This window comes from Streptomyces sp. 2323.1, assembly GCF_900221035.1.
Lineage (GTDB): Bacteria > Actinomycetota > Actinomycetes > Streptomycetales > Streptomycetaceae > Streptomyces > Streptomyces sioyaensis.
The window spans coordinates 5,317,409-5,375,079 of sequence record NZ_LT907981.1 but is presented as its reverse complement, the minus strand read 5'-3'; the positions used below and the strand labels follow the sequence as shown (position 1 = coordinate 5,375,079).

General features: G+C 73.5%; 44 protein-coding genes and 1 tRNA gene (2 of these 45 running past the window's edge). 18 read left to right on the top strand and 27 right to left on the bottom strand.

Going from position 1 to position 57,671, the window contains the following annotated elements; all coding sequences use genetic code 11:
- A protein-coding gene (gene pepN / locus CPH93_RS23085; RefSeq protein ID WP_096213964.1) for an aminopeptidase N crosses the window boundary here: on the top strand, nucleotides 1-538 show its end. The gene continues 2,051 nt to the left of window position 1, outside the view; only the last 538 of its 2,589 coding nucleotides appear in the window; its start codon lies beyond the left edge, outside the window; it ends in the stop codon at nucleotides 536-538.
- Nucleotides 539-614: 76 nt separating this feature from the next.
- Here pepN and alc read toward each other — a convergent pair whose 3' ends face one another.
- From alc to CPH93_RS23050, 7 genes are all read right to left on the bottom strand, one after another.
- A complete protein-coding gene (gene alc, locus CPH93_RS23080) occupies nucleotides 615-1,766 on the bottom strand; it encodes an allantoicase (protein ID WP_096213963.1) in 1,152 nt (383 codons plus the stop codon).
- 91 nt (nucleotides 1,767-1,857) lie between these two features.
- The gene (locus CPH93_RS23075) at nucleotides 1,858-2,850 is read right to left on the bottom strand and encodes a LysR family transcriptional regulator (protein ID WP_096215556.1); all 993 of its coding nucleotides are present in this window, start codon (nucleotides 2,848-2,850) and stop codon (nucleotides 1,858-1,860) included.
- 71 nt (nucleotides 2,851-2,921) lie between these two features.
- Nucleotides 2,922-3,902 carry an acyl-ACP desaturase gene (locus CPH93_RS23070; protein ID WP_006605601.1) on the bottom strand — a complete coding sequence of 327 codons (981 nt, stop codon included), beginning with the start codon at nucleotides 3,900-3,902 and terminating at the stop codon, nucleotides 2,922-2,924.
- A 241-nt stretch (nucleotides 3,903-4,143) separates the two neighbouring features.
- Nucleotides 4,144-4,392, bottom strand: coding sequence for a hypothetical protein (locus CPH93_RS23065; protein ID WP_093483236.1), 249 nt, complete (start codon nucleotides 4,390-4,392; stop codon nucleotides 4,144-4,146).
- An 80-nt stretch (nucleotides 4,393-4,472) separates the two neighbouring features.
- The gene (locus tag CPH93_RS23060; RefSeq protein WP_096213962.1) at nucleotides 4,473-6,146 is read right to left on the bottom strand and encodes an alpha-L-fucosidase; all 1,674 of its coding nucleotides are present in this window, start codon (nucleotides 6,144-6,146) and stop codon (nucleotides 4,473-4,475) included.
- A gap of 124 nt (nucleotides 6,147-6,270) precedes the next feature.
- The gene (gene malQ / locus CPH93_RS23055) at nucleotides 6,271-8,412 is read right to left on the bottom strand and encodes a 4-alpha-glucanotransferase (protein WP_096213961.1); all 2,142 of its coding nucleotides are present in this window, start codon (nucleotides 8,410-8,412) and stop codon (nucleotides 6,271-6,273) included.
- A 6-nt stretch (nucleotides 8,413-8,418) separates the two neighbouring features.
- Nucleotides 8,419-8,688 carry a hypothetical protein gene (locus CPH93_RS23050; RefSeq protein ID WP_093483239.1) on the bottom strand — a complete coding sequence of 90 codons (270 nt, stop codon included), beginning with the start codon at nucleotides 8,686-8,688 and terminating at the stop codon, nucleotides 8,419-8,421.
- A gap of 474 nt (nucleotides 8,689-9,162) precedes the next feature.
- On the opposite strand from CPH93_RS23050, the gene CPH93_RS23045 reads away from it, so the two are divergent.
- Complete coding sequence (locus tag CPH93_RS23045) at nucleotides 9,163-12,123, top strand: beta-N-acetylglucosaminidase domain-containing protein (RefSeq protein WP_096213960.1); 2,961 nt, start codon at nucleotides 9,163-9,165, stop codon at nucleotides 12,121-12,123.
- A 144-nt stretch (nucleotides 12,124-12,267) separates the two neighbouring features.
- On the opposite strand, the gene CPH93_RS23040 is transcribed toward CPH93_RS23045, so the two are convergent.
- The gene (locus tag CPH93_RS23040) at nucleotides 12,268-12,804 is read right to left on the bottom strand and encodes an HNH endonuclease (protein WP_006605595.1); all 537 of its coding nucleotides are present in this window, start codon (nucleotides 12,802-12,804) and stop codon (nucleotides 12,268-12,270) included.
- Nucleotides 12,805-13,092: 288 nt separating this feature from the next.
- Between CPH93_RS23040 and CPH93_RS23035 the strand changes: the two genes are divergently transcribed.
- The 4 genes from CPH93_RS23035 (at nucleotide 13,093) to CPH93_RS23020 (ending at nucleotide 18,172) form a co-directional block, all read left to right on the top strand.
- Nucleotides 13,093-14,175, top strand: coding sequence for a mechanosensitive ion channel family protein (locus CPH93_RS23035; RefSeq protein WP_093483241.1), 1,083 nt, complete (start codon nucleotides 13,093-13,095; stop codon nucleotides 14,173-14,175).
- Nucleotides 14,176-14,453: 278 nt separating this feature from the next.
- A complete protein-coding gene (locus CPH93_RS23030; protein ID WP_096215555.1) occupies nucleotides 14,454-15,647 on the top strand; it encodes an ROK family protein in 1,194 nt (397 codons plus the stop codon).
- A 165-nt stretch (nucleotides 15,648-15,812) separates the two neighbouring features.
- Nucleotides 15,813-17,153 carry a 6-phospho-beta-glucosidase gene (locus CPH93_RS23025; RefSeq protein ID WP_096213959.1) on the top strand — a complete coding sequence of 447 codons (1,341 nt, stop codon included), beginning with the start codon at nucleotides 15,813-15,815 and terminating at the stop codon, nucleotides 17,151-17,153.
- Complete coding sequence (locus CPH93_RS23020) at nucleotides 17,144-18,172, top strand: N-acetylglucosamine kinase (RefSeq protein ID WP_096213958.1); 1,029 nt, start codon at nucleotides 17,144-17,146, stop codon at nucleotides 18,170-18,172. The genes CPH93_RS23025 and CPH93_RS23020 overlap by 10 nt, the downstream gene beginning before the upstream one ends.
- Nucleotides 18,173-18,297: 125 nt before the next feature.
- Here CPH93_RS23020 and CPH93_RS23015 read toward each other — a convergent pair whose 3' ends face one another.
- Nucleotides 18,298-18,645: a hypothetical protein gene (locus tag CPH93_RS23015; RefSeq protein WP_096213957.1), complete on the bottom strand. Its 348-nt coding sequence runs from the start codon at nucleotides 18,643-18,645 to the stop codon at nucleotides 18,298-18,300.
- Nucleotides 18,646-19,042: 397 nt separating this feature from the next.
- Here CPH93_RS23015 and CPH93_RS23010 point away from each other — a divergent pair, with 397 nt between their 5' ends.
- The 11 genes from CPH93_RS23010 (at nucleotide 19,043) to CPH93_RS22955 (ending at nucleotide 38,084) form a co-directional block, all read left to right on the top strand.
- Entirely contained in the window at nucleotides 19,043-20,416 is a 1,374-nt protein-coding gene (locus CPH93_RS23010) for a hypothetical protein (protein WP_096213956.1), read from the top strand.
- 26 nt (nucleotides 20,417-20,442) lie between these two features.
- Entirely contained in the window at nucleotides 20,443-21,450 is a 1,008-nt protein-coding gene (locus tag CPH93_RS23005; RefSeq protein ID WP_096213955.1) for a glutamate ABC transporter substrate-binding protein, read from the top strand.
- A gap of 147 nt (nucleotides 21,451-21,597) precedes the next feature.
- Nucleotides 21,598-22,923 carry a hypothetical protein gene (locus CPH93_RS23000; RefSeq protein WP_096213954.1) on the top strand — a complete coding sequence of 442 codons (1,326 nt, stop codon included), beginning with the start codon at nucleotides 21,598-21,600 and terminating at the stop codon, nucleotides 22,921-22,923.
- Entirely contained in the window at nucleotides 22,920-25,481 is a 2,562-nt protein-coding gene (locus CPH93_RS22995) for a serine/threonine-protein kinase (RefSeq protein ID WP_096213953.1), read from the top strand. Before CPH93_RS23000 ends, CPH93_RS22995 begins: the two co-directional genes overlap by 4 nt.
- A gap of 1 nt (nucleotide 25,482) precedes the next feature.
- Entirely contained in the window at nucleotides 25,483-26,913 is a 1,431-nt protein-coding gene (locus tag CPH93_RS22990; protein ID WP_096213952.1) for a protein phosphatase 2C domain-containing protein, read from the top strand.
- Nucleotides 26,914-27,048: 135 nt separating this feature from the next.
- Nucleotides 27,049-28,395 (top strand): vWA domain-containing protein, encoded by a 1,347-nt coding sequence (locus CPH93_RS22985; protein ID WP_096213951.1) that lies wholly within the window; start codon nucleotides 27,049-27,051, stop codon nucleotides 28,393-28,395.
- A 60-nt stretch (nucleotides 28,396-28,455) separates the two neighbouring features.
- The gene (locus tag CPH93_RS22975; RefSeq protein ID WP_173909870.1) at nucleotides 28,456-30,045 is read left to right on the top strand and encodes an FHA domain-containing protein; all 1,590 of its coding nucleotides are present in this window, start codon (nucleotides 28,456-28,458) and stop codon (nucleotides 30,043-30,045) included.
- A 129-nt stretch (nucleotides 30,046-30,174) separates the two neighbouring features.
- Nucleotides 30,175-30,579, top strand: coding sequence for a globin (locus CPH93_RS22970; RefSeq protein WP_093483252.1), 405 nt, complete (start codon nucleotides 30,175-30,177; stop codon nucleotides 30,577-30,579).
- 137 nt (nucleotides 30,580-30,716) lie between these two features.
- Nucleotides 30,717-34,163 carry an FtsX-like permease family protein gene (locus CPH93_RS22965; RefSeq protein WP_096213950.1) on the top strand — a complete coding sequence of 1,149 codons (3,447 nt, stop codon included), beginning with the start codon at nucleotides 30,717-30,719 and terminating at the stop codon, nucleotides 34,161-34,163.
- Between the two features lie 43 nt (nucleotides 34,164-34,206).
- Entirely contained in the window at nucleotides 34,207-36,930 is a 2,724-nt protein-coding gene (locus tag CPH93_RS22960) for an FtsX-like permease family protein (RefSeq protein WP_096213949.1), read from the top strand.
- Entirely contained in the window at nucleotides 36,927-38,084 is a 1,158-nt protein-coding gene (locus CPH93_RS22955) for an ABC transporter ATP-binding protein (protein WP_231976931.1), read from the top strand. The genes CPH93_RS22960 and CPH93_RS22955 overlap by 4 nt, the downstream gene beginning before the upstream one ends.
- Before the next feature lie 63 nt (nucleotides 38,085-38,147).
- On the opposite strand, the gene CPH93_RS22950 is transcribed toward CPH93_RS22955, so the two are convergent.
- From CPH93_RS22950 to CPH93_RS22920, 7 genes are all read right to left on the bottom strand, one after another.
- Nucleotides 38,148-38,873 carry a hypothetical protein gene (locus tag CPH93_RS22950; protein ID WP_096213948.1) on the bottom strand — a complete coding sequence of 242 codons (726 nt, stop codon included), beginning with the start codon at nucleotides 38,871-38,873 and terminating at the stop codon, nucleotides 38,148-38,150.
- Nucleotides 38,870-39,304 (bottom strand): acyl-CoA thioesterase, encoded by a 435-nt coding sequence (locus CPH93_RS22945; protein WP_006605577.1) that lies wholly within the window; start codon nucleotides 39,302-39,304, stop codon nucleotides 38,870-38,872. The genes CPH93_RS22950 and CPH93_RS22945 overlap by 4 nt, the downstream gene beginning before the upstream one ends.
- A gap of 5 nt (nucleotides 39,305-39,309) precedes the next feature.
- Nucleotides 39,310-40,974: an energy-dependent translational throttle protein EttA gene (gene ettA / locus CPH93_RS22940; protein WP_093483257.1), complete on the bottom strand. Its 1,665-nt coding sequence runs from the start codon at nucleotides 40,972-40,974 to the stop codon at nucleotides 39,310-39,312.
- Nucleotides 40,975-41,570: 596 nt separating this feature from the next.
- A complete protein-coding gene (locus CPH93_RS22935; RefSeq protein ID WP_096213947.1) occupies nucleotides 41,571-42,968 on the bottom strand; it encodes an LAETG motif-containing sortase-dependent surface protein in 1,398 nt (465 codons plus the stop codon).
- Nucleotides 42,969-43,193: 225 nt separating this feature from the next.
- Nucleotides 43,194-44,126, bottom strand: a complete 933-nt coding sequence (locus CPH93_RS37430) for a single-stranded DNA-binding protein (protein WP_331716999.1) — start codon at nucleotides 44,124-44,126, stop codon at nucleotides 43,194-43,196.
- 308 nt (nucleotides 44,127-44,434) lie between these two features.
- Nucleotides 44,435-46,339, bottom strand: a complete 1,905-nt coding sequence (locus CPH93_RS22925; RefSeq protein WP_231976930.1) for a YfjP family GTPase — start codon at nucleotides 46,337-46,339, stop codon at nucleotides 44,435-44,437.
- A 497-nt stretch (nucleotides 46,340-46,836) separates the two neighbouring features.
- On the bottom strand, nucleotides 46,837-48,888 hold the full coding sequence (locus CPH93_RS22920) for a GTPase domain-containing protein (protein WP_096213946.1): 2,052 nt from the start codon (nucleotides 48,886-48,888) through the stop codon (nucleotides 46,837-46,839).
- 302 nt (nucleotides 48,889-49,190) lie between these two features.
- Between CPH93_RS22920 and CPH93_RS22915 the strand changes: the two genes are divergently transcribed.
- A tRNA-Arg gene (locus tag CPH93_RS22915) sits at nucleotides 49,191-49,263 on the top strand.
- Between the two features lie 168 nt (nucleotides 49,264-49,431).
- Here the strand turns inward: CPH93_RS22915 and CPH93_RS22910 are convergent.
- The 11 genes from CPH93_RS22910 to CPH93_RS22870 form a co-directional block, all read right to left on the bottom strand.
- Complete coding sequence (locus CPH93_RS22910; protein WP_096213945.1) at nucleotides 49,432-50,826, bottom strand: tyrosine-type recombinase/integrase; 1,395 nt, start codon at nucleotides 50,824-50,826, stop codon at nucleotides 49,432-49,434.
- Nucleotides 50,826-51,023 carry a helix-turn-helix transcriptional regulator gene (locus CPH93_RS22905; protein ID WP_096213944.1) on the bottom strand — a complete coding sequence of 66 codons (198 nt, stop codon included), beginning with the start codon at nucleotides 51,021-51,023 and terminating at the stop codon, nucleotides 50,826-50,828. The genes CPH93_RS22910 and CPH93_RS22905 overlap by 1 nt, the downstream gene beginning before the upstream one ends.
- A gap of 521 nt (nucleotides 51,024-51,544) precedes the next feature.
- Nucleotides 51,545-53,020 carry an ATP-binding protein gene (locus tag CPH93_RS22900; protein WP_096213943.1) on the bottom strand — a complete coding sequence of 492 codons (1,476 nt, stop codon included), beginning with the start codon at nucleotides 53,018-53,020 and terminating at the stop codon, nucleotides 51,545-51,547.
- A 2-nt stretch (nucleotides 53,021-53,022) separates the two neighbouring features.
- Nucleotides 53,023-53,895, bottom strand: a complete 873-nt coding sequence (locus tag CPH93_RS22895) for a bifunctional DNA primase/polymerase (RefSeq protein WP_096215552.1) — start codon at nucleotides 53,893-53,895, stop codon at nucleotides 53,023-53,025.
- An 84-nt stretch (nucleotides 53,896-53,979) separates the two neighbouring features.
- The gene (locus CPH93_RS37315; RefSeq protein WP_269460117.1) at nucleotides 53,980-54,114 is read right to left on the bottom strand and encodes a hypothetical protein; all 135 of its coding nucleotides are present in this window, start codon (nucleotides 54,112-54,114) and stop codon (nucleotides 53,980-53,982) included.
- Between the two features lie 9 nt (nucleotides 54,115-54,123).
- Nucleotides 54,124-54,312: a hypothetical protein gene (locus CPH93_RS22890; RefSeq protein ID WP_096213942.1), complete on the bottom strand. Its 189-nt coding sequence runs from the start codon at nucleotides 54,310-54,312 to the stop codon at nucleotides 54,124-54,126.
- Complete coding sequence (locus tag CPH93_RS22885) at nucleotides 54,303-54,569, bottom strand: hypothetical protein (RefSeq protein WP_096213941.1); 267 nt, start codon at nucleotides 54,567-54,569, stop codon at nucleotides 54,303-54,305. Before CPH93_RS22885 ends, CPH93_RS22890 begins: the two co-directional genes overlap by 10 nt.
- Before the next feature lie 149 nt (nucleotides 54,570-54,718).
- Complete coding sequence (locus tag CPH93_RS22880) at nucleotides 54,719-56,800, bottom strand: cell division protein FtsK (RefSeq protein ID WP_096213940.1); 2,082 nt, start codon at nucleotides 56,798-56,800, stop codon at nucleotides 54,719-54,721.
- Nucleotides 56,801-56,888: 88 nt separating this feature from the next.
- A complete protein-coding gene (locus CPH93_RS36255) occupies nucleotides 56,889-57,059 on the bottom strand; it encodes a DUF6257 family protein (RefSeq protein ID WP_173909869.1) in 171 nt (56 codons plus the stop codon).
- Between the two features lie 41 nt (nucleotides 57,060-57,100).
- Nucleotides 57,101-57,304, bottom strand: a complete 204-nt coding sequence (locus CPH93_RS22875) for a hypothetical protein (RefSeq protein WP_096213939.1) — start codon at nucleotides 57,302-57,304, stop codon at nucleotides 57,101-57,103.
- Nucleotides 57,305-57,396: 92 nt separating this feature from the next.
- Nucleotides 57,397-57,671, bottom strand: the 3' portion of a protein-coding gene (locus CPH93_RS22870; RefSeq protein WP_096213938.1) for a DUF6251 family protein. The gene runs 106 nt beyond the window's last position; only the last 275 of its 381 coding nucleotides appear in the window; the start codon falls outside the window, past its right edge; the stop codon is at nucleotides 57,397-57,399.

Here is a 57,671-nt window from a genome sequence, read left to right as displayed (position 1 = left end):
GGACGGTACGGAGGAGATCTCCGGGCTGGCGGTGGACACCGAGCTGCGCTGGTCGCTGGTGCAGCGGCTGGCCGCCACCGGCCGGGCGGACGAGAAGGCCATCGCGGCGGAGCTGGAGCGGGACAAGACCTCGGCGGGCGAGCGGCATGCCGCGACGGCGCGCGCGGCGCGGCCGACCGCCGAGGCCAAGGCCGAGGCCTGGGCCTCGGTCGTGGAGTCCGACCGGCTGCCCAACGCCGTGCAGGAGGCCGTCATCGGCGGCTTCGTGCAGAGCGACCAGCGGGAGCTGCTGGCGTCGTACACCGCGAAGTACTTCGACGCGGTGAAGGACATCTGGAACTCCCGCAGCCACGAGATGGCCCAGCAGATCGCGGTGGGGCTCTACCCGGCGCTCCAGGTCTCGCAGGAGACGCTGGACGCGACGGACGCCTGGCTGGCCTCGGCCGAGCCGAGCGCCGCGCTGCGCCGGCTGATCACCGAGTCGCGGGCCGGGATCGAGCGGGCGCTCAAGGCGCAGGCGGCGGACGCGGCGGCGTAAGCGGCGCCCTGTCCTGACGGGCCCCCACCGCCGGTGCGGTGGGGGCCCCGTCGTCCGCGGTGTGCGGGGCCGCGGCTCAGTCGCTCAGCTCGTCGAAGCGGCGGACGAGCGCGGCGCGGCCGGTTGCGGTGAGTTCGCCGTGCAGCCGCAGCCGGGCGAGACCGCCGTCGGGGAAGACGTCCAGCCGGACATGGGTGGCGGTGACGGCCCTCGGCAGCCGGAAGCGGTGCGGGGTGTCGGGCTGGAGCGTGGTGCGCGGCAGGATCTCGAACCAGGCCGACGCGTCCGCCGGGTCGGCCGACTCCGCGTCGCAGCCGTACAGCGCCGCCCAGCCCGCGGAGTTGCCCTTGAGGTACGCGGTGTCGATCTCGACGGCGCGGATCTCGCCCCGGGCGGCGAGGCGGAAGCGCACCCAGTCGTTGGTGCCCTTGACCCGGCGGCGGCGGTTCTCCCAGCCGTCGTCCATCTTGCGGGACAGATCGGGCCGGATGAGCTGGGTGGGCGAGGAGTAGAAGCGGTCGGAGGCGTCCTCGACGGTGCCGCCGTGCAGTACGGAGGCCAGGTCGAGGGTGCCGAGCACGTCGAGCCACTCCGGGTCCGGTACGACCTCGCCGTGCACCCGCAGGCGGGCGATGCCGCCGTCGGGGTGCTGCTTGAGACGGAGGTGGGTGAAGCGGCGCTCGGCGTCGACCGCGAAGCCGTTGGCGGCGTGGCCGCGGACCGGTGTGCGCGGGACCAGCTCCTCCCACGTCACGTCGTCGGCGAGCAGCTGCTCGGGGCCGGGGCTGCCGGGCAGCGCGGTCGCCTCGACGGATATCTGCTGCGGGTAGTTGCCGCGGAAGTGGGCGGTGTCGACGACGATGCCGCGGATCACGCCGGGGGCGGCAAGCCGGATCAGCGCCCAGTCGTGCTCGTGGTCGGCCGGGAAGGGGTGCTCGGCGTCGGCGCCGCGGCGGCGCCGGGTCTCCCAGCCGTCCATGATCTTGCCCTTGTGGCCGAAGCGCTCGGGGTCGAAGACCGCAGGAGTGGGCGTCAGCAGATTCTCCCGCTCGGCGAAGAACTCGTCGTTCGCGGCGATCACCCCGGCGCCGAGCCGGCGGTCGGCGAGATCGACGAGCGAGGTGAAGGGGAAGTCCCCGCCGCGGTAGTCGGCGTAGGGATCTCCGCCACCGTACGGGGCGGCGTCGTTCGCGTGCGGATCGTGGCTGTCGGCGGAGAGGCTGGTCATCGTGGCCTTTCGACGGGGCCGAAGGAGCGGACCACTCCACCGTCGCAGCGGGCCACCCCTCAGGTCCATCGAAAGTTTTTGAGGAATACGTTCAGCCTGACTGAACGGTCGGGCCCTCCGGCGCCTGGGCGGCGGCCGCCTGCCGCAGCGCCGCCAGCACCCGGGCGAGCCCCGGCGCCCCTTCCGCACCGCGCCGGACGGCGGCGACCACATGCCGGCGCGGCCGGTCGTCGTGCAGCACCCGCAGCGCCACTCCCCCGGCGGCGGCATCCTCCCGGGCGCCGCTCTCTCCTGCTGGGCGGCCCTCCCCCGCACCGCCGATGCCGCCCGCCATCGCCATCCGGGGCACCAGCGCGACCCCCATCCCCGCCGCCACCATCGCCCAGATCGCGCTCCAGTCGGCGGCGGCGTGCGCCTGCTCGGGCACGAAGCCGGCGCTTTCGCAGACGGTGGTGGTGATCTGCGACCAGGGGCCACTGCTGCCGAAGATCCAGGGCTCGTCCGCCAGATCGGCCAGCCGCAGCCCCGGCGCGGCCGCCAGCCGGTGACCGGCCGGCAGCGCCACGTCCAGCGGGTCGGCCAGCAGCGAGACCCGGCTGAACCGGGGGTCGCGCGGGGTGGGGGCGTGCGCCGCCAGGGACAGCGCCAGATCGACACTGCCGTGTGCCAGCAGCTCGTACGCGGCCTCCGCCTCGGCCTCCCGTACGACGACCGACAGCCCCGGGTGACTGCGGCGCAGCTCCTGGACGGCGGGCACCACCAGCGCGGGGATGGCGGTGGCGAACGCCCCGACCCGCACCTGACCCGCCTCGCCCCGGAGATGGCCGAGCAGCTCCGCGTCCGCGCGCTCCAGCTCGGCGAAGACCGCCTCGGCATGCCGCAGCACCAGCTGCGCGGCGTCGGTCAGCCGCACCCGCCGGCCGTGCGCCTCCAGCAGCGTCACCCCGAGCGCCCTGGCCAGCCCGGTCAGCTGCTGCGAGACCGCCGAGGGCGTCATGTGCAGCGCCTCGGCGGTCGCGGTGACCGTGCCCCGCTCCTGGAGGGTGCGCAGGATGTGCAGCTTCTTGAGGTCCCAGTCGGCCATGCGGGCAGCGTACGCATCCGGCGCCCCGGCCACCGCCGCCACGGGCGGTGACGCGGAGCGGACCGGCCGGTTCAGCGGCGGTTGGCCTCGCGGCGCGCGAGGATGGCCGCCTGACGCTCGTCGAACTTCCGCGCCTGGCCGTCCAGGCCGTCCATGTACAGCCCCAGCTCCTCCTGCGCCGCAAGACCGGCCGGGCCCAGGCCGCCGATCTCCAGCACCTTCAGATAGCGCAGCACCGGCTGCAGCACATCGTCGTGGTGGATGCGCAGGTTGTAGATGCCGCCGATGGCCATCCGGGCCGCCGACCGCTCGAAGCCGGGCATGCCGTGACCGGGCATCCGGAAGCCGGTGACGACATCGCGCACCGCGCACATCGTCTGGTCGGGCGCCAGCTCGAAGGCCGCGCCCAGGAGGTTGCGGTAGAAGACCATGTGGAGGTTCTCGTCGGTGGCGATCCGGGCCAGCATCCGGTCGCAGACCGGGTCACCGGAGTGGTGGCCGGTGTTGCGGTGCGAGATCCGGGTGGCCAGCTCCTGGAAGGCGACGTACGCCACCGAGTGCAGCATGCTGTGCGAGTTGTCCGACTCGAAGCCCTCCGACATGTGCGCCATGCGGAACCGCTCCAGCTCGTCCGGGTCGACGGCCCGGCTGGTGAGCAGGTAGTCGCGCATCACGATGCCGTGCCGGCCCTCCTCGGCGGTCCAGCGGTGCACCCAGGTGCCCCAGGCGCCGTCCCGGCCGAAGAGGGTGGCGATCTCGTGGTGGTAGCTGGGGAGGTTGTCCTCGGTGAGGAGGTTGACCACCAGCGCGATCCGGCCGATGTCGCTGACCTTGGACTGCTCGGGGGCCCAGGGCTCGCCGTCCTCCAGAACGCCGGCGAAGTTCCGCCCGTCGCTCCACGGGACGTACTCGTGCGGCATCCAGTCCTTGGCGATCTTCAGATGCCGGTTGAGTTCCTTTTCGACGACCTCTTCGAGTGCATAGAGCAGTTGGGCGTCACTCCATGCGGTCTGGCCGCGCTCTCCGTTATGGCGGGCGGGGGCGATGGTCACGGGGGAACTCCTGGGGGACGACGACCTACGGGGCCGTAGGTTTGACCTACGGCTGCGTAGGTTACGTCATCGTAGGTTAGGGCCGGTTAAACATTGCGCCCCCGCAAATCAGGCGAAAATTGCGCGATAGCCGCCTCGCAACCCCTTTTTCACCTGCGCAAATATCCGGGTACGACAAAGGGCGCCCCTCGGTCTTTGTGACCGTTGGGCGCCCTGGGAGGCGTCGCTGTGGTGCCCGGCGTCAGCTCTTGGACTTGGCCGGCTTGCGGGTCTTGTCGCCCGCGATGACCAGTCCGGCGATGATCAGGAAGAGCACGATGGGTGCAGCGACATAGAGGCCGAGCGTCTGGATCACACTCAGGCCCGGACCCGGGTCGTCACCGTCGTCGCGGGTGAGCGCAAACGCGGGGGACGACATCAGCAGCATCAGCGCGGTGCCGGCGGTGATGGTTCCGGCGCGCAGGACATTCTTATTGACCTTGTTGCTCACGAAGTCAACGTATCGGACGCCCTGCCGCCCCGCGCGCCCGGGGTGGGGCAACCGGCCGCCCGGGCCGGCTCCGCGGGCGCTCACCCTCCCGCGGCCCGGCTCCGGTGCAGCGTCACCGGCGCGAGCCGGACCGGCCCGCGGGATTCGCGGACGGTGACCCGCACGGCATCGGCGGTCACCGGCCGCGGCAGCGCGAGGATCCGGCGGTGCCCGATGGTCGTTCCGCCGGCGATCGCCGTCCATGTCCCGCCGGTCCGCGCCTCGACGGTGAACCGCTCGACCCGCTGCCCGTACCGGATGTCCTCAGCGAGCCCGATCCGGTCGAAGGTCCAGGGCCCGGGTCCGGACGCCCGCAGATCCGTGCCGTAGGTCGCGCGCACGGCACTTCCGAAGGCGGTGAGCGCGGCGACGTCCTCGGCGGCGATCCGGCCGTCTTTGGCGGGCGGGACGTTCAGCAGCAGCGAGGCATTGCGTCCCACGCTCTTTTCGTAGCGGTCCATCAGCTGCGTCGGCGTCTTGGGCCGCTCGCCGGGGTGGTGGAACCAGCCGGGGCGCAGCGAGACATCCGCCTCGGCCGGGTACCACTGGAGGAACCGGGTGGTGGGCGCGAGGAGTTTGGCGCGGGAGCCGATGTCGGCGTCGGTGGAGTCGTTCGGCAGCCCGCCGGCCATGACGGTCCACGGGTCCTCGGCGGACGGCGTCACGCTCCACTCCGTCTCGCGTGCGGTGCCGTTCTCGTTGCCGACCCAGCGGGCGCCCTGGGGTCCGGCGAAGACGACGGTGTCCGGGGAGAGCCGGTGGATCATCCGGAACCACTCGGCGACGTCGTACGTCTGCGTGATGCCGGAGTCCGCCCAGGGGTTGGCGCCGTCCAGCCACAGCTCGTCGAGCGGGCCGTACCGGGTGAACAGCTCGTAGACCTGGTTGAGGTAGTAGGCGTCGTAGTCGTCCGCCCGGACGTGGAAGGTGGGCAGCCGGCCGCTGCGGACCGCGGCGGCGCGGTCGTCGCCGGGGACGAGGGTGGGGATGGCGCGCTCGGTGACCTTGCTGCCGTTGCCGAAGCGGCCCAGCCCGCGGGGCGCCCGGTCCCCGTCCTCCAGGGCGACCCGCTCGGGCAGGCTGAGCGGTTCGCCCTCCTGCTGCTTCCGGCGGATCTTCTCGACCCACTGCGCATGCCAGGCGTGCGGGAGTTCGGCGCCGTCGGAGGGCGAGAGGTAGATCCCGACCTTCAGCCCGGCCCGGCGGGCGGCCCGGACGTACGCGCCGACGACATCGGGGCGCCCGGGGCTCGCCGCGACGGAGTGCGGGGTGTAGCGGCTCGGGTAGAGCACGAACCCGTCGTGGTGCTTCGCGGTGAGCATCACCTGCTCGGCACCGGCCGCCTTGTAGGCGCGCATCCACTGGTCGACATCCATACGGGACGGCGCGAACCGCCTCTCGTCCTCGGTGCCGGAGCCCCACTCCCGGTCGGTGAAGGTGTTCATACCGAAGTGCGTGAAGGCGGTGACCTCCCGCTGCTGCCAGGCGAGTTGCCCCGGGGTCGGGACGACATGGGCGGCCTTCTCGATGATCCGGGCGGGGGTGTCGCAGGGCGCGACGGACATCTCGGAGGCGGGGTGCACGGGCCGGTCGCAGGGGCCGGCGGCGGGGGCAGCCGACGGCGACCGGGCCAGGGAGCTCTGGACGGGGGCGAGCGCGGCGGCCGCGGTGAGCGCGAGCACGCACAGCGTCCGCCGGGTGCGGCACAGGGCCATGGTTCCCTCCACTCTCCGACCACGCAGGGGAGAATGGTCGGATGTCTGGATGAGCGTCCACGGCATGGTGCCGGACGACGGGACCTACCGGAAGGGTGCGTACGGCGAGCGGTCGCGGGGCGGCCTAATCCTGCCCATCCGACAACTCCCGCATCAGCGCGTGGAGTCGGGGCGAGGCCGCCAGCTCCTCCAGGGTGTGCGGGCGTCCGTCGGGACCCGAGATCGGCACGCGCCAGTTCGGGTATTCATCCCATGTCCCGGGCAGGTTCTGCGGGCGCCGGTCCCCCACCGCATCGGGCAGCCAGACACCGATCATCCGCGCCGGGGTGCGCAGCAGAAAGCGGTGCACGGCCCGGACCGCCCCCTCCTCGTCGCCCGCCCCCTCCGGCAGCAGCCCGCGCCGGGCCAACTCCCGCATCCACTCGACGAGTTCGTACCTGGCGCGGGAGCGCTCCCGCTCCGGCGGCCCGGCGAGCAGCCCGAGCCGTTCGCGCAGCGCGACGTCCTCACCGATCAGGCGGGCCGCGGTGGGCGGCAGATCGTGCGTGGTGACGGTGGCGAGACAGGCGCTGCGCCACTCGTCGGGCGCCAGGATGCGGGCGGGGGCGGCGGATTCCGGAGCGGGCGCGGGAGTGGGCGCCGCAGCGGGCGCAGAAGCGGACGCCGGAGCGGCTTCCGGGGCCGGCTCCCCGTAGTCCCGCTCGAACCACAGCACGGAGGTACCCAGGACGCCGCGTTCGGCGAGCGCGCCGCGGACGCCCGGCTCGACGGTGCCCAGGTCCTCACCGATCACCGCGGCACCCGCGCGGTGCGCCTCCAGGGCCAGCACCGACAGCATCGCCTCGCCGTCGTAGCGGACATAGGTGCCCTCCGTCGGCGGCCGGCCCTCCGGGACCCACCACAGCCGGAACAGCCCCATGACATGGTCGATCCGCAGTGCTCCGGCGTGCCGCAGCAACTGGCGCAGCAGCTCGCGATAGGGGGCGTAGCCCGCGGCGGCCAGGGCGTCCGGGCGCCAGGGCGGCAACCCCCAGTCCTGGCCGCGGGCGTTGAAGGCGTCCGGCGGCGCCCCGATGGACATCCCCACGGCGAAGGCGTCCTGCTGGGCCCAGGTGTCGGCGCCGGAGGGGTGGACGCCGACGGCGAGGTCGTGCACCAGCCCGATGCCCATGCCGGCCTCCCGCGCGGCCCGCTGCGCACCGGCCAGCTGCTGGTCGGTGAACCAGGCGAGCCGGCAGTGGAAGTCGATCCGGTCCAGCAGCTGCGGCCGCAGACGGGCGACCCCCGCACCCCGCGGGTCCCGCAGCCCGGCGGGCCAGCCGCGCCAGTTGGGGCCGTGCCGCTCGGCGATCGCGCACCAGGTGGCGTGGTCCTCCAGGGCCTGGCCCTGCTCGGCGAGGAAGTCGCAGTATTCGGCCCGCCGGCCCGGGCCGAGCGGGACCTTCCACAGCAGCTCCAGGGCCTCGCGCTTGAGCGCCCAGACGGCGTCCCGGTCGATCAGTGCGCCCCCTTCGAGCACCCCGGCCCGCAGCGCGGCCGCCCGCGTGGCCAGCCCGTCGGCCCGTAAGCGCGCGGCGCCGGTGAGGTGGGCGTACTCCGGGATGTGCTCGATCCGCAGATGGACCGGGTCGGGGAACCGGCGCGAGGAGGGCCGGTAGGGGGACGGGTCGGTGGGCGGGCCGGGGACGGCCGCGTGCAGCGGGTTGAGCTGGACGAAGCCGGTGCCCAGGGCGCGCCCGGACCAGGCGGCGAGGTCGGCGAGGTCCCCGAGGTCGCCCATGCCCCAGGACTGCCGGGACAGCAGGGAGTAGAGCTGCACCAGGAAGCCGTGGCTGCGGCGGGGTGGTGCGGGCACCCGGTCGGGCGCGACGATCAGCGGGGCGCGGGCGGTCCGGCCGTCCGGGCTGTGCGCATGCAGCACATGGATGCCCAGGGGCAGCCGGGCGAGGGCCGCCGGATCGGGCGCCCCCAGCTCCTGTGCGGCGCCGTCCTCGGTCTCCACCCCAAGGACGCTGCCTTCGGGGAGACCCGTGAGGTCGGGGGGCCGGCCCGGCCGGGCGACGACGGTACGCGGCAGCAGGGCCGCGTCCATGGCCTCCGCACTGGCGGCCAGGGCGGTACGGACGGCGTGCGGAGTCGAGGCGTCGACTCCCAGAGCGGCGAGCACGGCGACGACGGTGTCGTCGGTGATCTGGACGCTTCTGCCCGGTGCGGGTTCGTACGACGTGGCGATGCCGTGCAGCCGGGCGAGCCGCGCGCGGCCCATGGGTCCTCAGACCTCCATGGACTCCGTGCCCATACCGGCGGCCGTCGGCTCGCTGGTCAGCGGCAGCTCGGCGGCGATCGGGACCTCGCTGGTCAGGGGCGCTGCGTCGGCGAGCGGGGGCTCGCTGGTCAGGGGCGGCTCGACGAAGCTGAAGGATCCGGAGCCGTCCAGCCCGGAATCGGGGTCGGACACCCCGTCGTACATGTCGGACTCCATCGGCGCACCTCCCGGTTTCGAGGACAGAGCGTCGAGGAGCAGTTGAGCGGATGCGGCCACTGAGGGCCTCCCGTTCATCGGTAGTGGGACACGTGGGCCCTACCCACTCGACACGATCGCAGACGCATCTGCTCACGAAACGTGACCCACGTCACATTATGCCTCACGCAGGCAATTTCACCGTGGGGAACACCGGGGGGCGCAGAGAACGCGGAGGAAGCGGGCTCCGCACCGCAAGTTCTGCGGACCGGCGGGCCCCCGCACGGCCGCCCGCCGCACCGGCCGAAACCCGCCCGTGCCGGGCCTTCCGGCACCCCGCCATGGCCCGGTTGACACCCTCACCGCCACAATGGTGGGCTCACCGCCGAGGGACTGCCCGAAGAGGCGCCGGCGGGGGAACAACGGGGAACGGGGCGCCGGCGGCAGGCCGGTACATGAGGGACGGGACGAGGAGCAGCCGTGCGAGGCCGGGGCGGATGGAGCGTCGGAAGAATCGGTAGGGGCGGGGAGAGCGGCGCGGGCACCCGGGCACGGGTGGCGGGGACCACCGCGCTGGCCGCGGCCGTCATCGGGGGTCTGCTCGGCGGGGTGCCCAGTGCCCAGGCGGCGCCCGCGGACCCCGCCATCGGCACACCCGACCGGCCGGACCGCCCGGCCGGGGCGGGAGCGACGCCGGCCGTCTGGCCGCGCCCGCAGTCTTTGCAGGAACTCGGCGACGCCGTCCCGCTGGGCGACCGGGCGGCGCTGGTGGCGGAGCCGGACACCGACCCGTATGCGCTGGACGTGCTGCGCGGTCTGCTGCGCGATGCCGGGGTCCGTACGGTCGACACGCTCGCGCCCGGCGACCGGCTGCCCGCGGCCGGGCCGGTGTTCCGGGTCGGCGGCGAGCAGGCCGCGGACGCGCTGCGGGCGCTGCGGGCGCCGGCCCGCGGGGATCTGCCCTCCGGCGGCTACCGCCTGGCCGTGGGCCAGGTCGCAGGCCGGGACACGGTCGCCATGGACGGCGTCGGCCCGGACGGGCTCTTCCATGCCGCGCAGACGCTGCGGCAGCTGGTCTCCGAGGGGGCGGGCGGCGGACGGCAGCTGGCCTCGGTCGCCGTACGGGACTGGCCCGGCACGGTGGTGCGCGGCACCACCGAGGGGTTCTTCGGGCAGCCCTGGAGCCGGCCGCAGCGGCTCGCCCAGCTGGACTTCATGGGGCGCACCAAGCAGAACCGCTATCTGTACGCGCCCGGTGACGATCCGTACCGGCAGGCCCAGTGGCGCGAGCCCTACCCGGCCGCGCAGCGCGCCGACTTCCGGGCGCTGGCCGAGCGGGCCCGCGCCAACCACGTCACGCTGGGCTGGGCCCTCGCCCCCGGCCAGGCGATGTGCTTCTCCTCCGAGGAGGACCTGCGGGCGCTGCGGCGCAAGGTGGACGCGATGTGGGCGTTGGGGGTGCGCTCCTTCCAGCTGCAGTTCCAGGACGTCAGCTACAGCGAATGGCACTGCGACGCGGACCGGGACGCCTTCGGCACCGGCCCGCAGGCCGCGGCGAAGGCGCAGGCCCGGGTCGCCAATGCGCTCGCCGACCACCTGGCGCGGCGCCACCCCGGGTCGGCGCCGCTGTCGCTGATGCCGACCGAGTACTACCAGGACGGCTCGACGCCGTACCGCGATGCGCTGTCCGATGCGCTCGGCGACCGGGTGGCGGTGGCCTGGACCGGCGTGGGGGTGGTCCCGCGGACCATCACCGGCGGCGAACTGTCCGCCGCCCGCCAGGCGTTGGGCCACCCGCTGGTCACCATGGACAACTACCCGGTCAACGACTACGCCCAGGACCGGATCTTCCTCGGCCCCTACCGCGGCCGGGAGCCGGCCGTCGCCACCGGCTCCACGGCGCTGCTGGCCAATGCCATGCAGCAGCCGCTCGCCTCGCGCATCCCGCTGTTCACGGCCGCCGACTACGCCTGGAACCCGCACGACTACCGCCCGGCGGAGTCCTGGGCCGCGGCCGTCGACGATCTGGCGGGTGGTGATCCGCGGGCCCGGGAGGCGCTGCACGCGCTGGCCGGCAACGACGCGTCCTCCGTGCTGGACGGGGACGAGTCGGGGTACGTCCAGCAGCTGATCGACCGCTTCTGGAAGGCCCGCGAGGCGGCGACCAACCGCGGCCGGCCCGGCCGGGACGCGGACCTCGCCGACGCCGCCAAGGCGCTGCGGGACGCGTTCCACACCATGAGCACCGCGCCGCGGAACCTGCACTCCGATCTGGCCGCCGAGATCCGGCCATGGGCCGAGCAGCTGGCCCGCTACGGCAGCGCCGGCGAACTCGCCGTGGACACGCTCATGGCGCAGGCCCGCGACGACGGCGACGCCGCCTGGTCGGCCCAGCGCGAGGCGCAGCGGCTGCGCACGGTGCTCGGGCGCAGCCCGGCGACGGTCGGCAAGGGGGTGCTGGCACCCTTCCTCCAGCGGGCGATGGCCGAGGCCGACTCCTGGACCGGGGCCCGCCACGACGCACCTCGGCCGGACGACGGCGCCGGCTCGACGTCCCTCACGGTCCCGTTCGAGCGGGCCCGCCGGCTGGCCGCGGTCACCGCGCTGACCGAACCGGGCCCGGGCGCGGGCGCCGTGTCCCTGGAGGCGCACGTCCCGGGCGAGGGCTGGCGCCGCCTCGACGCGCTCTCCCCCACGGGCTGGACCGAGTCCCGCACCCCCCGGCTGCGTGCCGATGCGGTCCGGCTGACCTGGGCGAAGGGCGCGGACGCGCCGTCCGTGCACGCGCTCACCCCGTGGTTCGACGACACCCCGCCGGCCGGCCTCGAACTGTCCCGCAAGGAGCTGGACGCGCCGCCCGGCGGCAGTGCGACGGTGGACGCCCGGATCTTCTCCCGCCGCCCCGCCGATGTCCGCGAGAAGCTGACCGTGAAGGCGCCCAAGGGCTTCACCGTGCATGCGCCGCAGGAGGTCACCGCACCGCGTGGCGGCACGGCCACGGTCCGTATCGCCGTCGACGTGCCCGAGGGCACCCGCTCCGGGACGTACCGGATCCCGGTGGACTACCGGGGCGAGGAGCAGACGCTGACCGTGCGGGTCTATCCGCGCACCGGCGGCAAGGATCTGGCGCGCGGCACCGTCGCCACCTCCTCCGGGGACGAGACGGCCGACTTCCCGGCCTCGGCGGCCACCGACGGCAACCCGAAGACGCGCTGGTCCTCGCCCGCCGAGGACGGCGCCTGGCTGCAGTTCGCGCTGGCCCACCCGACCCGGCTGGGCCGGCTCGTCCTGACCTGGCAGGACGCCTACGCCGCCCAATACCGCATCCAGGTCTCGCCGGACGGCCGCAGCTGGCGCACGGCGGCCACCGTCCGCGACGGCAAGGGCGGCCGGGAGTCGGTCCGGATGGACGCCAAGGACGCGCGGTTCGTCCGCATCCAGGGCGACAAGCGGGCCACCCGCTTCGGCTACTCGCTGTGGTCGGTGGAGGCCTACGCGGTCGAGCCGCAGCACTGAGCCGTCCGCCGCGGGGACCGTGGCCGGTCATGCCGCCGGGCCCCTGCCGCCGCGGTGTTGACCGTGGCGGCAGGGGCCCGGCGGCACCCGCCCCGGACGGAGCGTTCCGTCCGGCACCACTGCCCCGGACGGAAAAACCCGGACCTACGCCGATACGGCGTCGATCCGGGCCAGGGCGTCATCCGCGCCGTACGGCTGCAAATACGGCAGCCAGCGCGGGTCGCGATGGCCCGTACCGATGATCCGCCACGCCAGTCCTGACGGCGGGGCGGGCTGATGCCGTAGTCGCCAGCCGATCTCGGCGACATGGCGGTCGGCCTTGACGTGATTGCAGCGCCGGCAGGCGGCGACGACGTTCTCCCAGGTGTGCTGACCTCCGCGGCTGCGCGGGATGACGTGGTCGACGCTGGTTGCGACGCCACCGCAGTACATACAGCGCCCGCCGTCACGGGCGAACAGCGCCCGGCGGGTCAGGGGGACGGGGCCGCGAAAGGGCACCCGCACAAACCGCTTCAAGCGGACCACACTCGGAGCGGGGATGACATGGGTCGCGCTGTGCATCAGGGCGCCGGATTCCTCGAGACTGACAGCTTTCTCATTGAGCACGAGGATGAGCGCGCGGCGGAGCGGTACGACGCCGAGCGGCTCGTACGACGCATTGAGGACCAGGACATGCGGCACGGGTGCCTCCTTGTACGCCGGCGGCGCGTGGCTCGCGCCGGGACGATCTCCCCACAGTGTCCCCCGGTGCCTGGTCGGAGCGCCACCATGACCGAGTAACGGGCCGGAGGTGTTTTCCACCACACCCGCGCACGGCCCGCTCGATCAGGCGCAATCCGGCCTCGCCAAATTGTGGCCTGTCGAACAAGGGCACGGACTGCCCTCGTTGCCCCGTTAGTGTGGTTGGTCTGCCCGGTCCCCGGGGACCTCCGCGGTCCGGGCCTGCTGCCCCACACGGAAGGTTCGACTGTGTTCTGGTCCGCTTCGCCGGTCACCGGTGCGCCCCTGCGCGCCGCCACACCGGGCTCAAACGGCCCGACCTCGCTGGACGAGGCCACGCAGAAGGCCACCAACGCCGCCGGCTGGGTCGAGGAGAACTGGGGGACGTGGCTCACGTCCGGCCTGAAGATCCTGCTGATCATCGTGATCGCGGTGGTGCTGCGGCATGTGATCCGGCGCACGATCACCAAGCTCATCGAGCGGATGAACCGCACCGCGGCCGCCGCCCAGGGCACCGCGCTGGGCGGACTGCTGGTCAACGCCGAGCGCCGCCGGCAGCGCTCCGAGGCCATCGGCTCGGTGCTGCGCAGCGTCGCCTCCTTTGTGATCATGGGCACGGCCGCGCTGACGGTGCTGTCCGTCCTGGAGATCAACCTGGCGCCGCTGCTGGCGAGCGCCGGTGTGGCCGGTGTGGCCATCGGTTTCGGCGCCCGCAACCTCGTCACCGACTTCCTCTCCGGCGTCTTCATGATCCTGGAGGACCAGTACGGCGTCGGTGACGAGATCGACGCGGGCGTGGCCAACGGCACGGTCATCGAGGTCGGCCTGCGCGTCACCAAGCTGCGCGGCCCCAACGGCGCGATCTGGTACATACGCAATGGCGAGGTCAAGCGGATCGGAAACCTCAGCCAGGGCTGGTCCACGGCCGCCGTCGATGTGGTGATCGCCTCCGACCAGGACCTGGAACGCGCCCGCGACACCATCACCGCCGCCGGCGAGGAGATGTCCAAGGCCGAGCCCTGGAACGAGCAGTTGTGGGAGCCGGTGGAGGTCCTCGGCCTGAGCGAGGTGCACCTGGACACGGTCACCATCAGCGTCTCGGCCCGGACCATGCCCGGCAAGGCCGCGGGAGTGGAGCGCGAACTGCGCTGGCGCATCAAGCGCGCCCTGGACGCCGCGGGCGTCCACCTCGCCCCGCGCCCGCTGCCCGAGGAGGAGACCGAGGAGTCCGCGGACCCCACCGCCGGCGTCGCCGCCCCCTCGGTGCTCAACAACCCGTCGTCACCGCAGTCCCTGGCGGCGGAACCGCTCGCGGCGCCCCCGAAGAAGTAGCCCGGCCGGGGCCGCGGCCGCAGACCGCGAAGGGGCGTACCGGTGACCGCCGGTGCGCCCCTTTTCGCTGTCCCGTTCGCTGCCTCGTTCGCTGCCTCGCGCGGGGCGGGTCCCGGGGGCGGCAGCTCACCGTGTCCGCCCCATTGACGCCTTTCCGTCCCCTGCCTACGTTCCTGGGGAGCGATGGGAAGGTTTCCTAACAGACTTCTCGGCACGGTTTTCTCGGCAGCGACGCGGTGGCCGGGCCTCCCGGGCACCCGGTGAGCGGGGTGACGGTCATGGCCGGTGGGCAGCAGACACGCGGAACTCCCGGGACGCCGAGGGTGTTGCGGGCCATTAACGACCGGGCCGCGCTCGATCTGCTGGTGTCGCAGGGGCCGTTGACCCGTACCCGGATCGGGGAGCTGACCGGGCTGTCCAAGCCCACCACCTCGCAGCTGCTGGCGCGGCTGGCGGCCGCGGGACTGGTGCGGACGACCGGGAGCGTGACCGGGCGGCCGGGGCCCAGTGCGCAGTTGTACGAGATCAACCCGGCGGCGGCGCAGGTCGCCGCGCTGTCCGTCGACGGGCTGGGAGTCACCGCCGCGGTCGCCGACATCACCGGGCGGCTGCTCGGCGAGGAACGGGTGAGCACCGACGCCGTGGGCACCGAGGCCCCGCACCGTACGGCGCAGTTGGCCGCGCAGGCGGTCGACGGGGCGCTGGCCAGGGCGGGGCTGGGGCGGGACCGGCTGCACGGTGCGGTGATCGGCACACCCGGCGCACTGGACCCGCAGACCGGGCGGCTGCGCTACGCGCCGCATCTGCCGGGCCTGGCGTCGCACGCACTGAAGGAAGAGCTAACGGACGCGCTGGGGATGCCGGTCACCGTCGAGAACGATGTGAATCTGGCGGCGGTCGCCGAGCAGTACGACGGGGCCGCGCAGGGCGTCGACGACTTCGTGCTGGTGTGGGTCGACGAGGGGATCGGCGCCGCGCTCGTACTGGGCGGGCGGCTGCTGCGCGGAGCCACCGGCGGCGCCGGCGAGATCGGCTATCTGCCGCTGCCCGGCGCCCCGTTGTCCCGGGGCGGCGACCGCAGCGCCGCCCGGGCCGACGCCGGCGGCGGCCTCCAGCGGCTGGTCGGCGCGCCGAGCGTGCGCGCGCTGGGCCGGGAGTTGGGCGGTCCCGAGGTGCGTACGGTCGCCGGGGCACTGGCACACGACGCGGTACGCGCCGTGGTCGCGCGGCGGCTGGCGACCGGACTCGCGGCCGTGGTCGCGGTCGTCGATCCGGGGCTGGTGGTGCTCTCCGGCGCGGTGCCGCAGGCCGGCGGGGAAGCCCTGCGCGCCCTGGTCGAGGCCGAGTTCACCGGCCTTGCACTGCCCCGCCCCGCCCTGCGGCTCAGCAGTCTCGACGGCAATCCGATTCTCCTCGGCGCACTGCGGACGGCGCTGGCACAGGCCCGGGAGGCGGTGTTCCGCACCGGCTGACCACTCCGCGGCACGCGGCGCCCCGGCCCGCACCGCCCGCGTCCGACGACACCACCGGCACTGCTCGTCACGACCCCTTTTGCCACGCCCCCGCCCCCTTTCTGCCTCGCACAGAAGGCCTTCGTCGAAGGCGTCACGCTCACCGGAGTGAAGGGCTGATCTTCTATGCCGTCTCCCCAGGAACGAACCCCATCTCCCCCGGGACGCACCCCGCGCCGCCGGCTCAAGCTCGCCGTGGTCGGCGGCGGCTCGACCTACACCCCCGAACTCATCGACGGCTTCGCGCGGTTGCGTGACGTCCTGCCGCTGGAGGAACTCGTCCTCGTCGACCCGGACGCCGGCCGGCTGGAGGTGGTGGGCGGCCTGGCCCGGCGGATCTTCGCCCGGCAGGGACACCCGGGCCGGATCTCCTGGACCGGTAACCTGGACGCGGGTGTCGACGGTGCGGACGCCGTGCTGCTGCAACTGCGGGTCGGCGGTCAGGCCGCCCGCCTCCAGGACGAGACCTGGCCGCTGGAGTGCGGCTGCGTCGGCCAGGAGACCACCGGCGCCGGCGGTCTCGCCAAGGCACTGCGGACCGTGCCCGTCGTGCTCGACATCGCCGAGCGGGTGCGCCGTCGCAACCCCGGCGCCTGGATCGTCGACTTCACCAACCCCGTCGGCATCGTCACCAGGGCGCTGCTGACGCATGGCCACCGGGCCGTCGGACTGTGCAATGTCGCCATCGGCCTCCAGCGCACCATCGCCGGGCTGCTGGACGTGTCCCCCGAGCAGGTCGAGCTGGAGCACATCGGCCTCAACCACCTCACCTGGGAGCGCGCGGTGCGCATCGCGGGCGAGGACGTCCTGCCCCGGCTGCTGGCGGAGCACGGCGACGCCCTCGCCGGGACACTGCACCTGCCCCGCCCCCTCCTCGACCATCTCGGCGCCCTCCCCTCCTCCTACCTTCGCTACTACTACCGGCATGACGCCGTCGTACGGGAGCTGCGCACCGAGCCCTCCCGCGCCGCGCAGGTCGCCGCCCTCGAACAACAGCTGCTCGGTATGTACGGCGACCCGGCTCTCGACGAGAAGCCGGACCTCCTCTCCCGCCGCGGCGGCGCCTACTACTCCGAAGCCGCGGTCGCGCTGACCTCCTCGCTGCTGGGCGGCCCCAGCGGCACCCACGTCGTCAACACCCTCAACGCCGGCACCCTGCCGTTCCTGCCCGACGACGCGGTGATCGAGGCCCCCGCGACCGTGGACCCGACGGGCGCCGCGCCCCTCCCCGTACGTCCCCTGGAACCGCAGTACGCCGGGCTGGTCGCTCATGTCACCGCCTATGAACACCTCGCCCTGGAGGCGGCCCTGCTGGGCAGGGACGGCCGGAACGCCGGCCCGGCCGCCGGGCGCAAGGCCGTGTTCGCCGCTCTGCTCGCCCACCCCCTCATCGGCCAGAGCGACCACGCGGACCGGCTCGCCGACGAGCTGATCGCGCACAACCGGGAACACCTCCCATGGGCCTGACCGGCACGGCGCTCGCCGTCGACGCAGGCAACACCAAGACCGAGGTGGCGCTGGTGGCCACGGACGGCAGCCTGCTCGGCGCGGCGCGCGGCGGCGGCTTCCAGCCACCGCGGGTGGGCGCCGGGCGGGCGGTCGACGTGCTGGCGCCCCTGGTGGCCTCGGTCACGGAACAGGCCGGTCTCACGGGCCCCGTCGGGCATCTCTCCGCCTTTCTCGCCAACGCCGATCTCCCTTCCGAAGAGGCGGGCCTGACCGCCGAGCTCGCCGGCCGCGGCTGGGCGCACACGGTCTCCGTCCGCAACGACACCTTCGCCCTGCTGCGGGCCGGGCTGCCGGACGACGCGGATCCGCTCGGCGTCGCCGTGGTGTGCGGAGCCGGCATCAACTGCGCCGGCCTCGGGCACGGCGGAGCCACCGCCCGCTTCCCCGCCGTCGGCCGGATCTCCGGTGACTGGGGCGGCGGTTCGCACCTCGCGGACGAGGCGCTGTGGTCCGCCGCCCGTGCCCAGGACGGCCGCGGCACACCGACCGAGCTGGTCCGCGCCCTGCCCGCGCACTTCGGGCTGGCGACCATGCCGGAGCTGATCGAGGCACTCCACCTCCGCACCCTCCCCGGCCACCGCCGCCACGAACTGGTCCCGGTCCTCTTCGCCCTCGCGGCCTCCGGGGACGCCGTGGCCCGCACCCTCGTGGCCCGCCAGGCCGAGGAGGTCGCCCTGATGGCCACCGTCGCCCTCCAGCGCCTCGGCCTGCTCGACGAGCCCGTCCCCGTGATCCTCGGCGGCGGCGTCCTCGCCGCCCGCCACCCCCTCCTCGACGACCGGATCACCCAACTCCTTTCCGCGCGCGCCCCGAAGGCCGTCCCACGAGTGGTCACCGCCCCACCGGTCCTGGGCGCCGCCCTCGACACCCTGGACCGGTCGGGCGCGGCGGCGGAGGCCTATGAGCGGCTGAGGAGGGCTTGGGGGGAAGGGACGGTAGGCACGAGGCGGGAGGCAGGAGGGCAGCCAAGCCCCTAGCCACCGGCGGCACCAGAGGCAGGCCGAGGCATCAGAGGCGACCCAGGTACCGGAGGCCGCCGAAGGACAGCCGCCTCCGCTGCCTCCGCCCGCCGCCTCCCCTGCCGTCCGTCACCCACCCGCCCTCACCCCACCCGCACGCTGTCCCCCCGTCGCGTCTCCGTGCGTTCGCCCGGGCCGAGGACGAGGTCGGGGGTCGGAGCGGGGGCCGGGGCGGACGGATCGGCCGGCGGGGCGGGGGAATGATGGCTGTTGCGCTCCGTGACGATGGTGATGTGGCGGTCGGTATCGTTGATGATGAGGGTGGCGGAGCCGTCCGTGCGGTGATCGAGGGGGTAGCTGCCGTCGGGATCGATATAGGTCGTGCCACCGATGGTCAGGAAACCGCTGGCGGGCGAGGGGGTGTTGAGCGCGGGACGGTCGTCGGCCGTGGTGGCCGCGAGCGGGCTGAGAAGCTTTTTCCAGCGGGACATGAGCATTCCTCCGAGCGTCGGGCACGGGCTTGGCGCCGTGCCGGTGGTGAGGGGCGAGAACCACCCTTCGTCACTCAGCGTAATCGAAGGCGAGCGTGCGGACAGCGGCGCGTGGGAGCGAAGCGGGGGGCGTGGAGGGAGCGGAGTGCGCCGTCGGGGACGTAGAGCAGCCGTCGAGGGGACGGCGAAGTCGCGCGCAGACGACGCGAGAAGCCTGCCGGTCCCGATGACCCCGCGCCCCCTCCCCGCGGGTCGCGATCCGAACAAGATCAGGGCAATTGCGGTGTGTGTCAGCGGCTGCGGACATACTGCTGCCCGTGTACCAGTCCTCCGTGTGAGCGCTCCCCGGCGCGGGCGCGGAGGCCGTCCCGCAGTCAGCGACCCAGGGGGAGGTTCCGTGCCGACCAGCAGCGTGTCACCGCCCGTCCCGGGGCGCAGGACGGCCTGGGCCGAGGGGCTGGACGAGCTGCGTGCGGCGGCGACGACCGAGCCGGGCCGGCTGCGGGTGATCGGGGCCGTACTGGCCCTGCTGGTGGTGGTGTTCGGCGCGGTCACGGCCTGGCAGGTCTCGGACCGGGCGGCGGCCGCCGACGATGTGGTGACCCACAGCCAGCCGCTGACCTCGGACGCGGCGAGCATCTACCGTTCGCTCGCGGATGCCGACACGACGGCCGCGGCGGGCTTCCTGGCCGGCGGTGAGGAGAGCAGGGCGACGCGTGAGCGCTATGCCACCGATATTGCGACGGCGTCCGCGCTGCTGGTCAAGGCGTCGGCGAACAGCCGGGGTTCACAGGAGGCGGGCGCGCAGATCGCCCGGCTCAACAGCCGGCTGCCGCGCTATGCGGGCCTGGTGGAGACCGCGCGGGCCAACAACCGGCAGGGCCTGCCGCTGGGCGGCGCCTATCTGCGGTACGCCAATGAGCAGATGCGTACCGAACTCCTCCCGGCCGCACGGGCGTTGTACGACGCCGAGACGGACCGGCTGACCGCGGACTACGACAAGGCCAAGGTGTGGCCGTGGTACGCGCTGGCGGCCGGGGCGGTGGCGATCGGTGCGCTGGGCTGGGCGCAGCGGCGGCACTACCGGCGGACCAACCGGGTGTTCAACCGCGGTCTGCTGGCCGCCACGGCGGCGTCCGTCGCGGTGCTGCTGTGGCTGGTGGCGGGGCATATGACGGCGCGAGCGGGGCTGACCGATTCCTACCAGCACGGCGCCCGGTCGCTGCGGGTGCTCAACGAGGCGCGGATCGATGCGCTGCAGGCGCGCGGGGACGAGAATCTGACGCTGGTGGCGCGCGGCGCGGTGCTGACCGGCGCCCGGCAGGACTTCTACGAGACCGGTTTCCGCTCGGGGATGACGGACCTGGCGGGCCCGGGTGAGCACGGCGCGGCCGCGGCACACAGCCGGCTGGGGGCGGCGCTGGCGCTCGCGGACGACGAGGCCGGCCGGCGCCCGGTGCGGGCCGCGCTGACTCAGGTACGGCAGTGGCAGGCGCGGCACGCCGAGGCGCGGGCGGCGGACGACAAGGGGGACTACGACGGGGCGCTGGCCAAGGTGATCGGCCCGGACGGGTCCACCGGGGAGTCCTTCGACCGGGTGGCGGCCGGGCTGCAGCAGGCGCTGGAGCACGAGCAGGCACAGTTCCGGTCGTCGGCGGACACGGGGCGCGCGGCGCTGGGCGGGCTGCCGGTGGGAGCCGGCGTACTGGCGGCGCTGGCGGCGCTGGGGGCCGTACTGGGGATCGGCCGCAGGCTGGCGGAGTACCGGTGAGGGGGCACGGTGAGGGGAGGAAACGGATGCGGGCGCGAGGGCTGAGGAATCTGCGTGCCGTCCTGGCACCGGTCGCCTCGGGCATGTGTGTGATGGCCGCGGCCGCGGCCGTGCTGGTGCCGGCGCTGGTCCACGAGACCGAGCCTGCCGGGCCCGTCCGACACGGTGCGTCCGCACCCGCGGCGCCGCACCGGGCGCCCCGCCCGGCGGCGGCACCGGCCGCCGCGAAGTGCACCGCGCAGAACGCCGCGGAGAGTCTGCGGCCGTCATCGGACGACGGTGCGGCGGTGTCGCGGATCAAGGAGAAGGGCCAACTGGTCGTCGGCGTCGACCAGAACACCTACCGCTGGGGGTATCGCGACCCGGCCACCGGCAAGCTGGCGGGCTTCGACATCGATCTGGTGTGGGCGATCGCCCGGGACATCCTGGGGCCGGACCCCGACGTCGTCTTCAAGGCGGTGCCGACCGCCCAGCGGGTGCCGGCGCTGCAGCGGCACACCGTAGACATGGTCGTACGGACGATGACGATCAACTGCGCGCGCAAGGCGCAGGTGGCGTTCTCCACCGCGTACTTCCAGGCGGGGCAGCAGGTGCTGGCCCCGAAGGCGTCGAAGATCAAGGCGTTCGACGATTCGCTGCGGGGCAAACGGGTCTGCACGGCCGCGGGTTCGACGGGCGAGAGCGAACTGCGGGCGCAGCGGCACGGCGCCTCGGTGCTGACGGTGCCCAATCAACTCGACTGCCTGGTACGGCTGCAGCTGGGCGAGGCCGACGCGGTCCTCACGGACAACGCGCTGGCCGCGGCACAGGCGGCCCAGGATCCGACGGTGGAGCTGAAGGGCAGGCCGTTCACCGACGAACCGTACGGAGTGGCGATGAACCAGGACGACACGGACCTGGTGCGGCGGGTCAACAAGGTCCTGGACGACTACCGGGACGGCGACGACAGCCCCTGGATGCGCTCGTACCGCAAGTGGCTACGGGCCGATCTGCCCGGCATATCGGGGCCGCCGTCGCCGGAGTACAGCGACTGATCCGCCCCAAGGAGCGGTGTACGGCGCATGATCGCCCCCTGGAGCGGTCCGATGCCGTCACTATGGAAGGGGACCGGAAGGGAGCTGACCCAGCGGCCGACGCCGTGGCAAACGCCGTGCACCGTACGCGTATTGGAGAGGTGATCGATGGGGGTCCCTGGACCCTTCCCCGGCACTCCGGGGAGGCCCGATGCCCCGGTGCTGGACCGGGAAGAGGTGGATCGCGCCCTGGACCGGCTCGGTGCCGAGTACGAGGCGATCGAGACCTCGCTGCTCGCGTTGCAGGACCACGCGGGGCGCCGGCTGCTGGAGGGCGCCGACCTGTCCGGCACCACCAAGGAACGCTGGGCCGCCGCGGAGCGGTCCATCACGGTCCTGTGGTCGCTGTTCGACGCGTACACCGCCGCCTTGGAGCAGGCGCGTGAGCTGCGGGAGCGGCGCCGCTGGCCCTCGGCGGAGGATCTGGCCGAGCTGACGGAGCTGCTGCACGGCGACGGGGTGACGGTGCCGGGCGCGGCCGCGGCGGGCGGCGGCCCGGAGAGCGGCCCGGCCCGGCTGAGCGAGCGGTTCAGCCTGGTCGGGCTGGTCGAGCGGATGAATGGGCTGTACGCCCGCTCGCTGGACGTCATCGTCGCCGCCGATGCGGTCTGGTCGGCGCTGCCGGCCCGGATAGACCTGCTGTCGGCCGAACTCCAGCGGACGCGTTCGCTGGCACATTCCGTGGGGGTACGCCCCGGTGAGCATCCGGCCGGCGACGACCTGGAGCGGATCACCGACGAACTGCTGCGGCTGCGCGCCCGGGTGATCGAGGATCCGTTGGCCTTCTGGGTGTCGTCGTCGACGGGGAGTTCGGCGCCCGGCGGGGGCCGCCCGGACACCGGGCGCTACGACCGCGCGGCCCGTGCGCTGGAGGACATCCGGCGGGAGGTGGCGGCGGTGCTGGACGTGCGGCAGGACGCCGAGCGGCGGCTGATGCAGCTGCGCGACGTGCTGTCGCGGGCGGACCGCACCCTGACCGAGGCGCGGCAGGCCCGCGGCGAGGTGCTGGCGAAGATCGCCGCGTCGGAGGTGCCCGCGGTCAGCGGCCCGTCGGCGGCGCTGCACGAACAGCTGGCGGCGGCCGCCGACTACCGCAGACGGGCGCAGTGGCACCGGCTCTCGCCGCTGCTGGACAGCCTGGAGGAGGAAGCGGAGGACGAACTCCACCGCGCCCGTGAGTCGTTGACCGCGGTGACCGCGCCACTGGCGGTGCGCGCCGAGCTGCGCGGCCGGCTGGACGCGTACCGTGCCAAGGTCGCCCGCCACGGCATGGCGGCCGATCCGCTGCTGATCGAGCGGTACGACCTGGCGCGCCGGATGCTGTGGAGCGCGCCGTGCGATCTGCGGGCGGCCGAGCAGGCAGTGTGGCGCTATCAGCAGGCCACGGCGGAGGCGCTGGCGGCGCCGCAGGCGGAGGGGCGGGGGGAGTCATGACCCGACGGGCCGACGAGCGCTGCCAACGACGGGACTGCTCGGGCAGTTATGAGGACGTGGGCGGCGGTGAGCTGTACTGCGACCTGTGCGGGCTGGCGCCGGTGGTCTCACCGGGCGGCCTGCTGTCCTCGCCGCCCACGGGGCTGACGGGCCGGGTGCCCACGGACACCACCGCCGCCCGGGAGGCGGCCGGCGCCCTGCTGACCGTCCCCTCCCCCGCGCCCGGTTCGGGCGGTACGGCGACGTCCGCCCGCTCGGCGTCGTCCCGGCGCTCGGTGTCCGGGCGGCTGTCGCGCTCGGGCTCCGGCGGCGGCCCGGCGCGCGGCGTACCGGCGGTGTCGATGCCCCGCCAGGGCAGCGGCCCGTCCTCCGGTTCCGTGCGCGGGCGGCTGGGCGCGGGCCTGGTCGCGGTGCCGGAGGTGCCGCGGCCCGATCCGGCCACGGCGGTGCTGGAGCATCCGGAGGTCCCCGAGCGCAAGCGGTTCTGCAGCCGTACGGAGTGCGGGGCGCCGGTGGGCCGGGGGCACAGTGACCAGCCGGGCCGCACGGAAGGGTTCTGCACCAAGTGCGGTCATCCGTACAGCTTCGTCCCCAAACTCCGGCCCGGCGACATGGTGCACGGCCAGTACGAGGTCGTGGGCTGTCTGGCGCACGGCGGGCTCGGGTGGATCTATCTGGCGACCGACCACGCCGTCTCCGACCGGTGGGTGGTCCTCAAGGGGCTGCTGGACACCGGCGACGAGGAGGCGCTGGCGGTGGCGGTGTCCGAGCGGCGCTTCCTCGCCGAGATCGAGCACGCCAACATCGTCCGGATCTACAACTTCGTGGAGCATCTCGACCGGGCCACGGGAAGCCTCGACGGCTACATCGTCATGGAGTACGTCGGCGGCAAATCGCTCAAGGACCTCGCCAACGACCGGCGCACGCCCCAGGGCAGACGCGATCCGCTGCCGGTGGAGCAGGCCTGCGCCTACGGCATCGAGGCCCTGGAGGCGCTCGGCCATCTGCACAGCCGCGGCTATCTCTACTGCGATTTCAAGGTCGACAACGCCATCCAGCAGGACGACCAGCTCAAGCTGATCGACATGGGCGCGGTGCGCAGGATGGACGACCACGAAAGCCCGATCTACGGCACGATCGGGTACCAGGCGCCCGAAATCGCCCTGCTGGGCCCGTCGGTCGCCTCCGACCTCTACACCGTCGCGCGCACCCTCGCCGTGCTCACCTTCGACTTCCAGGGCCATACGAACGTCTTCGCGGACTCGCTGCCCGATCCGGACCACATCGAGGTGTTCCGCACCTACGAGTCCTTCTACCGGCTGCTGGTGCGCGCCACGGACCCGGACCGCTCCCGCAGGTTCGCCTCCGCGGAGGAGATGGCCGAGCAGCTGACAGGCGTGCTGCGCGAGGTGGTGGCGCTTCAGTCCGGTGAGCCGCGGCCCGCGCTGTCGAAGCTGTTCGGGCCCGAACTCCGTGTGGTCGACACCGAGGTGCTGGCGGCGGCGGAGGGCGACAGTTCCCTGCTGGGCGGCCGCGGGACGGCGCCGGCCGAAGAAGCGCCGGCGCGCCGCGGCCCCGCACTGCGCCCCCTGGACGTCGCCGGCGCCGCCCTCGCGCTGCCGGTGCCGCGGCTGGATCCGGGCGACCCCAACGCCGGGCTGCTGGCCGGGCTGCCGGCCGCCCCGCCCGCCGAGCTGCTGGGTGCGCTGCGCGTCGCGCCGGCCGACTCCCTGGAGCTGCGGCTGCGGGAGCTGCGCGCCCGCCTGGAGACCGGGGACGGCGCGGCGGCGCGGTCGGTGCTGGAGACGCTCGCGGCCGGGCCCGCCGCGCAGGGCGGTCCGCCCTCCGGCGACGGCGGCGCGGACTGGCGGGTGGTGTGGCACCGCGGTCTGGTGGCGCTGACAGCGGGCGACCGCGAGGCCGCGGCGCTGGCCTTCGACGCGGTCTACGACGCCTTCCCCGGTGAGCCGGCACCGAAGCTGGCGCTGGGTGTCTGCGCCGAACTGCTGGGCCAGCTGGACAATGCCGTGGAGTACTACCGCCTGGTGTGGACGACCGACCGCAGCTATGTCGGCGCCGCGTTCGGGCTGGCCCGGGTGCGGCTGGCGGCGGGCGACCGTACGGGCGCGGTCGAGGCGCTGGAGTCCGTCCCGGAGTCGTCCATCCACTACGTCGCGGCACGGATCGCGGCGGTCCGCGCCCGGCTGCGCGAACGCCCGCCGCGCGAGCCGCTGCTGGCGGATCTGCGGGCGGCCGCCGCCCAGACGGAGGCCCTCGCGGGCTTCGGTCTGGACGCCGAGCGCCGGGAGCAACTCGCCACCGAGGTACTCGGCACCGCCCTGGACTGGGTACTCTCCGGTAGCCACGGTGCCGGGCCGCCCGGTGAGGTGGCCGCGCACGAACGGCCGGCGCTGCTCGGCAGTCCGCTGGACGAACGCGGTCTGCGGTTCGGCCTGGAGCGGTCGTACCGACTGCTCGCGCGGCTGGCGCAGCGTGGTGAGAAAAGGATCGAACTGGTGGAACGGGCCAACCGCTTCCGCCCCAGGACGTGGGTGTGACATGGGTGTGACTGGGCCGTCCCGGTGTCCGGGCTGTGACGAACCGCTCGCTGCGGGGGACAACTTCTGCGGGCGGTGCGGCGCCGCACTCCTGGCGCCCGCCGCGACGTCGGCGTACGGCGCCCCGCCCGCGCCCGGCGCCCCGGCGGTACCGCCCCCGCCGCCCCCACCGCCCGCGCCACCGATGCCTCCCGGGCCGCCCGCACCGTCCGGCGCCGCGGGGCATGCCGGTCCCGCCGCCCCCGCCGAGCCTCCGCCCGACCCGCAGGCCCGCCTCCCGTACGGGGACACCGGCACCCCGCCGATGCCGCAGCACGCCCCGCCGATGCCCGGTCATGCGCCGGCGATGCCCGGCCCCGCAGCGGTGACCGACGCCCCGCCGCCCGTCGACCCGCGGGTGGCCGGATACGGAGCGGCCGCCGGCGCGGGCGCGGAGCCCGGCGCGCCGGCTTCCGAGCCCGGTGCGCCCCCTGCGGAGCCCGGTGCGACGGGTCCGACCGGTACCCCCGCCTACGGCACCCCGCTGTGCACCGCCTGCCGGTCCGCTGCCATGGACGCCGACGGCTACTGCCTGCAGTGCGGCCAGGCCCGGCCCCCTGCCCGCGACCACATGGAGAGCGAGGTGGGCGGGGTCGCGGCGGTCAGCGACCGCGGCCACCGCCACCACCGCAACGAGGACTTCTTCGCCCTGCGGGCCGCCGCGCTCCCGGACGGCAGCCCCGCCGTGGTCGCGGTGGTCTGCGACGGCGTCTCCTCGGCGACCCGCCCGGACGAAGCCTCCACCGCCGCGTCCGAGGCGGCCGGTGAGGCGCTGCGGGCGTCCCTGCCGCGCGGTACGCACCCCCAGCAGGCCATGCACGAGGCCATCCTGGCGGCCTCCTCGGCGGTCGACGCACTGGCCGCCGACGACGCGCCGGCGCAGGACGAGCACCGGCAACAGAACGCCCCGGCCTGCACCTTCGTCGGCGCGGTGGTCGGCGGCGGCCTGCTGACCGTCGGCTGGGTCGGCGACAGCCGCGCCTACTGGATCCCCAACGACCGCACGGCGCCGCCCGCCCGGCTCACCGAGGACGACTCCTGGGCCGCCCAGATGGTCGCCAACAACCTGATGACCGAGGCCGAGGCGAACGCCGATGAGCGGGCCCACGCCATCACGGGCTGGCTCGGCGCGGACGCCTACGAGGTCGAGCCGCACACCGCCACGTTCAAGCCGGACGGACCGGGCGTCGTCGTGGTGTGCACCGACGGGCTGTGGAACTACGCCGAGTCCGCGGAGCAGATGGCCGCGGTGCTGCCGTACGACGCCCCCAGCAGGCCGCTGGACGGCGCCCGGGCGCTGGTCACCCACGCCCTCGACGGCGGCGGGCACGACAACGTAACAGTGGCGCTGGTGCCGTTCCCCGCACCGGCCGGGCGGGCAGGATCGGCCTGACCTGCTCACCACCGAATGAGCCGGACGCCGGTGGGAGGCGCGGCACCTCGCGCCCCGCACGACGCACCACGGTCCCGGCACCACGCACCACGGGGCACCGGCCGGCCGGTCACGGCGTTTCAAGGAGCCCAACGGATGGCCCACTTCGCCAAGTCCCCTGTGCCGCGTTTCTCCACCGAGGTGTACCAGAACCCCTACCTCCCCGAGGGCGGGCGTGAGGTGCACGCCGTCGTCACGGTCACCGCGACCGGGGGCGGGACGACCGGCGGCCGGCCGGTGCCCGCGGGCGCCGGCCGGCCCGATGCCGGCGTGGTGATCATGGTGGACTGCTCCGGGTCGATGGCCCATCCGCCGTCGAAGCTGCGCGGCGCCCGCGAGGCGACGGCCGCCGCCCTCGACGCCGTGCGCGACGGTGTCGGCTTCGCGGTGGTGGCCGGTACCCACCGGGCCGTCGAGGTCTACCCCGGCGGCGGCCGGCTGGCCGTGGCCGACGCACAGACCCGCGCCCAGGCCGGGGAGGCGCTGCGCGCACTCGGTGCGGGCGGCGGTACGGCCATCGGGAGCTGGCTGCGGCTGACCGAACGGCTGCTGTCGTCCACCGGGGCCGGCATCCGGCACGCCATCCTGCTCACCGACGGCCGCAATGAGCACGAGTCGCCGCAGGAGCTGCGCGCCGCCCTGGACGCCTGCCAGGGATCCTTCACCTGCGATGCCCGCGGGGTCGGCACGGACTGGGAGGTCAAGGAGGTCACCGGCATCGCCTCCGCGCTCCTGGGCACCGCCGACATCGTGGCCGATCCGGCCGGGCTGGCCGCCGACTTCACGCGGATGATGGAGACGGCGATGGGCAAGGAAGTCGCCGATGTCGGGCTGCGGCTGTGGACCCCGCTGGGCGCCGAGACCGTCTTCGTCAAGCAAGTGGCACCCACGGTGGCGGACTTGACCGGCCGGCGCCGGGAGTCCGGGCCGCGGTCGGGGGACTATCCGACCGGCTCCTGGGGCGACGAGTCCCGCGACTACCACCTCTGCGTCCGCGTCCCGGCGGCCGGCGTCGGCCAGGAAATGCTGGCCGCCCGTGTGTCATTGATCATTTCCGGGCCGGACGGCGACCCGGCCGGCCCGTCGCCGCAGCCGCTGTCGCAGGCGCTCGTACGGGCCGTGTGGACGGACGACGTGGCCGCCTCCACCTCCATCAATCCGCAGGTGGCGCACTACACAGGGCAGGCAGAACTGGCACAAGCGATCCAACAGGGGCTCGATGCCCGCAAGTCGGGTGATACCGGCGGCGCCACGGCGAAACTGGGCCGCGCAGTACAGCTGGCCGGAAGCTCGGGCAACGAGGAGACTGCGAAACTGCTTGCGAAGGTGGTGGACGTCGTCGATGCGGCGACCGGTACTGTGCGACTGAAGGCGACGGTCGCCGAGGCGGACGAGATGACTCTCGAAACGCGCTCGACCAAGACCGTTCGCGTGAAGAAATAGCCACGATCAGTACCGAGCAGTACCACCGCGAGAAATCGGTACGGAGGGGGAAGAACCGACATGCCGACCTGCCCGAGCGGCCACCAGTCGGTGGCCGAAGACTGGTGCGAGGTGTGCGGCCAGCGGATGGCGGGCGCGGTCCCCCCGCCGCCCTCCCTGCCTGCGGGATTCCTGAACGCACCTCCCGGCCCGCCGCCCGGCCCGCCCGCCCCGCCGCAGGGCCAGGCCGGCCCGCCGCAGGGTCAGACCCCGCCGCCCGGTGGGCCCGGCCCCGGCTTCGGTGGCCCCGGCCCCGGCGCGCCCGACAACCAGGGCGGCCAGGGCGGTTACGGCTTCCCGCCCCCCGTACCGGGCCCCGGCGGCTCCGGTGCCCAGGGTGGCCAGGGCGGTTACGGCTTCCCGCCGCCCGCACCCGCACCGGGCCCGGGCGGCCCCGGCCCCCAGGGCGGCCAGGGCGGTTACGGCTTCCCGCCGCCCGCACCCGGCCCCGGCCCGGCCGGCTCCGGGCAGCCCGAGACCTGCCCGCAGTGCGGTACGCCCCGCGAGGCGATGGCACCGTTCTGCGAGGGGTGCCGCTACAACTTCCTCACCAACTCCCCGACGTCCTACGCGCCGCCGCCCGGACAGCAGCCGGGTCCGCCGCCCGGGCCCCAGGCTGGCCAGGGCGGCTACGGTTTCCCGCCGCCCGCACCGGGCCCCCAGGACGGCTATGGCTTCCCGCCGCCGCAGCCCCAGCAGCCCCAGCCCCCGCAGCAGCAGGGCATGCCGCAGGGCGGCCCCGGTCAGCCCGGCCCCGGCGACTTCCCCGGTCAGCCCGGGCCCAGCGGCTTCCCCGACCAGCCCGGGCTCGGCGGCTACCCCGAGCAGCCCGGCCCCGGCGGCTACCCCGGTCAGCCCGGCCCGCCGCCCGGGATGCCCGGCCCCGGCCCGGCCGGTCAGCCCGGCCCCCCGCCGCAGCAGCAGGGCGGCGACGACTGGACGCTGAACCCGCCGAGCGCCCAGGCCGCGCCGCCGCCGATGGCGCCCGCGCCGCCCGGACCGGGCCCGCAGGCCCCGTTCGAGCAGCAGCAGCCGCCCGCGCCGTTCCCGCCGCAGGAGCAGGGCTTCTACGAGCAGCAGCAGCCGCCGTACGAGCAGCAGCAGATGCCGCAGCAGCAGCCCGGACCGGACCAGCAGTGGCAGGGCGGCCCCGGCACCGGCCAAGGTCCCGCGGCGCCGCCGCAGGGTCCGCAACCGGTCGTCGGCAACGGCTGGGCGGTGGCGATCGCGCCGGACCGCGAGTACTTCATGGCGATGATGGGCCGCAGCGGCCCGGAGGCGGCGGGGCTCAACCTGCCCGCGTACTCCCCCGAGCAGGTGCTGCCGCTCGCCAACGGCCAGATCGCGATCGGCCGCCGCCGGAACAGCACCGGCGAGGCCCCCGACATCGATCTGGGCAGCACCCCGGAGGACCCGGGCGTCTCGCATCAGCATGCGCTGCTGGTGCAGCAGCAGGACGGCAGCTGGGCGGTGGTGGACCAGAACTCCACCAACGGCACGACGATCAACCTCGCCGAGGACCCGATCCAGCCCTATGTGCCGGTTCCGCTCCATGAGGGCGACCGGGTGCATGTCGGTGCCTGGACGACGCTGACCGTCCGCCGCGGCTGATCCGCTGCCGGCAGCCGGCGACCCCGGGGCGTGATCAACCGATCACGCCCCGGCGGCGTTTGTGGGCCCGTGGCGCCCGCTCGCCCTAGGACCGGAGCCCTCGGTCTCGGTGTCTGCCACCATGGACGGGTGAACAAGATTCCACGCGGCACGCTTGAGGAGCAGACCTTCTACGAACAGGTCGGTGGCGAGGAGACCTTCCGGCGCCTGGTGCACCGCTTCTACCAGGGAGTCGCCGAGGACCCGCTGCTGCGGCCGATGTACCCGGAGGAGGACCTGGGCCCGGCCGAGGAGCGGCTCGCGCTGTTCCTCATGCAGTACTGGGGCGGCCCCCGTACGTACAGCGACGGCCGCGGGCACCCCCGGCTGCGGATGCGGCACGCCCCGTTCACCGTCGACCGGGCCGCCCATGACGCCTGGCTGCGGCACATGCGCGAGGCGGTGGACTCCCTCGGCCTGTCCGAGGCCCACGAGACGCAGCTGTGGAACTACCTCACGTACGCGGCCGCCACGATGATCAACGCCGCGGACTGAGAAGCACCTCACACCGGCCGGCGCCCGGCCACCGCGGTCATGTTCCGGCCAAGACCATCCACAGCCCCCTCCGCCCCCGCCCCTCGTCTGCCACCATTCGTTCATCTGTGTGGTGCTGAGCGCGGTAAGGGGGGTCCGTGTCCGGCTTTGTCTTTGTCTTTCTACGGGTGCGGGCGCACCGTCTCCTGCTGACCGCTGCCCTGCTGTCAGTGCTGCTCACCAGCACGGTGCTCGCGACGCTGACCGCCTTCTCCGGCGCGATCGGGGACGCGGGGCTGCGGCAGGCCCTGCGGACCCGCGCCGCCCCGGCTGCCGCGCTCCAGGTGAAGGCCCAACTTCCCACCGTGCAAAGGCAGTCGGCGGACCGGGCGGTCGCCCGGGGCGCCCGGCGGGCCTTCGACGGGCTGCCGTTCACGGTCCGTACGCTGGTCCGCTCCGGGCCGTACGGCCTGCCCCGTACGCTCCGGTCGCCCCCCGCGCCCAAGGATGAACCGGATCTCACCCAGCTCGCCGCCCTGGACCGCTCCCGGCTCACCCTCACCGCCGGCCACTGGCCCACGGCGGTCCGGCGCGGGCCGCTGCCCGTCGCGATGCCGGCCGCCGCGGCCGCCCGGCTGGGGATCGCGCCCGGCCGGCGGCTCACCCTCGACAACCGGCTCTCCGGCTCCGCCCACTTGACGGTCGAGGTCACCGGCGTCTACCGGCCCACCGACCGCAGCGACCCGTACTGGAAGCTCGACGACCTCGGCGGGCGCGGGGTGCGCACCATCGGATTCACCACCTACGGGCCGCTGTACACCGATCCGGCGGCGTTCCGCGGCGGGGCGGCCAGGGGCGGCGGGGCGGCCCCCGGCGGCGGGGTGGCCCAGGACTCGGTGGGCTGGCTCGCCACCGCCGACTTCCGCCCGCTGACCGCGGACCGGCTGCCCGCACTGAGCGCCGCCGCCGCAGCCGCCCCCAAAGCGCTGATGGCCGATCCGGCGTTCGCGGGCCAGGCCACCGCCACCACCGGCCTCCCCGACGCACTGGGGCAGTTGCAGCGGGCGCTGCTGGTCAACCGCTCGACGATCCTGATCGTCGCGCTGCAGCTGATCCTGCTGGCCGGCTGTGCCCTGCTGCTGGTCGCCCGGATGCTGAGCACCGAACGGGCCGGCGAGACGGCGCTGTTGCGGGCCCGGGGCGGCTCCCGGCGGCGGATCGCGGGGCTGGCCCTGGCCGAGTCGCTGCTGCTGGCCGCACCGGCCGCCCTCGGCGCGCCGCTGTTGACCGGCCCGCTGCTGCATCTGCTGGCCGGCCACGGCCCGTCGGCCCGCATCGGGCTGCCGCTGGACACCGGCCTCACCGGCGCGACCTGGCTGACCGGCAGCGCCGTGGCGCTGGGCTGCGCCCTCGCGGTCGCCGCACCAGCGCTGCTGCGCACCGGCCCGGCCGGCCCCAACACCCGGCGGGCGCGGGCGCTGCCCGGTGCGGCGGGGGTCGCCCCTGTGCGAACGGAGTGGCGAGCGTGGGGAAGGACGGGCGCGGACGTCGGGCTGCTGGTGATCGCCGGCGTCGCCTTCTGGCAGCTCCAGCGGCAGACGGCGGGCGACGGCGCGGGCAGCGGGGTGCTGACCGGGGACACCACCGGCCGGCTCGGTATCGATCCGGTGCTGGTGGCCGCCCCGGCGCTGGCGCTGCTCGCGGGGACGGTGCTGACGTTGCGGCTGCTGCCGCTCGCCGCGCGGCTTGCCGAGCGGGGCGCGGCCCGCGGGCGGGGGCTCGCCGCGCCGCTGGCCGGCTGGCAGATCAGCCGCCGCCCGCAGCGTGGCGCCGGCCCCGTGCTGCTGCTGGTGCTGGCCACCGCGCTGGGCATGCTGGCGATCGGCCAGGGCGCGTCCTGGGACCGTTCGCAGGACGACCAGGCCGATTTCCGCGCGGCCGCACCGGTGCGCGTCCTGGCGAGCCGGACCCCGCAGTGGGGCCAGGGCGGGGCGTACGCGGACGTGCCCGGGGTGGCCGCGGCGCTGCCCGCCGGGCTGACCGGACTCGATCTGCCGGACGGCAAGAACTCCTCGCTGCTCGCCCTGGACACCCGGCAGTCGGCGGGGGCCCTGCTGCTGCGCGGCGACCTGGTGGGCGGCGCCGCCGACGACCCGGCGAGCACGGCGGCGGACCGGCTGCTGCGCGCGGTGGCACCGCACGACGAGCCCCCGGCGGGCGTGGAACTGCCCCCGCACACCGACCGGTTACGGCTGACCGCGACCCTGCGCTCGCTGCGGACGCTGCCGCCCTCCCAGCGGCCGCCGATGGCCGACGCGGACACCGACCCGCAGGACACCGGCCCGGTGCCCGCGACCCTCTCCGCCCTCCTCACCGACGGCCACGGCGTCCCGTCCGCCCTCCCGCTCGGCTCGCTCGCGGCCGACGGCCGGCCGCACACCCTCACCGCGGACCTCGCCGTCGCGGCCGGCGCCCCGGCGGGCCGCCCGGCCGGTCCGCTGCGGCTGACCGGCCTGGTCGCCGGCCTGGACCAACCGCCGGTCGCGCACCGGCAGCAGCTCACCGTCACCGCCGCCGAGGCCACCGCCGGCGACGCCCCGCCCCGGCCCCTCGCCGCCCCCGCCGCCCTCCGCTGGCAGCCGAAGATCACCGATACCAGCAGCTCCGTGGGCGAGGCGTTCGGGCCCAGGGCGGGCCGGGCCGAGGTCCCGCGCGGCGGGCTGCTGTCCCAGACCTATGACACCGGAGCCCGGCTGGATTCGTACGGTGCGTCGGTGACGACGGTACGGATCACCGCCGCGCATGCCGCGCGGCCGCCGCTCCCCGCCGTCGCCACCGGGGCTTTTCTGCGCGCCAGCGGATCGAAGACCGGCTCCGTCGTCGAGATACCGGTCAACGGGCAGCCGCTGAAGGCCCGCATCATACGGGCGGTCCCCGCGCTGCCGGGGCCGGCGGACGCACCGGCCAGCGGCGGACTGCTGGTCGACCTCGGCGCCGTCAACGAGGCGCTGTCCGACCGCGGTGCCCCGCCGCTGACCGCCGGCGAGTGGTGGCTGCGCCCCGCGCCGGGCGCGACGGGCCGGGTCGTCGAGGCGCTGCGGACCCGCCCGGACACCGACCCGGACCAGGTCCTGGTCCGCGACGAGATCGCCGGCCAACTGCACGACGATCCGCTGGGGCTCGGCCCGCAGACCGCGCTGGGAGCGGCCGCCGCGGCCGCCGTCGCGCTGGCGGCGGTCGGCTTCGGGGTCGGTGCCGCCGCCTCCGTCCGCGAACGGACCAGGGAATTCGCGGTGTTACGTGCCCTGGGGGCGCCGCGGGGGCAGCCGGCCCGGATGATCGCCGCCGAACAGGGCGTCCTGATCGCGCTGGCCCTGGGCGTCGGCGCGGCGCTGGGCACGGCGCTGACCCGGGCGGTCGTGCCGCTGGTCGTGCTCACCGAACAGGCGGGCCGACCGCAGCCGCCGGTGCTGGTGGAGCTGCCGCCCGGCCCGGTGGTGGCGCTGCTGGCGGCGGTCGCGGCGGTGCCGCTGCTGGCCGTCGCGGCCCTCGGACTGCGCCCCGGCGACCCGGTGCAGGCCCTGCGCAGCCAAGGAGCACGGTGATGACCCGGCCCGCCATGGCCCCCGCCGGACGGGGTGAGCGCCGGTGAACGCCCTGACCCGGACGGACTGGCTGCGCGCCCGGCTGCGTGCCTCGCGCCCGGCGGCACTGGCGCTGGGCGCGCTGGTGCTGGTCACGGCCTTCCTGGCGGCGGCGTTCCCGCGCGGGGTGGCGGCGTACGAGACCGATGGGGTGCGCCATGCGCTCGGCTCGGTGCCGCCCGCTCAGCGGACGGTGGAGATCACCGTCTCGCGCACGGACCTGGCCGGCGGCGACCCCGCGGCCGCCTACGCCGGGCCGGAGCTCGCCCGCCAGGACCGGGCGATCCGGGGGCAGTTCACCGCCCCGCTGCGGATCGCCGGGGGCGACGCCATGTACGGCGTCCGCACCACCAAGGCCCCGGCCGCACAAGACGCCTGGCTGCCCCGGCCGGAGGGTCTCGCCCCCCTCCTCTCCTTGTACGCGGCCTCCGGCCTGGACCGGCACGCCACCGTCACCGAGGGCCGGCTGCCGCACGCCGCGCGGCCGGGGGCGCGCACTCTGGAGGCGGCGGTCACCGTCGCCACCGCCCGGACCCTCCGGCTGCACCTCGGCAGCCGGCTGCATCTGGACGGCCTGACGGTACGGATCTGCGGGCTGCTCACCCCGCGGGCCCCGCAGGGCGCGTACTGGGCGGTGGACCCGCTGATGGCCGCCGCCCGCCAGGATGTGTCACCGGGCCCGCCGCCGCAGAGGTACTGGCGGGCCGGTCTGCTGCTGTCGCCGCAGGACGGACCGGCGCTGCCGGCCGCCGGCGAGCCGGAGAAGTTCTGGCGCTACCCCCTCGACCCCGGCGCGCTGACCGCCCGGGACGCCCCGCTGCTGCGGGAGAGGGTGGTCTCCCTCGAACACGGCGTGGCCCTCGCCCGGTTGCGCACGGTCGCGGGCGCCGGCGCGCTGGCCGACAGCGCGGTGGACGGGCTGCTGGACTCCTTCGCACGGACCCGGGCGGCGATCGCGCCGGTCATCGCGGTGGCCGCGTGCGGGATCGGCACCGTGGCATCGGTGGTGCTGCTGATGACCGCCGGACTGGCCGCGTCCCGCCGGCACGCCGAACTGGCCCTGCTGCGGGCCCGCGGCGCCTCGCTGGCCGGGCTGACCGGGCACCTGGCGGCGGAGACCGCCGCGGTGGCACTGCCCGCGGCCGCGGCCGGCGGCGGTCTGGCGCTACTGGTGCCCGGTGAACGGATGCTGCCCTCGCTGCTGGCGGCGGCCGGGACCGGGCTGCTGGGCACGCTCGCCCTGCCGCTGCGGGCCGCCGTCGCCCACCGCCGGCCCCGCCCCGCCGAGCGGACCGACCTGATCCGGGCCCGCCCCTCCCGGCGCCGTACGGTCGCCGAACTGACCGTGCTGGTACTGGCGGTGGGTGCGGTGCTCGCGCTGCGCCGCCGGAGTACGGCGGCCGGCGGGGTGGACCTCCTGGTCAGCGCGGCCCCGGTGCTGCTCGCGGGGATCGCCGCGCTGGTCCTGATACGGCTGTACCCCCTCCCGCTGCGGCTGGCCGCCCGTCCCGCCGCCCGGACCGCCGGGCTGACCGGGTTCCTGGCGCTGGCCCGCGCGGGCCGCGCCCCGGCCACCGCCGGGCTGCCGCTGCTGGCCCTGGTGGTGGCGCTGACCACGGCCTCCTTCGGGGGCTCGGTGCTCGCCGGGGTCGCGACCGCACGCGATCACGCGGCGCTGACCGCGGTCGGCGCCGAGGCCCGGATCTCCGCCGGCCATGCCCTCCCCGAGGCGCTGCGCCGAGCGGTCGGCAAGGTGCCGGGCGTCGCGGACGCCGTACCGGTACGGATCAGCATCCAGGCCGCCGACGACAGCGGTCCGCCGCTCTATCTGGTCATCGCCGACGCCGAGGCCTACGCCCGGCTCGCCCGCGCCACCGGCCTCGGCGCGTTCGCCGCGCGGGAACTGGCCGACCCCGGCGGCGACCGGCCGCTGCCCGCGCTGGTCTCCCCCAGCTTCGTGACCCGCTTCGGGCGCGCACCGATGGCCCTGCAGCCGGAGTTCGGCCAGCTGGTGATCCGTCCCCAGGTCGTCCGCAGCGACACTCCCGCGCAGCCCGGCGGCGACTTCGTCGTGCTCAACGCCCGGAGCGTGGCCCGGCTGCACCCGGACACCTACGCCGACCCCGCCAACGGCCCCTCCCTCCTGCTGCTGTCCGGCCACGCCCTCGACGCCGGGGCGCTGCGCACCGCCGTCCGCACCCACACCCCGCCGTCGCTGCCCACCCGGCTGACCCTGCGCTCCGCCGAACGCGCCGAGCTGGCCGACTCGCCGCTCCAGCAGGGCGCGGAGCGCCTCTACGCCGCCGCCGTCGTGGCCGGTGCCGGCTTCGCCCTGCTCGCCCTGCTGCTGTCCCTCCTCCAGGCCGCCCCGCAGCGCACCCAACTCCTGGCCAGGCTGCGCACGATGGGCCTGACCCCGGCCCAGGGGCGACGTCTGCTGGTCCTGGAAGCGCTGCCGCAGGCGCTGCTCGCGGCCCTCGGCGGCGCGCTGGTCGGGGCCGCGGCGATCCGGCTGCTGGGCCCGGGGATGGACCTCACCCCGCTCGCCCTCCCCGGCGCCCCGGGAGGCGGCGCCCGGGGCACCGTACGCATACCAACCGATCCCGCGTCCCTGCTGCTGCCGTCGGCGGGCGTGCTCGCCCTGGCCCTTGCGGTGGTCCTGGCCCAGGCCTGGCTGAGCGGACGGCGCCGCGAGAGCACCGAGTTGAGAGCGGGGGACCCCCGATGACCACACGGCCCGATGACGCCACACCTGACGCCACACCGCCGACGGCGCACGACCCCGAGGCGGCCCCGGCCGCCCGGCCTCGCCCCACCGCACCCAGCACCCTGGCCGAGCTGGAGCGCCGCGCGGCCTCCCGGCACGGGCGCCCCTCCTACGGGCATGACGCACTGATCGCCTGCGACCGCCTGGTACGGGTCTTCACCACCGACGGTGTCGAAGTGCAGGCCCTGCAAGGGCTCGATCTGCTGGTCGCCGAGGGCGAGTTGATGGCGCTGGTCGGGGCGTCCGGCAGCGGCAAGTCCACCCTGATGAACATCCTGGCCGGCCTGGACGTGCCGACCGCCGGCGCCGCCACGGTCGCCGGCCGCGATCTGCTGACGATGGACGCCCGGGCCCGGCTCGGCTACCGCCGCGACGTCGTCGGCTTCGTCTGGCAGCAGACCGCCCGCAACCTCCTGCCGTATCTGACGGCCCAGCAGAACGTCATGCTGCCGATGCAGCTGCACGGCGGCCGGCGGCGGGCGGCCCGTACGAAGGCGGCCGCGGAACTGCTGTCGATGCTCGCCCTCGACCACTGCCGGGACCGCCGTCCGCACCAGCTCTCCGGCGGCGAGCAGCAGCGCACCGCGATCGCGGTGGCACTGGCCAACACCCCGTCCGTACTGCTGGCCGACGAGCCCACCGGCGAACTGGACTCGCACACCGCCGAGCAGGTCTTCACGGCCTTCCGCACCGCCAACGAGGAGCTGGGCACCACGATCGTGATCGTCACCCACGACCAGGCGGTGGCGGGCGAGGTACGGCGCACGGTCGCGATCCGCGACGGCCGTACGTCCTCGGAGGTGCTGCGGCGCACCGAACGAGATGCCGCAACCGGCCGGGAATCCCTGGTGGCCCGCGAGTACGCCATGCTCGACCGCGCAGGCCGGCTCCAGCTTCCGGCCGAGTACACCCACAGCCTGGGCATGGAACACCGCGTCCTGCTGGAGCTGGAGAGCGACCACATCGGCGTCTGGCCGGACCGCACGGCTGATGGGGCGGCACGGGGGCGCGAGACGGGCGGGGAGGGAGGCAGGGACGGAGACAGGGGCGGGGGTGGCGGCAGTGGCCGGGACGAAAGCCGGGACGGGGACGAAGTCACCGAGGAGGACAGCTAGTTCGGCCGCCTCGCGTGTGTCCTGTTGCGTCCGGCCCGGCCGCCACCGGCGGGGCCGGGCCTCTCAGACCGGCGTAACCGTGAGCCCCGACAACCCGGTCGCCCCCGCGGCGCCCCCGGTCCGTACGGCGATCGACCCGTAGGGGGTGCTCAGCCGCAGCCAGCCGCCCGCGGACAGCAGACTCAGCGGCTGGGGACGGGAGTCGGCGGCGCCGGAGGACGTGCCACCGCCCGCCAGTGCCCCGGCCCGGGCCGGACGCAGAAAGCCCAGCGACTGCGCGGCATGGGCGGCGCGCAGCGGAAGGTGGGTGTCGCCGAGGGTGCGCGACCAGATCTCCCGGCCGATACGGTCCCGTGCGGCACGGGTGCGGTGCTGCGGCTCCAGCGCCTCGTCCCGGGACCGGAATTCGGCGACCGCGGCGGCCACCGCGCGTACCAGCGCCTCGGGCGCGGGCAGCCCCGGCACCCGCTGCCAGCCGCCGCGCGGCGGCAGCACCCCGGTCCACGGCGGGCCGGTGACCGCGGCGGGCACGGTCACCTCGTCCGACGACTCCTCGATGCCTTCGAGGAGTTCACCGGCCGAGACGGTGCTGTCCAGGTCCGTGTCCCCGGCGAGCCGGGCGGTGCGGATCGCCAGCACCTCGAAGGACGGCGGGCGGCCGAAGACGGCGAGCACACCGCCGCCGGCCTGGAGGCGTACCGCGGCGGCCTTGTCGTAGTGGATCAGCCGGGCCAGGAAGGCAGCGAGATCCGCCGCCTCCCCGGCGTCGGCGAGGTGCAGCACCGTCATACCGCGACGGCCCCCCGCTGGTGCGCGGCGTCGTCCAGATACTCCTTGAGGATCGTCTTCTCCTCCGCGGTGAGGCGGCGGGGGCGGTTCTCGGTGAAGTCGAACGGGACGACGACGGTCGAGGCCCGCAGATAGAGGGTGTCCTCATCCTTGACCTCGTAGCCGACCGTCATCGACGCGGCGCTGATCTTCGTCACCCACAACTCGACGGTCACCGGGGCATGCCGGTGGACCAGCGGCCGCACATAGTCGATCTCGTGCCGGGCGACGACCGAGCCGCCCGTGAACGACGGGCTGCCGTCCCCCGGCGCCAGCCGGTGCATGAAGTCGATCCGCGCCTCTTCGAGGTAGCGGACGAACACCGCGTTGTTGACATGGCCGAACGCGTCCATGTCCGACCAGCGCAGGGGGCAGGAGTAGAGGTGTCGCACGACGGTCAGCCCCGGGTGAGCTTCTTGTACGTGGCGCGGTGCGGACGGGCCGCATCCGCACCGAGGCGCTCGACCTTGTTCTTCTCGTAGGACTCGAAGTTGCCCTCGAACCAGAACCACCTGGAGTCGCCCTCGTACGCCAGGATGTGCGTGGCGACGCGGTCGAGGAACCAGCGGTCGTGGGAGACGACCACGGCGCAGCCCGGGAACTCCAGCAGCGCGTTCTCCAGCGAGGACAGGGTCTCGACGTCGAGGTCGTTGGTCGGCTCGTCGAGGAGCAGGAGGTTGCCGCCCTGCTTGAGGGTGAGCGCGAGGTTGAGGCGGTTGCGCTCACCGCCGGAGAGCACCCCGGCCGGCTTCTGCTGGTCCGGCCCCTTGAAGCCGAAGGCGCTCACATAGGCACGCGAGGGCATCTCGACCTGGCCGACGTTGATGTAGTCCAGCTCGTCGGAGACCACGGCCCACAGGGTCTTCTTGGGGTCGATGTTCTCGCGGCTCTGGTCGACGTAGGAGATCTTGACGGTCTCGCCGACCTTGATGTCGCCGGAGTCCGGGGTCTCCAGGCCCTGGAGCATCTTGAACAGCGTGGTCTTGCCGGCGCCGTTCGGGCCGATGACACCGACGATGCCGTTACGGGGCAGGGTGAAGCTCAGGTCGTCGATCAGGACCTTCTCGCCGAAGGCCTTGTTGAGCTTGTCGACCTCGACGACGACATTGCCCAGGCGCGGGCCCGGCGGGATCTGGATCTCCTCGAAGTCCAGCTTCCGCATCTTGTCGGCCTCGGCCGCCATCTCCTCGTAACGGGCCAGTCGCGACTTCGACTTGGCCTGCCGCCCCTTGGCGTTGGAGCGGACCCACTCCAGCTCTTCCTTCAGACGCTTGGCACGCTTGGCGTCCTTCTGGCCCTCGACCTTGAGACGGGTCTGCTTGGTCTCGAGGTACTTGGAGTAGTTGCCCTCGTAGCCGTGCAGGCGGCCGCGGTCGACCTCGCAGATCCACTGGGCGACGTGGTCGAGGAAGTACCGGTCGTGGGTGACGGCGACGACGGTGCCGGGGTACTTCGCGAGGTGCTGCTCCAGCCACTGCACGGACTCGGCGTCCAGGTGGTTGGTGGGCTCGTCGAGGAGCAGCAGGTCGGGGGCCTCCAGCAGCAGCTTGCACAGCGCGACGCGGCGGCGCTCACCACCGGAGAGGTTGGTGACCGGCCAGTCGCCGGGCGGGCAGCCGAGCGCGTCCATGGCCTGCTCCAGCTGGGTGTCCAGGTCCCACGCGTTGGCGTGGTCGAGGTCCTCCTGGAGCTTGCCCATCTCCTCCATCAGCGCGTCGGAGTAGTCGGTCGCCATGAGTTCGGCGACCTCGTTGAAGCGGTGGAGCTTGCCCATGACCTCGGCGGCGCCGTCCTGCACGTTCTGCAGCACCGTCTTGGACTCGTCCAGCGGCGGCTCCTGCAGGAGCATGCCGACGGTGTAGCCCGGGGAGAGGAACGCGTCGCCGTTCGACGGCTGCTCAAGACCGGCCATGATCTTCAGCACCGTCGACTTACCGGCGCCGTTGGGACCCACGACACCGATCTTTGCGCCCGGCAGGAAGCTCAGCGTCACGTCATCGAGGATGACCTTGTCGCCGTGCGCCTTGCGCGCCTTGCGCATCGTGTAGATGTACTCAGCCAAGAGAAACCGTCCGGCAGATTGGATCGATCAGGGTCTGTGCGGCACCGCCCCGGGCCGTCGTACGCGGTGACCGGGGGAGGGCAGATACACCCCATCTTGCCGTACGCCTGTGCTCTGGCGGAAACGAGTAGGTCAGAGCGCCCCTGCTCAGCCCTGACCTGCCACGACGTGGTGGCTGCTCGGTTGCTCTCCGTCATCGTCACGCCCGGCCGAACGGAGGGGCGCCGGCGCGGGGGGACGGGAGCGCCGCCACGGGGGCACGGGGCTGCGCCGCCGCTAGGGGACGGGGCGGAGCCGTCGCTCGTGCACGGGCACCTCGCCCACATGCCCTCCGGCCGGCCCCCGCCTGGCCTGCCCGGCGTCCGTCATCGCGGAACGGACGGTGCCGTCGCTGGGGGACCCGGGTCGCCCGGGGCACGCGAACGCCGAAGGCCCCGGAGCGCCGCTGCGCTCCGGGGCCTTCACGTACTCGACCGGTTACCGCCCGCTCACCGGCGGGTCAAGGGGCGGTCGCCGGCTGCAACCGGGCGCCCGGCTCCACGGAGGTTGGGTTCGGGCGGCTTCCGTGTCGCCGGGCGTCACCGGGTGCCCGGAGTTCACTGGGCGGGGGTGCCGACCTTCTTCTTACGGAGGAAGAACACCGCGGCGCCGCCGACCAGGACCAGGACGACCGCGATACCAGCGATCATCGGGGTGGCGCTGCTGGAGCCGGTCTCGGCGAGGTCGCCGCCCTTGTCACCGCCGGTGCTGCCACCGACCGAGGCCGGGCTGGGCTGCGAGGAGGGCTTGCCGCCGCCGCTGCCGGCGGTCTTGCAGTCCAGGACCCCGGAGAAGGACTTCTTGAAGCCGCCCGCACCCGTGATCGTGATGTTGTACGGCTGGTCCTCGGCCACCGGGACGGTCACGGTCTGCGACTTGCCCGGGGCGATCTCGTAGTCCTTGCCGGAGAGCTGGAAGCGGAACGCCTCATCGCCCTTGTTGCTGGCCGTGACATCCACGCCGCCCTTGGCGCAGTTCTTCTCGGCGGTGATCGCCGGGATGGCGCCCTGCTTCTTCCAGGAGGCCGAGGCGGCCGCGGAGACCGTGGACTCGCTGGAGCCGGCCAGGATCTGGGTCTGGCTCTTGGCGTGCTCACCGATGCCGGTGAAGGCGCGGCCGACCGGGACCTTGGTGGCGGCCTGCGCGGTCAGCGAGGTGCTGCCGTCCGCGGCGCCCTTGGGCACGTCGAAGAACAGCTGGGTGCCATCGGTGGCGCTGGTGGCCGGCTTGCCGTCCTTGCCGACGATCTTGACACCGGCAGGCGCACCGGCCGCCGGGGAGATCGTGACGCTGTCGGCGTTGGTGTGCACGGTGACCGGGCCGAGCTTGCCGCCGGACTTACCGGAGACGGCCGGGGGGTCGAGCGTCAGCGACGCCTTGGGCTCGCCGACGTTCTGCGCGCTCTTCTCGAGGTAGTCGGCGAGCTTCTCGGCCGCCGGGTCGACCGCGTCCACCTTGACGTGGTCGGAGAAGCGCCAGATCGCGACCTGGGTGCCGGCCGCGGCGGTCTTCTCGGTGAGGTTGCCGGCGCCGGCCTTGGAGGCGAGCGCGGCCAGGTCGTTCACCTGGGGGTACGAGTTCTGCAGAATCCAGCGGATCTTGCCCGCGTCCCCGTTGTTGTGCAGCGACGAGGCGCTCCAGGGCACTTCCTGGTACTTCGCCTGCTGCTGCGTCGGGTTGTGGATGTCGATGCAGTACGTCTGGAGCGTGCCGCCGTTGTCGACCGCCATCTCGAAGAGGCCCGCGCCGACGCGCTGGTCCCCTCCCTCGTTGTGCACGACCGCCTGGTCGAAGGTCTTCAGCCCGCCCAGCGTGGCGGTGGCACCCCCGTGAGCGGGGGTCGTCTCGTCCGCCGCGGCAGTCCCCGCGGTGGCTATCGCACCCGCCGCGACCAGGCCCGAGGCCATGACCGCGGCGGCAAGGCGGGCTGCGCCCCGCCTCTTCATGGAAAGCATGAAATTCCCCTCTGGGCGAGGCGGTCGAGTGGGAGAGGATGCCTCGCCGGAAAGATCCAAAGAACTCAGCAGCCGAACACGTCAGCCCCCGTGAGTACTTGTCGGATCTTATGGAGCAGGCGCACCAGGGTCCCCAGTAATGGCATCCCATAAGCGATCCGAATCGCAATCGTTACCGATAACGGGCACCCTGACCTGGCATTATCGACAAATCAACGGGACTTTTCAGGATACTGCCACCTTCTCGGGCGAATCTGCTCCGGCTGTGGCCGGTGCGACGGAGGGATCCGGAGGCTCAACGGGTGGCGAAACAGGGGGGATTGTCGAGGATTCAACGGCCTGAGGCGCCCCGGCCCTTGCGGGTGTCCCGGCGGCCGGGGGCTTCTCGGCGACGGCCGCGGGCCTCTCGGCGGCGGCCGGGACCACGGGAACCTTGCGACTCCCGCCGGCCGTCGGGACCACGGGAACCTTCCGACCCCCGCCGGCCGTCGGCGCCACCGGATCCTCCCTGCGCCCACTGGCCGTGCTCGCCGGGCGGCTCAGCGCCTTGGCAGGTGCGGTCCCGGCAGCGGACAACGCCTCGTCCCGGCTCCCCTGTTGCGGCAGTTGCGCGGGCCCGGGTGACTGCCACAGCTGTGAGGATTCCGGTGTCTGCACAGCTTGCGGTGACCCCGGTGTCTGCTCAGCTTGCGGTGCCCCCTGCGGCTGCGCGGCGGGCGCTGACCCCGATGACTGCGCAGGTGGCTGGGACGGCTGCGGTGAGGAGGGCGCGGTGGAGTCCATACCCGTACGCGCCGTCCGCGCGACTCTGCGGAACGCGGCGGTGCCACGCGCGAGATCGTGGCCGATCGCCACGGCGTCGACCTCCGCCGAGAACCATCGCTGCCCGCCCCGCTCGGGAGACTGCTCCCCTTCCCGCAGCCGCAACCGCCCCTGGACGATGAGTGGTTCCCCCACCGCCACCGACGCCGCGACATTGTCGGCGAGCCCGCGCCACGACCGGACCGTATAGAAACTCGTCTCCCCATCCGTCCAGCGCTCCAAGGCCTTGTCCCACCGCCGGGAGGTGGCCGCCAGCCGGAATCTCGCCACCGTCGCGCCCGCCGTTGTCTGCCGGTGCTCCACGGCCGTCGCGGCATTCCCCACCAGCGTCACCATCGTGTCGTTCACGGACCACGCCCCCCTGTGTCGTGTGCGCGCTGTCGCCTTGTGCCGCGCGCTGCGTGGATCTCATGCTGCACGGGTTCGGCGAGCGCCGCAGCGGCGTGTGGACGGCCGGCCGCCTGTGGACAACTCGGCCACCCGGAAGGGTTATCGCGAGGGAGCGCGGCCGGATGTCCGGAGCCCGGCGGGCGCAGCTGCCCTTCGCCTCACGCCCGCCTGCTTCCCGCCCTTCCGGCTCCCCCTCCCTCCTGTTCCCCGGGCCCTTCCTGCGGCCCGGGCCCTTCCTGCGGCCCGTCCCCCCGTCACACCCCCGACGCCACCGCGTACTGCTCCCGCACCTCGCGATAGCGCAACAGCTCGGCGGCGACCGGCTCCAGGACCCGTGCCCGGCCGCACCCCGCCGCCGCACCCCGCAACCGCCGCTCCGCGTCCTGCCCGTAGCGCCTGGCCGGCCCGCGTGCCACCGCCCGGCACAGCCATGTCAGGGCGGGCCCGCCCAGCAAGCCCAGCACCGCAGGCGACAGCCCGGAGATCCAGTCCGTCCCGTCACCGAGACCCGTGACCACACCCAGCAGCCACAGGACGCCGACGACTTGGAGTACGAGCAGCAGCCCCTGCAGCGAGGCGGCAACCGTCCACCACCGCGGCTTCACGGCCGGCCCGCCCCGCAGCGACTCCTCGGCAGCGGCCGCCGCCTTGTCCAGCGCTTCGGGCAGTCCGTACGCACCCCGCTCGGCCGCCTCCCGCACCGCCTGGGCCCAGGGCGCCGGCAAGCCGTGCGCCGCCTCACCGGCCACCGCCCGTACGGCATGCTCCACCACGGGCCGCGCCGCCGCCCGACCGTCCACCGCCGGCTCCGCGCCACCGGCCGAACTCCCGCCCGCCCGCAGGTGACCGGACGCACCCGGCTCTCCCATGAGGCCCTGCCGCACCCCGCTCCGCCCGGTACCGGTCTGTCCGGAGCCGGCCCTCCCGGTTCCCGTCGGCCCGGACTCCGTTCCCCGGCCCGCCTCGCCGCGGCCCGCGCAGATCTGTCCCTGCACGGCCTTCCCGGCGCCAGGCCTTCCGCGCCGGGAGGCTCCCACCCCTGCCGTCGCTCCCCGGGACGCCCCCACACCCGTCGTCCCCACCCCGGAGCCGGGGTTCTCCCACCGGCTCCCCCGTCCTGCCCGCCGCCCCCGTAGCCGCGCCCACGGTGTCCCGCACGCGCGCTCCGCATGGCGCAGCCAATCGCGTTCCGCCGCCCGCCCGGTGGCCACCGCCCCCACCGCCTCGGCCAGCCGGTCATCGAACTCCGCCCGGGCCTGTTCGGTCAGCCCGACCGGGCACTGCGCCACGTACACCGACCGCAGCCGCTCGGCCGCCGCGTCCACATCAGCCGCCAGCCGCCGGTCCACCGCCCCCCGCTCCGCGACGAACTGACCCAGCGCCTCCTGCAGTTCCCCCACGCCCTTGCCGGTCGCGGCGGAGAGCGCCAGCACCGCCGCCCCGGGCTCCCCGTGCTCCCCCAGCGCCAGGCCGTCCTCGTCCAGCAACCGACGCAGATCGTCCACCACCTGGTCGGCGGCGTCCCCCGGCAGCCGGTCCACCTGGTTGAGGACGACGAACATGACTTCCGCGTAGCCCGCCAGCGGCCGCAAATACCGCTCGTGCAGCACCGCATCGGCGTACTTCTCCGGGTCCACCACCCAGATCACCGCGTCCACCAGCTCCAGCATCCGGTCCACCTGGGCGCGGTGCTCGGTGGCCGAGGAGTCGTGGTCGGGCAGGTCGATCAGAATGAGTCCGCGCAGCTCGGAGTTGGCGTCCGCGGGGGCGTGCCGACGATGCGTGGGCACACCCAGCCGGTGCAACAGCCCCTCCGCACCCGGCCGGCTGCCCGGCCAGACACAGGCCACCGGCTCCGCGGTCGTCGGCCGCCGCGGCCCGACCTGCGAACGGTTCGCCCCGGCCAGCGCGTTGAACAGCGACGACTTACCACTCCCGGTCGCCCCCGCTAGCGCTACGACGGTGTGCTCACCGGACAGCCGGAACCGCTCGTCCGCCGTCTCCAGCACCCTCCCCGCACTCTCCAGCGCCCGCCCGTCCAGCCGGGTACGGGACAGCGCGATCAGCTCCCGGAGCGCGTCCACCCGACCGCGCAGCCCGCCCCGCACGGCCCGCCGCCCCCCGTCCTCCGCCCACCGGTACCCGCTCCCCTCCGCCATGGTTTCCCCGCCCCTCGACCGCCGCGGACGGACCATGCCCTCCGTACGCGCCTCGGCACGCGACGCAGTGAACACCTCCCCGGAGCCCGCTTCCCCGTCCCAGGCCGCGGCCCCCGCCCTCCCCCGCGTCCCGTCGGCACGATCCCCGGCGGACGAGGCCACACCCGCCGCAACCGCCGACTCCACCCGCGCCCCGCTCACTCCGTCCCGCACCCCCGGCCGGGACACCCCCACATCCCGGGCCCGCCGCGCAATCAACCCGTCATCCCAGACGCCACCGGCTCCCGCCCCTACAACCTCCGCGGGCTCCACGGGCTCCGTGCACTCTTCCGGCTCCACAGACCCCACCGACCCCACCGATCCCCCGCCACCCACCGACGCCGCACCCTCCGCCGACCGCCCACCGACGTCACCCGCCGCCGTCCGTCCGCTCGCCCCCTCCCCCGACTCGCGTCCGTCCCCCGAGCCCTCCCCGGAACCGGTCACCTCGGACACCTTCACCCCGACACCCCCTCCTTCCCCATCGCCATCTCCCTCGCCATGGCCGTCTCCTCTTCTTTCCTCTGCTCCCGCTGTTTCTCGCGCTGCAATACGGACAGTGCGGCGATCAGCTCCGCCTGCTGGTCCGGGGGCACGGTCAGCTGGTCCAGCGGAGCCAGCCGCCGCTCCCGCTCACCGTGCAACGCGCGCTCCAGATACGTGGCCAGCAGCCGGCTGCCCCGTTCGCAGAGCCGCAGCGCACTCTGCGCCCCCAACAGGTCGGCGAGGTTCTCGCCCGCCGTACGGGCGCGACGGCCACCGAGCAGTGCGGTGGCCAACAGCGCCGCCGACTCCTCGGGCTCCACCGACCCCGCACGCTCACCGGCCTGACCGGCCCGGGCCTCGCGCGTCTCCTCCTCGGCGAGCTCCTCCAGGCAGCGCCGCCAGCGCCGGACGATCACACCGAGCCGTTCGCCCGCACCGGCCGCGCCTTCAGCCGTCGTCAACGCGACCTCGGCCGCCGCGGGATCGCGTCGCCAGGCGTCCGCGGACCGCTCATCGGCCTCCTCCACAGCGCAGGTCAGCAGCGAGGTGAGGCCATGGGTCAGGGCATCGAGCAACTCGTCCGACCGGCCGTCGAGCCCATGGTCACGCCAGTGGGCGCGAGCGTCCCCGGACAGCACCTCCCCGGCCGCGACCTCCTGCCGTACGCGCTCCGCGGCCCGCTCGTACGCCTCCTCGACCCGCCCGGCCAGCCGCAGCGCCGCGGCGTGCTGGGCGGCGGCGGCCCCGGCGAGTGCGGGCAGCCGGCTGCGCAGCGAGGCGATCACCCCGGTGGCCGTACGCTCCGCGGCGGCCGTGCGGGCCACGGGGTCCTGGGCATGCCGCTCCAGCCAGTCCCGCAGCGCCGCGACGGCCGTGGCGGGCAGCAGCCCGCGCCCGCCGCCGGCCGACTCGGGCAGCTCGGGAATCGTGAACCGCGGGACGTGGCCGAGACCGGCCCGCTGGAGAAGTTCCGCATACCGCCCGGAGATGTCGGTGGCGATCTGGTGCGGCACCCGGTCCAGCACGGTCACCAAGGTGACGTCGTACTCCTTGGCCGTCCGCAGGAGGTGCCAGGGAACCGCATCCGCATACCGGGCGGCCGTGGTGACCAGCACCCATACATCCGCCGCACAGATCAGCTCCGCGGCCAGCTCCCGGTTCCGCGCGACCAGCGAATCGATGTCAGGGGCATCCAGCAGCGCCAGACCGCTGGGCAGCGCCGGCTCCGTCTCGATCCGCACCGTGAACATCCCCGAACCCGCGGCCCCACCCGCCCCCTCATGCGCCCCAAAACCACCACCGACAGCACCCCCACCACCCGCATAGCCATATCCGGCCCCAAACGCGCCCTCCGCCTCACCACCCCCGTACACCTCACTCGCTTCACTCACTTCCTCTGCCTCACCCCCTACTCCTCTCCCCCGCTCCCCACCCGCCCCGCGCGGGCCACCACGCCCCTCACGCCCCGACCGCCCGCCCTCCCCGCCATGGAGCTCCTCAGCCATACGGCGCCCTTGAGCGCCCTGCACGCCACTCGACCCACGCCCGCCACCGGCCGCCACTCCGCCCCCTCCCCGGACCCCGAACTCCCCCCGGCCCAGGCCCGCACCCGCCGCGTACTCGCCCTCTCCGCCGTCGTCCTGCTCAGGCACCCACATCCGGGCGAGCTGCGGCAGGACACGCGGTCCCGCAAACCACCGGAGATCGTCGGGATGGCAGACCAGCACCGGCGTACGCGTCGTCGGACGCAGCACCCCCGCCTCCGAGACCCGCCGCCCCACCAGCGAATTCACCAGCGTGGACTTGCCCGCCCCGGTCGATCCGCCGATCACCGCGAGCAGGGGGGCCTGCGGGGAACGCAGGCGGGGAATCACATAGTCATCGAGCTGGGCGAGCAGCTCGGCCCGGTTGCGCCGGGCCCGGGCAGCCCCCCGAAGTGGCAGTGGAAAGCGTGCGGCGTCGACGCGGTCGCGCAGAACGGACAGTGCATCGAGCAGCCGGGGTCGTACGTCCAAGGTCGCCACATGTGCAGAATGCCCAATTTCGTTGCGCTTTTGAAGCGTATAACCCCTCGTGCGCGCCGCAAGAATGCGTACAGAACGGGATCAGTGGCGCATGAGACGCTCGCGACGAGCGAGACTGAGGCATAACGAGTGCACAACACCCGACGCGCGGGACGTCAAAAGCGGTGCAGGATTCGTACCTGCCTGCGATTATCGGGACCGCTTCACGGAACCTCCACAACGTGCCACGGAGGTGAAGCAACCGGGACGAGGCACCCGGACCTCTATCCTTGACCGCGGTCCGTGATCCACGTCCACACCCGGCCCCCGTAGCTCAGTGGATAGAGCAGGTGCCTTCTAAGCACTTGGCCGCAGGTTCGAGTCCTGCCGGGGGCGCTCTTCAAGACCCTTCCCACGGGGAGGGTCTTTTTGCTGGTCAGAGCCCGTTTCCAGTGAGCGATGGAGGGACCGGACGCGCCCCTCCACGGGGGTGGGGCACGTCCGACGGTGTCCGGCTGAAACCGGGTTTCTGCGGGTGGCGGCGGAGAATACGCGGAGAAGTTTTCAGGCCCCCGAAGCTGCCGAGTCCGAGAGCTCCCCCGCCTGCTCGATCCTGTGCTTCAAGTCGTCGAGCTGCCCGTCGATGCATCGGGCGTACGTGGCCAGCAGCACGGGGACACTGTTGCCCGCCCACTCAGCCACGGTCGCGGCCGGAACGCCGGCGTTGAGCCAGTTGGTCAGGCAGGTGTGCCGGAGGTCGTACACACGGCGACCGAGGGGGGTTCCGAATTCGTAGGAGGTGAGCACTTCCTTCCGCGCCCGCCGCCACGCTCGCCTAATCACGGACCCGGCCAGGTCTCCCCCTTTCTCTCCCTGCATCAGCAGATCGCCGGGCTTCAGCCCTTCCTTCTCGATGTGGGCACGGAGGAACCGCGTCAGCCCGGGACGGCAGGGCACCGTACGGGTGTCGTCGGCGGCCCGCCCCTTGAGGCCGCGCTCCTCGCGTACCTCCCCGGTGTTCGTCCACTGCTTGCCGACCTCGGGGTGGGCGGTGTGGAGCAGCAGCTCGCCCCATTGGTCGTAGGCGTCCGCGTCGGGCAGGCGTACGTCCCCGACATCGATCGCCACGACCTCCTCGGGCCGGGCGCCGGCGTAGTACATCGTGGCGAAGAAGGTGTGCAGCCGCTGACCGCCCCTCGGCCGCGCATAGATCCAGCTGAGCAACTTGGAGGCCTGCTCCTTGTTGAGCAGCGACCGTTTGTCGACGGCGGAGGAGGTCTTGGCCGCGGTGGTGCCCTTGCCCTTCGGGAGCGGGTTCTCCTTGAGCACCTTCTTCTTGATGGCGTACTCGAAGAGGACGTTCAAGACGCGCTTGGTCCGTCGGGCCGAGCTGGCGGCCACGGGCGTGCCGTCCAGCTTGGTTCCGGCCGCGCGCAAGGCCGTCTCCACGGTGCTCTCGTCCTCCCACGCAGCCATGGCGAGCGAGTTCCGCTGCACCCAGCGCAGGATCACGGCGACCTCCGGCGGGGCCTGGTCCCGCCGGAGGGTGTTGAAGGCGTACTCGCGGAGGGCCCGGCGCACGTCGACACCCTTGAACGCCGTCGGCTGAGACCGAAGCAGGGCGATGGTGACGGGCGTGAGCGCCTTCGCCACGGTCTTCCGGTTGTTCCCGGACGTCCGCTCCCAGAGCTGGTCAACGAACTGGATCGCGAAGTCGTACCAAGTTACGCCGGCCGCGCGGGACAGGTGCGATACCGGCAGACCGGTGGACAGGCTGAACGCCTCCCCCTTTCTTGCGGCGGATACCAGTCCCGCCCGGAAGGAGTCCGCGAGGGCGACGGTGCCGAACGGCTTCCGCCACTCCTTGCCCTCCAGCTCCCAGCGGACCGTGTACGTCGTCTTCTTCCTCCCCTCGTACACGGAGGTCTTCCAGAACTTCACGTCGTACGTCGTGTCCATCAAGCAGCGTCCTCGTGCTCGTTCAGCCAGATCTCAAGGTCAACCCGGCGCACGCGAATGCCGCCGTTCGGCAGCTTGATGCAGCGAGGAGCCCGCTGCTTCTGGCGCCAGTCGTAGAAGGTGGAGCGGGTGATGCCGAGCTCCACACACAGCTCGGGGACGGTGAGCATCACGCGAGTCCTGGGAGTGCTGGCCATCGAGTTCCCCTCCTCGGGGGCGAAAAGGTTGGAGCGGCAGCGCTCTGAGTCGCGACTCAGAGCGGATTAGCGGGTGTTGAGTCGCGGTGTGTCGCAGCTCAGACCTGTCCGAGGTGCGGATTTCTGCGTCATTGCGTCATCAGCGTCATTCGAGCTTCTGACCTGCGGTTTTGTGTGACGCAGTGGTTTGGGGGTGCGTCATCGGCGCGTCATGGGCTGCGTCATCGGGTGACGCAGATGACGCAGGATGACGCACGGCCCGCCGTCTGCGTCATGGCTGTAGCCGCAGGTCAGGGGCCGTTTTCCGGTCTGCATGACGCAGATGACGCAGCGTCTTCCCTCTTAGGACAAAAGAGGGGGTGTCTGTTGTGGTGCGGTGCGCCTTACAGCGTGAAGAAAGAGCCGCTGCGCGGCGCGTCTTGTGGGGCGGCGCGTTGCGCCGAACAGCAAGAGGAGCACGCCACCTCGGTGGTGGCCGATGGTGCTCTTCTTGCTTGTCTGGGCATCGTGCGAAACGCGGGTCAGAACATCCGCTTCGGATCGTGCGGTGTCGGGGCTTGCAGGCGGGTCATTTCGAGGTAGCGGCCCTCGCTGGTGCGGCCCGAGTCGATGAGGACACCGCGAGCGGCAAGCGTCGGCTGGAGGCGCTTGAGCCGGTCGGAGAGGACTTTGCCCGTGGTCGGCCAGCCCTTGGGCAGGGGACGCAGTTCATCGCCGTTGTAGAGGCGGCTGAGGCAGTGCAACCACTCGGTGGAGGTCATCCGCTGCTCTCCACCCGCCTCAAGGCCCTCGGCATGCCTCAGGACGGTCTGTGCGAGGAGGTCGCCCTCGATCACGTCGTCGTTCAAGTCGTCCAGGCTGGCCCGGTAGGCGGTGAGCGCTCCGAGGCCGGTTGCCGCGTCGAGCTGCGCGCACAGGTGCGCGAAGTCCGCCATCCGCAGGTCAGTAGGGGTCTCCGCCGCTGCCGCGCGGACCTTGACCGTGAGATCGAGCAAGGACCCGAGGACCACGGGCAGGACCTCTGCGTACTCCGCCCACAGTTCCGCCTCGGTGCGCCGGACACGGGGCCTCTCCAGCCGCAGGGGCAGGAGCCGTTCGGCGAGGTCGGGGCGGATGACGCCGACGTCGATGCCGGTCAGCAGGAGGGGGCGGCGGTAGCGGGCGCGGAAGACGTCCCCGTCGGTGAACAGGGCGCGTTTGACGTTTTCGATGCCGGTGACGATGCAGCACATGGCGTCGGACAGGTCGGGGGTCATGTGGGAGAGGTTGTCCAGGGCGGTGACCCACCCGGCCGCGACGGCCGCGGTCAGATTGTCCTCGTCCTTTGGGGGGCGGCGCAGGTCGCTGCTCATGCCCTCGATGATCCGCAGGAGCATGCGCCCCGCGGTGGATTTTCCTGCGCCCTGGGGGCCGGTGAGGAAGGGCGCGGGGACGGGCACGGACGGTCCGAGGCAGCCGATGAGCCAGGCGATGGCCAAGCATTCGGTCTCCGCGGTGGCGAAGTTGGTCAGCCTCAGTAGTAGGTCGATGCCCTTGCCGTCGGTGTCTGTGGCCGGCACGGGCAGTTCCCCGGTGAGCTGGGTGCGCCGCCAGCACACCTCGCGCGGGTCGGGGATGGCGATGTCCCAGCCGGTGGGGTGGATGCGGACCGACTGCCCGTCGTTGCGGCCCAGGTCCAGCCACGTCGCCCCGTCGTATCCGGGGGCGACGCGGATGTGGACGGGCTGCACGTCCTCGGTCAGCGCGAGTGCTTCGATCAGATCCAACGCCTCCTTGAGCGCGGTCCCGTTGAACACGCCGTGGCCGTCGCGGAAGAGACCGACCATGAGTTCCTGGCGGTGGCTGCCCGTGGTGCCCTGGGAGCGGATCGGGCGGGCGACGGGGTGGCCGTTCTTCTGTGCGTACACGGTGCCGTCGGCGGTGCGGAAGTACCGGAAGTGGGCCTGTGCGTAGTCGGTGATGATCTCGCGGGCTGGATTCTTTTCGTCGTCGGACATGGTCACAGCCCCAACCGGGTGCGGGCGTTGGTCCACGCGTCGGTGCAGTGCCGGGGGGATTCGCCCTTGGCCTGTGCGACGGTGAACAGCCGCGCGACGTGGGCGTCGGTGAGGCAGCCGCACCGGCCATGGGCGGACAGCACAGCGAGGAAGGTCCGGTAGACGGTGGTGTGGACCGCACTGCGAGCCTCGGTGATGCGCTGCTCTGCCATGGCGATGCCACGCTCCAGATAGGCGGGCGTGCGGTGGCGGCACGCCCCGCCCCCGGCGAGCGCGGGCACGGTGACGACAGGCCGTGCAGGCCGGACCGTGGAGGGCTTCTTCACGGCCAGCGCGCGCACGGCGTCCGGCAGGGCGGTCATGGTGCCGGTTCCGGGACCGAGCCACCGCGCGTAGGACATGAGCGACTTGATGTCGACACCGTCACGGACGTCGTTCACCGAGCGCATGGTGCCCTGGTAGATCCAGTGCTCGCCCCGCGTCGTCGGTACCGTGCGGGTGGCGGGCAGGGCCTCACGAGCCCACGCGACGGCTGCCGCGTCGTCCAGGTCGACCACCGTCAGCCCCGCCCCACCGGGGTAGTAGGCGACTGCCGCCGCCTGGCGCCACGCGGACGCCCATGCGGCGGAGGTGAGGATCGCGGGGTCGGTGGTGGCGGCGGCCCAGCCGTGGCACGGACGCGGGCACCGGCAAGGCCCGGCTGCCTTCATGTGAGGGCGGTCCCCGCAGGCGCTCTTCTCGCAGGCCGGGCAGTTGCCGAACGGGAGCTTTCCCGCCCGCAGCGGCAGGGGTGGGATGCCGCGGGCAGCCAGACACAGCGCTGTCCGCAGATGCTCGCCCCGGCGCTCTCGCCGGATCGGGACATGTTGAGTCATGCTGGAGACCTCCATTGGTCTGATCAGGACTGGAGACCAGGGCGGCCCGAGGCTTTGGCGAGACGCGGGCCGCCCTAGCCATGGCTAGGCGCAGGTGCAGTCGGGGCGTTCGCTGGAGCCGTCGGCGCCACAGCCGCAGCAGTGCGGGTAGGGGTAGGGCTCGTCGCCATCGATGGGGTCGCACAGTTCGCAGTCGATGAAGTCTTCGTCCTCGTACATGGAGGCTCCTCAGTGGCCGCTGATGGCCTGGGTGACGGCGGTGGTCAGGTCGTTGATGGTGTGGCGGGCGTTGGTGTTGGCGAGGTAGAAGCCGAAGAGGACGGCGACGAGGGCGGCGCCGATGCCGAGGGACTTGTAGCGGATCAGCAGGGCCAGCAGGACGCCGAGGATGACGACGACGGAGAGGGTTATTGCCACGGCAGGGACTCCTTGTCATTGATGCGGTGGGTGCGGCTGCCGTCGGCGTGGAGGCGACGGCCGGCGTTGTGCAGGCGGCGGCCGGCGCGCAGGCGGTAGCGGGTGCCGCGGCAGCGGCGGCAGAGCTTCATGGCCTTGCGGGCGTCGCGCAGGCCGGTGCCGGAGCACTTGCGGCAGACGGCGAACGGCCGGATCGCACACAACAGTGCGTAACCGGCGAGGGTGGCGAGGATGAGCAGGGTGCTAGCGGCGAGCATGCGGGGCAACTCCCGTCTCTACGGCGGTTTTCCGGGGTTGGCGCAGGTAGGGCGCTAGACGCTAGTTCGCTGGTCAGGTGCCCTTTTGGGTGCTAGCGGGGGTGCTAGACCTAGCAGCGATGACTGCTAGGTCTAGCGGCGCTGCTGGGTCAGGCTGCGGCCCGATCGGCGTCACGGCGAGTGATGGCGGCGGTGATGTCGGCGCGGTCGATGCCGCGGCGGTTCTTGCCTTCGCCGTCGTCGGTCTGCCCCCAGACCTGACCGGGCTTGATGCCCCAGGGCTTGAGCGCGGCGGTGACGTTCTCGCCCTTCCAGCCCTCGTACGTCTCCGGCCGCAGCGCGACGAGCCGGGTGGCGATGCGCTCGCACCACACGGCCTTCTCGGTGGCGGGGATGATGGACAGCACGTCGGCGAGGATGTCCGCCCCTGCGGTCTGTTCGGGCACCTGGCCGATGGCGTGGCCGGTGACATTGCCGTACTCCTCGCGCAGCGTGCGGGCCCTGGCGACGACGGTGCCGGCGGCGACCGCGTCCACGAACGCGCTGGCGACGATGCGGGGGTCGTCGCCTTCACCGGCCATCCAGCAGATGCCGCGGTCGGAGCGGGAGAACATCGTGGCCCGGTAGCCCGACTTGTACATCGAGGTCCCCAGCACCATGTCGTTGGCGGGCTGGCCCATTACCTTCAGGCAGAACCGCAGCACGGCGTTCGCGCTGATGCCGGTGGGCAGGGACTTCGCGTCGGGGCGCTGGGTGCCGAAGAGCGCGACGATGCCCAGGGCGGGGCCGCGCTTGACCAGGTCGGTGCAGATCGCTTCGATCTCCTTGCCGTGCTCCTCGTGCTCGAAGGGCACCTGGCATTCGTCGAAGCCGGCCACGATCGGATGCAGCTTCAGCGTCTTGTCATTGGCCAGCTCGGGCGTGACCTTCGACTCGGGGCAGCGTGCGGTGGGCAGGGACTTGATGACCTTCGCCCGGCGCCGCAGCTCGTCCTTGAGCTCCCGCAGCGAGTCCAGGACGTATTCGATGTCCTCGTCCTCCTCCCCGGCCCGGTAGCGGTGACAGACCGGCTCCAGCGCGCCGAAGTCGCCGGTGCCCTTGAAGTCGAAGGCGTGCAGTTCGGCGCGCGGGTCGAGGGCTGCGATCAGGAGGAACAGCCGCATCAGGAACGTCTTTCCCATGCGGGGGATGGAGCCGACGACGACAGAGGCGAACATGAGGGTTACGGCCACGTCGCGCATGCGCTGGTCGTTGCCGAACACCACCGGCTTGAACAGGTCCACCTGCCCCGACTTCAGATACGGCCAGGCGGGTTTGGTGGTCTCGTTCATCGGCTTGTCCCCCACCCACAGCACCAGGCGCCCTTCGTGCTCGGCCGGGTCAGGAGAGGGCCACACACAACCGACCTTGCGGCGCAGACCGGACGCGAGCGGCTTGCGGGCCTCCATGATGTCTTCGGGCGTGACGCCGTAGGGGAGGTCGAGGTCGGCGCGGTAGCCGGGGCCGTCGCGGACGATTTCGCTGGTGAAGCGCATGCCGTTCATGTCGCCGCCCTTTTTGATGGCGGCGGTGACCTTGGCGTTGCCGATGCTGTCCAGGCCCCGCAGGACGATGGAGCCGGTGAGCTTTTGCACCTCGGTCTTCAGCACCGCGGGGCCGATGACGGGCGCGTCGGGCTGCTGGCCTGCCATGCCCAGCAGCAGCACCCCGCCCGCACCGAAGGCGTAGAGCAGGGCGGGGGCCATGACGTAGAGCCACAGGGCAAACCCTGCGCCGAAGACCAGCGCAACGAGGGTGACCAGGCCCCGCAGGCGCACGCGTCCGGCCCGCAGCCGGGCCAGGCGCATGTACTCCTCCACGTCCTCGGTCTGCACCGCGTAGGACCGCAGCGGGGCCGCTTCGCGGTCCCAGACCCACCGGTTCGTGGTCGCGATGAAGCGGCAGGCACCGCGCGGGGACATGCAGGCCAGCCGCCCCGCGTAGACCGGCAGGCGCACCCCGTGGAACAGGGAGGCGTAGCCGAGGTTGGCGCCGGCATGGCGGGCGGTGGCCAGGAAGTCGCGGCGGTTGGTCAACCACCCCGCCACCACCGGCTTGCGCTTCTCGTCCGTGACGCCCGGTGCAGGCAGTGCAGGGTTGTCGACCGGCACCGGCGCGGCCGGTGTCTCGTCGGGGTCGGGGGTGTCCGGTACGGCGCGCAGGTGCGCCGCGGGGGTGACGGTGTCCGTCATGCTGGGACTGCTCCTGTCTGCTGGAAGGTGGTGGGGGTGCCCGGGGCGGCCGGATTCCTTGGCCGGGTGCGGCCGCCCCGGGGCGCAGCTACCTGCGGGCGTTCTTCTCGCGCTCGCGGGCCCCGTCGAGAATCCGGTTCACGCGGCGCTGCAGGTCGCCCTGGTGGACGTTCGGCCCGGCCATGTCGCGCTTGCACATGCGGGCGACCAGACCGGCGATACGGGCCTTTTCACCGGCGGTGAGCTTGGGGTCTGCCATGCAACTGCTCCTTCGGTGGGGTGTGGCGTGGGCTGGAGCGGTCAGGCGCCCCAGATCTCGTCGATGCCCCGGGCGTGCTCGTCGGCGATGCGCTCCTTCTCGCGCTTCTGGTGCTTGATCTCGTCGTCCAGGGCGCGGGCCGCGTCGTAGTCACCGCGGGCTCGGAGACGACGCTGACTGGCCTCTGCCTCACGGATGTTGGCGCTGGCCTCACGGGCGGAGGTGGGACGGGCAAAGAAACCCACGGGGTTCTCCTCAGATTCGGTGGTGCAGGGTCCGGGATGTCCGGCCCTACCGCGCCCCCACGGCCGGCGGCCGCGGGGGACGGAAGCAGCTGTCAGCCCTTACGGCGCAGGGTCTTGGCGGCGGCTTTGCCGTCCGGCCCGCCGATCGAGCGCACGACGGTGACCACGCCCCACGCGATGACGACGACGACCAGGGCGACGGCGGCCAGAGAGATGGCCATGGACGAGAGGGCGGCGACCAGCAGCGGGCCGAAGTACACCCCCGCGGCCACCGCCCCACCCCCGACGCCGGCGCCGAGCGCAACGCGCTGCACCGTGCGATCCGGCGGCGCCTGGTGGATGTGCTGGACCACCACCGGCTGCTGGT

Bases quoted from the DNA above. Each gene is read 5' to 3' on its own strand.
- CPH93_RS23060 (WP_096213962.1), bottom strand. From the start codon at position 6,146: ATGGCCCTGTGCCGCACCCGGCGGACGCTGTGCGTGCTCGCGCTCACC.
- CPH93_RS22995 (WP_096213953.1), top strand. From the start codon at position 22,920: ATGACCCGACGGGCCGACGAGCGCTGCCAACGACGGGACTGCTCGGGC.
- CPH93_RS22935 (WP_096213947.1), bottom strand. From the start codon at position 42,968: ATGCTTTCCATGAAGAGGCGGGGCGCAGCCCGCCTTGCCGCCGCGGTC.
- CPH93_RS22975 (WP_173909870.1), top strand. From the start codon at position 28,456: ATGCCGACCTGCCCGAGCGGCCACCAGTCGGTGGCCGAAGACTGGTGC.
- CPH93_RS22895 (WP_096215552.1), bottom strand. From the start codon at position 53,895: ATGACTCAACATGTCCCGATCCGGCGAGAGCGCCGGGGCGAGCATCTG.
- CPH93_RS22950 (WP_096213948.1), bottom strand. From the start codon at position 38,873: ATGACGGTGCTGCACCTCGCCGACGCCGGGGAGGCGGCGGATCTCGCT.
- CPH93_RS36255 (WP_173909869.1), bottom strand. From the start codon at position 57,059: ATGGCAGACCCCAAGCTCACCGCCGGTGAAAAGGCCCGTATCGCCGGT.
- CPH93_RS22985 (WP_096213951.1), top strand. From the start codon at position 27,049: ATGGCCCACTTCGCCAAGTCCCCTGTGCCGCGTTTCTCCACCGAGGTG.
- CPH93_RS23000 (WP_096213954.1), top strand. From the start codon at position 21,598: ATGGGGGTCCCTGGACCCTTCCCCGGCACTCCGGGGAGGCCCGATGCC.
- CPH93_RS37315 (WP_269460117.1), bottom strand. From the start codon at position 54,114: ATGTACGAGGACGAAGACTTCATCGACTGCGAACTGTGCGACCCCATC.
- CPH93_RS22955 (WP_231976931.1), top strand. From the start codon at position 36,927: ATGACCACACGGCCCGATGACGCCACACCTGACGCCACACCGCCGACG.
- CPH93_RS22990 (WP_096213952.1), top strand. From the start codon at position 25,483: ATGGGTGTGACTGGGCCGTCCCGGTGTCCGGGCTGTGACGAACCGCTC.
- CPH93_RS23020 (WP_096213958.1), top strand. From the start codon at position 17,144: ATGGGCCTGACCGGCACGGCGCTCGCCGTCGACGCAGGCAACACCAAG.
- CPH93_RS22905 (WP_096213944.1), bottom strand. From the start codon at position 51,023: ATGGCCAGCACTCCCAGGACTCGCGTGATGCTCACCGTCCCCGAGCTG.
- CPH93_RS23015 (WP_096213957.1), bottom strand. From the start codon at position 18,645: ATGTCCCGCTGGAAAAAGCTTCTCAGCCCGCTCGCGGCCACCACGGCC.
- CPH93_RS22900 (WP_096213943.1), bottom strand. From the start codon at position 53,020: ATGTCCGACGACGAAAAGAATCCAGCCCGCGAGATCATCACCGACTAC.
- CPH93_RS22880 (WP_096213940.1), bottom strand. From the start codon at position 56,800: ATGACGGACACCGTCACCCCCGCGGCGCACCTGCGCGCCGTACCGGAC.
- alc (WP_096213963.1), bottom strand. From the start codon at position 1,766: ATGACCAGCCTCTCCGCCGACAGCCACGATCCGCACGCGAACGACGCC.
- CPH93_RS22885 (WP_096213941.1), bottom strand. From the start codon at position 54,569: ATGCTCGCCGCTAGCACCCTGCTCATCCTCGCCACCCTCGCCGGTTAC.
- CPH93_RS23005 (WP_096213955.1), top strand. From the start codon at position 20,443: ATGCGGGCGCGAGGGCTGAGGAATCTGCGTGCCGTCCTGGCACCGGTC.
- CPH93_RS22925 (WP_231976930.1), bottom strand. From the start codon at position 46,339: ATGGCGGAGGGGAGCGGGTACCGGTGGGCGGAGGACGGGGGGCGGCGG.
- malQ (WP_096213961.1), bottom strand. From the start codon at position 8,412: ATGGGCCGCGCGCGGCTCGCCCGGCTGCACGGCATCGCCACGTCGTAC.
- CPH93_RS23025 (WP_096213959.1), top strand. From the start codon at position 15,813: ATGCCGTCTCCCCAGGAACGAACCCCATCTCCCCCGGGACGCACCCCG.
- CPH93_RS22910 (WP_096213945.1), bottom strand. From the start codon at position 50,826: ATGGACACGACGTACGACGTGAAGTTCTGGAAGACCTCCGTGTACGAG.
- CPH93_RS23075 (WP_096215556.1), bottom strand. From the start codon at position 2,850: ATGGCCGACTGGGACCTCAAGAAGCTGCACATCCTGCGCACCCTCCAG.
- CPH93_RS37430 (WP_331716999.1), bottom strand. From the start codon at position 44,126: ATGGTGACGCTGGTGGGGAATGCCGCGACGGCCGTGGAGCACCGGCAG.
- CPH93_RS23030 (WP_096215555.1), top strand. From the start codon at position 14,454: ATGGCCGGTGGGCAGCAGACACGCGGAACTCCCGGGACGCCGAGGGTG.